The organism is Dictyobacter vulcani (assembly GCF_008974265.1).
GTDB classification, from domain to species: domain Bacteria; phylum Chloroflexota; class Ktedonobacteria; order Ktedonobacterales; family Ktedonobacteraceae; genus Dictyobacter; species Dictyobacter vulcani.
The window spans coordinates 517334-575004 of sequence record NZ_BKZW01000003.1; the positions used below are offsets into that span (position 1 = coordinate 517334).

Below are 57671 nucleotides of genomic sequence, written 5' to 3' on the forward strand. Positions count from 1 at the left end.
CAGCAGATGGTTGTCTGTGGGCATACCCATATGCAGTTTGAGCGGAAGATAGGTCAGTTACGCATTCTTAATGCTGGCAGTATTGGGATGCCTTATGCTGACCAACCAGGTGCATACTGGCTGCTTTTGAGTCCAGAAGGATCCATATTTCGTCTGACGAAATATGATAACGTGGCAGCAGCAGAGCGGATAAAAGCGACGACCTATCCACAAGCACAGGAATTCGCTGAAGAGAATGTGCTCAAGATACCAACCGCGGATGAGGCCATGACTCTCTTTGAATCTATGGCTAAAGAAGGCTAATTTAGGGTTTGATCCTCAGTATCGTCATATATATGTACGATAAAGTTAATATTTATGCGTTTAAATGTATGGAAACTGTTTTGATGGGAGAAAGACATATTTTATGGCAAGGAGGAGAATTTTTCATGGAAAAGCATTCTGATCATTCGTCTTCGAACCAGGATCCACAACGTCATTTTGACACGGGAGCCTATCATCCAGGTGAAATAAATGTACCACCAGCTCCGTCGACAAGCGAGGAGGGAGTAAATGTAATCTATACATGCCCCATATGTGGAGTGGCTGTCTTTACCATAACAGACAACATTCTTAGTTACCGTCAAGATCACGTTGTTTCGCCAAAGAACGTAAATGATCCCACTTCTGTAACCATAGAAGCTTACCATCCAGGTGAATTCGGACATCCTAGTTAAGAAGCTCACCATCCATGTGAGCGAGATGTATCACCATCTGTGTAGATGAAGCCATGTTTACAAAAATGTCTTTGCTATGAGATAAGAAAAAGCATGACAGAACAACAGCGCCCAGGATCTTCCAGTGAGGGTGCCACCATAGCTATGGTGACACCCTCTGAGGTTACCTGGAAGGTTCCTTCATACCTGACGACGCTTATTGGTCGCGAAAAGGAAGTGCATGATATTTGTAACCGCATTCAGCAACCAGATACGCGTCTGCTCACACTGCTCGGACCTGGTGGTGTAGGGAAAACGCGGGTAGCTTTGCAGGTTGCGCAACAACTTCGCGGCAAATTTTTGCACGGTATTTATTTTGTCTCTCTCTCAATGGTGCAAGATGCACATTCCGTATTCTCTTCTATTGCCGACACGCTGGAGTTGAGAGAGCAAAGCGAACGCAGTCTTTTTGAGCAGGTAAAAATATTTCTTGAGCAGAAAGCTTGCCTGCTGATATTAGATAACTTTGAGCATGTCCTGGCGGCCGCTCCGGAGCTTGAACAACTCCTGCTTTATTGTCCTGGCTTGCGCCTGTTGGTGACCAGCCGTAGTGTGCTTCATCTCTTAGGAGAGCATCAGTATCCCATTGCCCCTCTGGCTTTTGCTGAGCAGGTTGAGCAGATGACAAAAGAGCAACTGCTTCATTTTCCCGCTATCTCTCTTTTTCTGCGTCAGGCACAGGCAATCTTACCCGGATTTCAGCTCACGCCGGAAAATAGTCAGGCTGTAGCAGGTATTTGTGCGCATCTGGATGGATTGCCTCTGGCGATTGAACTGGCGGCTGCCAGGCTCAAACTTATCCCACTTCCTACTATGTATAAAGAACTGCCGCAGCGACTCGATTTATTAACCAGTAAGATCACCTCTTATCCTGTCCGGCAACAAACTCTGCTTAATACTCTTAACTGGAGCTATAGTCTTTTAACTGAGACAGAGCAATATATTTTTCGGCTTTGCTCGATTTTTGCTCAAGGGAGTACATTAAAGGCTGTGGAGGCAATCGCAACGGGCAAGTTAGCGAGTTCAGTCTCGGTGATGGACACGATTGCGACCCTTATTGATAGTGGTCTCCTCTATCAGGTACTGGATACAGAAGAGATACCGAGATTGCGCATGCTTGAAACAATGCAGGCCTATGGACTTGCACGTTTGCAGGAACATGGGGAACTGGCTGCGAGTCGGCAGGCTCATGCCGAATACTATCTTTCCCTGGCAGAAGAAGGCGAAAGCTATCTCAAAGGAGCACAGCAAATATCATGGTTGAGGTTGTTAGAAAAGGAACATGGAAATTTTCGCCTGGCATTGCAGTGGCTGCTTGACCAGCAGCAGAGCGAACTCTTGCTGCGTTTCTGCCGGGCCCTCTCGCGTTTCTGGTTTTTACGGGGCCACTGGAAAGAGAGCAGAGGATGGATGCAATCAGCATTAGAGCTTCCTACCACTCAGGCGCAGACGGTGACGCGTACGCAAGTTCTGCAACGGGTTGGTGAACTTGCCTTCTATCAAAATAATGTGGATAGTGCGCGCTCGGCTTTAGAGGAATGTCTGGCATTATGTACCTCGGATCAGTTCATCGAAGAGCGCATTAATGCTCTGTGTGGTCTCAGTATGCTGATGCGGAAGCAGGGTGAAAGTGCCAGAGCCTCTCAACTTCTGGATGAATGTGAGCAACTATGTCGTGCCACATCAATGATCTGGGAACTTTCGCAGGTATTGCGGACGCGAGGCTTTACTGCCTGGACGCGTGGTGATACTACCCTGGCAGAAACATGCGCGCATGAGAGTCTCAAGCTGGCTCGGCAAACCGGCGACCAGGCCTTGATCGCCAAAGCGCTTTCCCTTTTATCTGCAGTAGCCATGCAGCAGAACAAGCTAGCCCAGGCCATCATGATGAATCAAGAAATTTTGCGGATTGCTGAGCTCCTTGAGGATACGTATTTGTTAGCCACGACGGTACAGAACCTTGGCTATTTGCTGGCAAACGAGGAAAAGTTTGCTGAAGCGCTGGCGCTCACACAGCAAGGACTTGGCTTATTTCGTGATCTAGGCTATAAGCTTCTGACCGCCAATACTTTGCATACGCTTGGCTATATCGCTATGCAGCAAGCGAACTATCCGCTGGCGTTCCATTCATTTCAAGAAGGCTTGATCCTGGCACATGAGCTGCACAATGATGTCGTATCAGGCTGGCACTTTATTGGACTGGCGGAACTGGCCTGTATCCAGACAAAATATATCCAGGCAGCGCAGTTCCTGGGAACAGCGGAACTGCGTCTGGATCCGGCATTGATCATGAATACGGCTGAGCGTACCAGGTATGATGAGCTGGTAGAACGTGTCCGGCAAAAACTGGGCATGGCACAATATGCGCGTTCCTGGCAAGAAGGCCAGAAAATGGAGATGCCACAATTTCTATCCATGATAGAGAAAGGGGATTTGTTATCCTATCGCAAGGAAGATACGCCGCCAATTGTCCATTTTCCTGAAACACAAGCCTCTATTCTTCCTTATCAATTAACCCGTCGTGAGCTTGAAGTGATACGACTCGTCGCGCAGGGTTTAACAAATACACAAATTGCCGATTTACTGGTAATTAGTGCCCGTACAGTAAACTGGTATCTTACAAATATTTACAGCAAATTGCAGGTCACGTCCAGAAGCGCGGCTACCCGCTTTGTGTTTGAGCATGGCCTGCTTAACTGATGTCATATAGAGCGAAGCTACTGTGCCGTGTGAGTAGACCTGATAATGATCATTCATTGAAGATGACCATTATCAGGTCTGGCATTGTGAGAAGATTACCGAGAAAAAGCTGTGCGCAGAGCCGCTATTGTCAGCGCGATAGCGCCGCGCGTCGCAGGTGTCTCAGCCAGGGGATTAAGTAACAGGAAATCATGAATGGTGCCCATATAGCGCACGGCGGTTACGCGGACGCCAGCTTCTTGTAATTTATGCGCATAAGCCTCGCCCTCATCGCGTAAAGGATCGTTTTCATCAACGATAATCAAGGCTGGTGGCAGTTCCCGCAACTGTTCAAGTGATGCCTGTAGTGGTGAGAGCTTATAGTTTTTTCGCAGTGCGACATCTGGCGCATACGCATCCCAGAACCATTTCATGGCTTCGGACGAGAGCCATAGCGAGCCATCGCCGTAGCGACGATAGGATTCCGTGTTCATGCCTGCGTCTGTAACTGGATAACACAATACCTGGAACGTAATCTTTGGTCCATGGCGCTCTTTGGCGAGCATGGTGAGGATCGTGGCCATATTGCCACCGACGCTATCACCACATACCGCCAGTTGTGCTGGATCAATACCGGCAGTATTTCCCTGTTCGGCGGCCCAGATCAATGCTGTATAGGCCTGTTCAATCGCGACCGGATAGCGAGCTTCAGGAGAACGGGCATAGTCTACAAATACGACGGTAGCCTGTACGCCATTGGCGATCTCACGAATCAGGCGATCATGGGTTTCTTTATCACCCAGAATCCAGCCCCCGCCATGGCAATAGATGATGCCTGGTAACGTGCCACTGACACCCTGTGGGCGCACAATCCTCAGTGAGACCTGTCCTGTTGGTCCCCCGGGAATTGTCAGATCTTTAACGTCCGCAGGCAAGGGAGTAACAGGGCTACTTCTTTGAACTGAGACAAGGATATTACGAGCATCAGTTGGGGTTAAGGTATAAAGGGGAGGGCCGCCCTGGGCCTCAAGTCTTTTCAGAAAGGCTAATGTGGCGGGCTCAAGTAAAGAGATACGTGGATCAATACTGACAGTCATAGTGAACATCCTTTCTGCTCTTCTTTTTCTCTTTACATGCAGGCAAATACATCGCCTTCTTCAGGTATACTCGCTAAAAAACAAAAAGCAATCAACCGAACGGATGATTACTTTTATGTACGAGCTTTCATTTTTAATGCTACAGAATATGCGTAGATTTTAGCTAAATACAATGTTTACCAGGCATAATTGCTGTGATTTTATGCTATATCTCCATCTCGTTTATCCAATAGTACTGGTTTGTGCTAACATCATCAGATATCCATTTCTTTACACCTGTAGGGTAATATAGTTCATCTTTTTACTTTTATTGACATAGATAGCCTTAGATAGCACTTGCTGCCAGCGCATTTCACTATAGTATATGGAAGACTTGAGGTTATCGTCACAAAATTTCTTGTATCAATCGTTCTTTTGAGTAGATTAATTTTATGAACCCTTAACATTCAGATAGTATTTATTTCATAAAAATATGATACACTTGGTAAGTTAGATATAGTAACATATTATTGTTTGGGCATACTCTAGTATATTTGAGTTTGATATCTCTTTCTATGAATGATTGTTGTCGTTGCACGTCAATAAAAATTGTACGTCAATAAAAAGGAGTCAAGTCTTGAAAAGATCATGGGGTGTTCTTTTCGCAGGCGTTATGCTCGCAGCATTGTTGCTGACGCTCTTCATCGGTAATGGTAAATTTGCCAATGCTGCCACTACCAGGAGCCTCGATGATACAGCATGTAAGCTGAATTCGCCTACTGGAACAGCAAAGCACGTTATTTCTATTCAGTTTGACAATGTGCATTTTACCCGCGATAATCCCAATGTTCCTTCTGATCTGGAACAGATGCCTAACCTATTAAACTTCATTAAGAATAATGGTACGCTTCTCTCAAATTATCATACCGGTTTGATTGCGCACACCGCAGGCGATATCTTGACTAGCCTGACCGGTCTGTATGGTGCTCACAACGGAGTACCCATTAGCAACAGTTATCGCTATTTCAATGCTAATGGTACAAGCAGTTCGACACCAGCGTTTACGTACTGGACTGCTCCAGTTTCCAGCGCTGCCAATGCACCATACAATATGATCACCGCACCAAATACCAATACACCAGCCCCATGGGTTTCTTATACCCGCGCTGGTTGTAATGTTGGTGCAGTGTCCACTGCTAACACGGTTCTAGAAAACATCAGCACCGATATTCCGACCGTCTTTGGTGCTAACTCCCCAGAGGCCGCTGAAGTCAAAGCCAATCCTGGTCAGGCTTACAGTGACTTTGTTGGTATCGGTATCCATTGTGCCCAGAATGACGCAGTCTGCTCAAGCGCCAACAATGGTAAAGCCGATGTCTTGCCAAATGAGCCTGGTGGCTATACTGGTTTCAATGGTCTGTTTGGTCATAAAAATGTTGCTCCACAGATCAATCCTGGCGGTCCTTTGTTGGACCTTAATGGTCAGGTCATTCAGGACACCAAGCAGCATATCGGTTTCCCTGGATTTGACGGCATGAGTGCCGCCGTATCGCTGTCCTATGTTGCTGCGATGCAAGAGCATAACGTACCTGTTACCTACGCATATATCTCAGACGCCCATGATCCTCATGGTAATGATCCACACAATGGCGCGTATGGTCCAGGTGAAGATGGCTACGTCAAAACATTGAAATCCTACGATGATGCCTTCGGTAAGTTTTTCGCTCGTTTGCAGCAGGATGGCATCAATTCCAGCAACACACTGTTTTCTTTTAGCGCTGATGAAAATGACCACTTTGCTGGTGGCCAGCCTACACCTGCTAACTGCGATGGTGTAACAGTTCCCTGTACATATCAGCAAGTTGGTGAAGTTAATGGTAACCTGACAGGCCTGCTGGCTACGCAGAAGAACATTACCACACCATTTTCCGTACACGCTGACTCAGCACCTAACTTCTATCTCCAGGGCAATCCTGGCCGCCAGGATCCTACCACACGTACTTTTGAGCGGGCGGCGGGCGACCTGACTGCAACCAATCCTTATACTGGCCAGAACGAAAAAATTACCAACTACCTGGCTGATCCCGTTGAGATGAACTTCTTACACATGGTTACAGCCGATCCAGCCCGAACTCCGACCTTTACTATGTTTGCTAAACCTGACTACTTCCTGTATGCAGGCGCACCCAATTGTAATCAGGCCTGTGTTCAGATCGAGAATGCGTATGCCTGGAACCATGGTGACCTCTCACCTGATATCAATACCACCTGGTTGGGCCTGGTCGGACCGGGAGTACGCCAGTTGGGTGTTGATCATAATGTCTGGGCTGATCAAACAGATCTGCGCCCAACTATGATGTCACTGCTGGGTTTGAAAGATGACTACACCCATGATGGCCGAGCCATGTTTGAGGTCTTCACCGACAACGCTCTGCCACAGCAGGTACGCCACAACAAAGCGTTCTATGTACAACTGGGACAGCTGTACAAGCAGATCAATGCTCCGGTTGGCGCTCTGGGTATGCAGACTGTAGCAGTTTCGACGACTGCTCTGGAAAGCGACTCAGCCAATGATCAGACCTACAACACGCTGGAAGATGGTCTGACCACCCTGACGGGCCTGCGTGATACCGTAGCCGGCCAGATCCAGAATACGCTGGAGACGGCTACCTTTGGTGGTAACACCCATATGCATGTGGCCGCTACCAGGCAGGCTGATCCATTCAAACAGAGCCAGCAGTTATTCAAGAAAGTTCAACAACTTTCCAAATAATTGTTTGACAGAACTTTCAATAGTAGCGCTCAAGCCCGATAATATGTGAAAATAACAACCAGATAGTGGGTATCATCAATGGCGATGATGCCCACAACCTGGTTTTTTTTATGGATAATCGTAAGGGGGATGCTGCGAATGGCTGTATTGAAAGATGAACCAACATTAAAAGATCTACAGCAATATATGGCTGCGGTATGTGTAGAACGAGGCTGGACCAAAGACTCGCCTGCAGAGAAGTTTGTGCTTTTTATCGAAGAGGTTGGAGAATTGGCCAAAGCCATGCGTAAAGCTGCTGGCTTGTATGAAGAGAAAGCTAAACAACGCGACATAAATCTGGAAGAAGAATTTTCAGACGTGCTCAGCTATCTCTTAGATCTGGCCAACACCTTTGATATTGACCTGGAACAAGCCTTTCGTGCTAAAGAAAAGGTCAATCAATCCCGAAGCTGGGAATAAAAGCTCGTCCCATGGCGTGAGATGGATTTATTTTAAAGCATCTCAAGCGGACGTTGACTGGTTGGTGCTGGAAACTCACTATCGAGTTGCTGAAGGTCTTGCTCGTTCAGTTGTATATCCAATGCAGCTCGATTCTCGCGAACATGCTTTTGTGAGCTGGTTTTGGGAATGACATTCAGATTGTCCTGCCTGAGTAGCCAGCTTAAAGCGATCTGGGCAGGTGTTGCATGATGGCGTGATGCAATCTCCTGTAGCTGTGGATGTTTGAGCAGGCGGCCCTGTTCTATAGGTGAATACGCCATAATGGGTATGCCGTGCTGGCGACACCAGGGTTGGAGATCATACTCGATGCCGCGCCGCGTTAGATTATAGAGTACCTGATCAGTGGCCACCCCCTGACCATCCGGGAGCGCTATCAATTCCTCCATGTCCGCGTTATCCAGATTGCTGACGCCCCAGTAGCGGATCTTTCCGGTGCGCAGCAGGGTATCGAATGAGCTCAGGATCTCGCCAAATGGTGTGCTGCCACGCCAGTGCAGGAGATAAAGATCGAGACGATCGGTACCCAGACGTCGCAGACTGTCTTCGCAGGCTGTGATTGTGCCATCATAGGTAGCGTTATATGGAAGTACTTTACTGACCAGGAACACCTCATCACGATGTCCTGAAATGGCTTCACCAACGAGTTTTTCTGTCGCTCCATCGCCATACATTTCAGCCGTATCGATTAACGTCATGCCGAGTTCAAGGCCCAGCCGTAAAGCCGTAATTTCTTCCGCGCGTCGCTCCTTGCGTTCCCCATACCCCAGGTCCCCTGTCCGAGTACCGGTATCTGCTCTCCTCCTGGAAGACTGATCGTACGCATAGCTGTGGCTGCCATACCTATCTCCTATTAAAGCGTCGTAGTATCGACGTGTTCACTCTTGATTTTGCTAAGCCAAAAAAATCCTTCATGTAATAGTGACACGTCGACTACTTAAAAAGGAGAACAGGATGACTCTAGGGCTCGAATGTTTGCAAGTGGCGTACTGGTGAGGCGAAAAGTGTGAACAGCGCCAGAATAAAACCGATGCCCGCGATCCACAAACTGGTACGTAAACCTATCCATGTACTTAGAAAGCCAGCCACAAGAGGGCCGAGCGTCGCTCCACCATAGCTTAGCAGGCGCAAGGTTGCATTCATACGGGCCATCAACGCAGGTGGTGTCCTGGCCTGACGTAAACTGGTGCTCTGCACAGCAAAGATACCAAGGGCGGTACGCACAAGGAAGAAGACAATTGTGAAGAGAATAACCATCAGTGTTTTGCTACCCGTAATCAAGGGCAACAGGATAAAAGGGGCGCTACCCAGGGTAAAGGTCGCGCAGATGGTTGGTCCAAGTGGAAAGCGTCGTGCGAGTGGGCCTGCAATCGCTGAGCCAAGCAACCCACCAATCGCCGCCAGTGCATAAATCAAACCAATCAACCCTGGTGCAAAATTTAACTCACGTACCATATAGAGCAGGAAAGCAATATCAACGATGGCGTAAAAAAAGTTCCAGGCTCCAGCTTGAATAGCAAGTGTGCGGATATATGGATTTTTTCCTACAAATTGCAAACCTTCCCCAATTTGACGGAACAGGTGCGTACCTTCTGTCTGCTGCGGTGGCACCTCCTGATGACGGATCAGGAGCAGCAAAACAATGGATACTATATAAGAGAGGCTATCGGCCAGTAAGGCTAAGGGCGCTGTCAATAGCTGAACAAGCACACCTGCCAGCCCGGGACCGGCTACTTCTGCAGCGGCTGAACTGGAGTTGACCTTGCTATTGGCCTCCATGAGATGCTCCTTTGACACGATTAACGGGATAAATGAGAGCCAGCAGAGATCAAAGAGGACCGTACCAATGCCTACACAAAAAGTGATCAGGTAAAGTACTGGTAATTGTAAAGCATGAGAGAGCGCCAGTAGTGGTACCAGCACGATCAGCAGTGCCCGCACGGCATTTGCCAGTATCATGAGCGGGCGCTTGCGTCGGCGCTCTATCCAGGCGCCGAAAATGAGTGGAAACAATAGGTAAGGGGCCGTTTCCAGAAAGCGTAACAATCCCAATTGCTCAGGATTGGCATTGAGGGTCAGTACCGCCGCCAGTGGCAGCGCCAGCAGGGTGATCTGTGAACCAAACAGTGAAGTGGTTTCTCCTGTCCAGAATTTTAGAAAATCCGTGTTTTTCCACAAGCTTTTTGGCGGAACCATGGTATGGGCTGGGACCGCGATATCCTTATCAGGGTGAGTTAAAGACATATCCAGGCATCCTTCAAGTAATAGCAGTAGTTGATGGTTCATGCTCTCGGGAAAAGAGACCTGGATTGAGCATACACTGAAAAATATGCCAGCTGCATGTCACATTTTAGTCTGTTCTCTTTCACTGTATACAAGCCTGTACTGGTTCATTTCTCGCTGGTATAATGACCAGATAGCAATGTCATATTTGGCTTTCATTCCAGGGAAGGTTGGACAGATGTTACGCTTTGATCGTATTCTAGGCCTGCTCTTATTTTTGCGGAGTGGACAGACTATCTCTGCCGATGAACTGGCCCGACACTTTGCCGTCTCCAGACGCACGATTTATCGGGATCTGGAGACTCTGAGCTTGCTTGGAGTTCCTGTCTATGCCGAGCGTGGACGTGAAGGTGGCTTTCAACTTCTGGAAGGATACTTCTTGCCGCCGCTCATGTTTTCCCAGAGCGAGGCCGTGGCATTATTACTTGGTATCAGCCTGCAAAAGAATTTGCGCGCCGCGCCTTTTCCTACCGATATCGTCATGGCAGAGCAAAAGCTGCTGGCTGCTCTCCCCGAGCGCGTGCGCAACGTGTTGCTTAAGGCCAGGCAGATCATTGGCGTTGAAGCACTGCCAGAAGATATCTTTCATCCAGAGACAGGCTTTACTGCGAGTAGCACCCAGTCTGAGAAAGAGAATGGTGCGGAAAGCGGTGTCATCAGTGTATTTTTGCAGGCCATTCTTGATCAGCAACCTGTGGTCTTTTATTATGCATTGCGGCACCAGGATCACTGGTACGAAGTGCAGGCAGTCCCATGTGGCGTCTTCTGGGATCGGGATCACTGGTATCTGGTCGGTCAACGTGCAGACCGACCAGAGCCGCGTATGTGGCGTTCTGACCGTGTGAGCAACATTCGACCACTGCAGTCATCTACTATCGTCGCTCAACATGATTTCGATGTACGCGAGATGCTGGGTCGAAAATGGTTGACCACGGCTATCAAGCAGTGGAGTCAGCAAGCACCAGTAAAGATTCGCCTCTCAACCCAACTTGCTACCCGCCTGCAACGCGATTGGTACTACCGCCACGCAACGTATGAGAATCTTGAGTCGGGACAGCTACTGATGACTTTTGGGGAATCAGATCAAGCCATTGTGTTTGAGTTATTGCGCTGGCTAGGACCAGACGCAGAGCTCCTTGAACCAGCAAACTGGCGGGCAGCGCTACGGGAAGAACTTCAACACATGCAGGCGATCTACGCAGATTAACGCTGTGTTGTTCCTCCATGGAACTTTTATTTCTATATGTATATCGGTTGTTTTATTTAACATAAAAAACTTTAGTATCATAGTCAGATAAGATTTTCAAATAGAACGGGTATCACTCTGATACTCGTTCTATTTGCTATAATTGGGGAGAGTTCCAAAAGCGTTTTACGTGCTTCTTTTATGTGTTGATCTGAGCATAGCTTGAGTATAGTGTTCCCTCGATTGATCCCGTTTGCTGGAATGACTGGATAAGATCATGGGCTGGAGTTCGTCGTGAAATAAGCATTGTGCGTAAGAGGTTCAGTAGATGCCGATCTGGATCAGCCTGCAAAGCGTGTTCAGCCGCTTGCAATATCTGCCATGTACCTTCAGTAATTTCCTGGCTGCTGAAACCCTGACGTGCTGATAACTGATGGAGGGCTGCATCCGGAACCAGCGCCTTGCCCGTCAGGGTCTGATCCAGGACTAATCCTTTGAGTAAGGCAAGCAGGCCTGCATAGATAGCAAAGTTGGCGCAACTATCGCAGGCTTTGAATTCTATTCTGCCTTCCTCGGCAGGAATACGGGCGATTTTTGTCAGAGAAGGATTGCTCGCCAGTAGATCCTCTGCTCGCCCAAGAAATACCATTGTCGCTGGCCGAACGCCGGTACGCACAAAGGTACGTATCGAAAGTCCTTCCCAGAGTTCCCCATGATAAAACGGTGAACTATAACTGAATGGAATAATAAAAGGACTATAGTAGGTGAGTTTCTGGCCCAGCGTGATGATGTCAGCTGTGGAAAGCCCTTGTAGTGAGAGGTTGAGATCAGGACCATAGGTTAGCATTGGTAAAAGTGCTGTTTGCTTTTCAGGGGATAGTTGCCTGCGACTTTGCTCATAGTCATTTAACGGTGGATCAGGAACAAAGGTCTTGTGATAAGGGTGGAAACTGATGCAGACCGGTGTTAAACCTGCTGTGCGGGCCCGGGTGGCCAACTGCTGAAAACTGGTGGCCAATTCCGCTACCGCACCCATGATAGTGGAACGGATCGTGGTGCGGATCTCGATGCCTTTTGGTGGGCAAGCGACGACCTGACCTGCATTGTTGTAGCGTTCAAATCCTTCAATGTACCAGCGTTTGTATTTGATGCCTGCATCCCCGATGCGTAACTGAGGATAATCCTCCTCGTAAAATGGAAGCGCATCTACAATGGCTGCCAGATCAGCGAAGGATGTATTGGTAAAATCAACGAAACGCTTTTTTCTATCCAGGAAGGCGACTTCGTGCTCAATACCAAAGGCAAACATATGTACTCCTCATTATGCCCAATCATCATCGTCTAAAGAACATTGTCCATGTTGATCAATTAAATTGGCCTCATAGCCACAGAGGATGCACCAGACGACGGCTTTCGTGGTGGCTGAAGGCCAGACAAAATAATGTTCTGAACAGAGGAAGCGGCCACAGCTATGACACTGTTGGTGGCGGTGCTGACGGCAAGCCAGACAATCAAGTGCTTGTTGGACAAGATTTGGCATAGTTCTTCTCCCTTATCCTTGATAGCTGAACACGTAAAATACCAATAGCTTTATTTTTGCGCAGGTGCAACCTTACAAGTATAACAAAATTTAGCTCTGCTTTTAAAGTGTAAATACGCCATATTTTAATATATTGAATGTAATATGATGCATTTCATTTCGACACCAATATCCTGCCACTGAAAAATAGTGGTTTGCTCGGTCTGATAATGCCTGTAGCAGCGGAAGAATGTTTCTTCTTGCCAGATAGGTGAGATAAGCTTTACAATAAGCGTAGAAAATGAGGAAATAGAAAGAAGGAGGGAACATTTTTAAATCTATTCTCTGGCTTTGTTCAATAATAGAATGGCTTTATCTTGTCTGAAAAGGATTTTCACAACGATGAAGATTTCGAAGCAGTCTGAAGGCATCGATGTTGATGCCGCCACCGGTACAGCGCGGCGTCCGCTATCCTTTTTTGGGATGGTGAACCTGAATCTTTTCTGGTTTGCTAATCAGTTTCACTGGCAGGCGCTGCTGGCCGTAGTTATTCCTAGCATGGTTGCCAAGTTCCTGGATCCTGCGCAGAAGAGTATTAACCTCGCGCTGGTCGTAAACTGGGGTACGTTGGTGGCTGTGGTTGTCAATCCGCTGGTTGGTGCACTCTCCGACTATGTTGGATTTCGTATGGGTCGGCGCCGACCATTTATGATCATCGGTACCATCCTCAATGTCATCGTCCTGCTCATTTTTGCTTTCTCGCCTACTATTGTTCCACCGGGTCTGTTGCTCGTGGCTTTCGCGCTGCTGTTTTTGCTGCTGCAGTTCAGCAATAATTTTGCCAATTCTCCCTGGAGCGCTATTATTGCGGACAATGTGCCAGTACGACAGCGTGGCCTTGCCTCTGGCTTCAATGGCCTTTTCAACCTGCTGGGGACGGTAGTTGGATCAATCGTGGCCGGTGTAATCGTCAATAAGAACGATCCTTTGCCCCTGTATCGTACCCAGGTCGTGCAGATCTTTTTGTTGATCGCCCTGGTACAGAGTGTCATCGTCATCTACACCGTCCTGACAGTCAAGGAGACACCTCTACCGGCCACTGGCCGTCCACCTTTTGTCTGGCGGCAATTCCTGCGTAAATTCTTCTTCAAACCTTCTACCTATCCCAATCTCTCCTGGGTCCTGCTGGCGCGCTTCCTGGTCATGATGGGTATCTGGAGCGTCTACTATTTTCTCCAATATTACTTTGACGATGTCCTGGGGGGAGCGGGTACCAGAACCATCTTTTTCAACAACGCGTTTTCGGGTGAATTTTTCAACGGTACCCTCTTCCAACCGGCGGTATTGCTGCTGGCTCTGCCGATGTCGCTTCTGGCAGGCTGGGCTTCAGACCACTGGGGACGCAAGATGCTTGTCTATCTCTCAAGCGCGATGATGACGCTTGTTTGTTTTATTTTCATCGGCTTCCAGAATCAATATGCCGCGCTGCTGGCTGGCGCCTTCTTTGGTATTGGTTATGGGGCTTATACCAGCGTCGACTGGGCTTTAACGACAGATGTATTGCCCCTCACGGACGAAGCCGGCAAGTTCATGGGTATCTGGTCTGCGGTCGGCATTCTGCCCCAGGTGGTTGGTATCACCATCGGTGGCGTGATTCTGCAACTGCTGCGCACCATCCCCAACCACTTCGGCTACACCTCCCTTTTCATTCTCACTGTCATCTACCTGGTACTGGGTACCCTCGCCATTCAACGCGTCCGGGGTATTCGCTGACAACACGGAAGAGATACAGACTGTTGAAAAACAGTCTGTATCAAGCTCGGCCAGTGCTCAATCACTCAGTCTAATCAGGACATTGATTAGAAGCAGCACACAACTATTCCCCTTTTGAACTGATACCCCCGGTCTGATGAAAATGTGCGCGATAACTGATGAATAACTGATGATTTTTTGCTTGTCTTACCTTATGAGAATATCCTATCATTACTTTCACAAAGAATATTCCAGGCATATTGACGTGTTCTGGCTCTTTTTTAGCCGTTATTTGTAATTTCTGAACAACACGGGTATCTCTAGTGTTTTTGCAGGAGGAGTACGATGCTCCATATCTCAAAGCGCAAACTGCGTAGTTTGCCTTTCCAGACCAGACTTCGAGGTCTCTCCTTATTCACCGCGTTATTGATTCTCGTCATCAGTAGCTTTTTTGTGCAGCTACAGGTGACGCACGCTGCATCCTATTGTCAGGTGAACTACTCTGTTGTCAATCAATGGCAGGGCGGTTTTACTGGCAACATTGTGATTCAGAACACCAGCGCTTCCGCATGGAACAACTGGTCCCTGACCTATACCTTTCCCGCATCCGGTCAGAGTATAACTCAGAGTTGGAATGGTACTGCTACCCAATCAGGGCAGAACGTGACGTTTGTCAATGCCAGTTACAATGGAAGCGTGGCCGTGAACGGTACTGTCAATCCAGGCTTCAATGCGAGCTGGTCAGGCAGCAATCCTGCTCCTACCAATTTCGCGGTCAACGGCAATGCCTGTAATGGCTCAACGCCGCCGACCCCAACCCCAGTACCGCCAACTCCAACTCCAGTACCGCCAACCCCGACGCCAAATCCTGGTACCCCAACTCCAGTACCACCAACCCCGACGCCAATTCCTGGCACCCCGACGCCAACACCGACCCCTGGCACACATGTTGATAACCCCTATTCTGGTGCCAATGGCTATATTAATCCTGACTGGGCAGCATCCGTTCAGGCAGGTGCAGCGCAGACAGGAGGAACTCTGGGCCAACAGGAAGCGAAAGTAGCCAATAATTCGACGGCCGTCTGGCTGGATCGTATCGCTGCCGTTACCGGTGGCAGTGGAGTCACCAAGACGCTGTCTGGCCATCTGGATGCAGCTGTGGCTCAGGCTAATGCGAATCCAGGCAAGCCCGTTGTGATTACCCTGGTCATCTATGATCTGCCTAACCGCGACTGTGCGGCCCTGGCATCTAATGGTGAGCTATCGATAGCAAACAACGGCCTGGCAACCTATGAGTCGCAGTACATTGATCCGATTGCAGCTACCCTTAGTCTCCCCAAGTATCAGAACCTGCGCATTGCAGCTATAGTTGAGCCAGACTCGCTGCCGAACCTGATTACCAATCTGAGTTTTGCTAAATGTTCTGAGGCCAACTCCAGTGGGGCATACGTCAAAGGTGTCCAGTATGCACTGGATAAACTGCACGCTATCTCTAACGTCTACAATTATATTGATATTGCCCACTCTGGCTGGCTTGGCTGGTCCAGCAACTTTGGCCCCGCTGTAACCTTGATCACGAATACTGTTAAAGGCACGGTAGCTGGCGTCAATAGTGTGGATGGTTTTATCAGTGATACCGCTAACTATGTTCCAACCACCGAGCCATTCATGACTGCCAATCAGCAGGTTGGTGGCAACCCTGTTCGCTCGGCCAACTTCTATCAATGGAATCAGTATATTGATGAGGGAACATATGGAACAGATATGCGTAATGCCTTTATCAGTGCTGGCTTCCCAGGTGGTATTGGTATGTTGATTGACACCTCGCGCAACGGTTGGGGGGTCCAAACCGCCCGGCTGGAGCGAGTAGCTCGACGGACCTCAATACCTTCGTTAATGCCTCAAAAATTGACCTGCGTGTCCATCGTGGTAACTGGTGTAACCAGAAAGGTGGTATTGGTGCGCGGCCAGTGGCCAATCCTGCACCAGGATTTGACGCCTATGTCTGGATCAAACCTCCAGGTGAATCAGACGGAGCCAGCCAGGCGATTCCGAATAATGAAGGTAAAGGCGCAGATCCTATGTGTGATCCTACCTTCCGTGGCAGCAACCAGGCTAACGGTGGCAACCTGACCGAAGCTATGCCTGATGCACCATTGGCAGGACACTGGTTCCAGGCCGAGTTCGATCTCCTGGTAAAGAATGCCTCACCATCCTTCTAGTAAAGCGTCCAGGTGTCAAGCCCGATTAAATAATGATGCAAGCGTAGTCGTGACTGTCACCGTTATAATGTGACAGTCGCGACTACTTTTGTGTACACTGAGCGCGGCTATCGCTCAAACGTGGTGTGTTAGTTGTCTCTGCCGTGTTTGCCAGATTTAGCATTCATCTGGGCGGCATGCGCGGACAGGACGCTGGCGGTACTGTCGGAACGGGTGACACGATAGCCATCATAATTCGGATAGAGCGTGCCATCATCTTGCAGGCCAGTTAGAATCCAGAATTGATCGCCATTGCCACCTGCCTGGTAGACCGTATCGGTCCAGGAGCGATAAATGGCATCGCGCGCCGCCAGATCACGCCAGCCATACTCTTCCAGGACGACAGGTTTGCCGGCGGCATGTCCATCATGAATATGATCCTTGATCCACTGGACAGACCAGGGAGCATCCTTGCCCCAATCATTGGGATAGAGGTGGATTTATATTCAATGAACTTTCATTGAATATAACACTGACTGCATAGTATTTTTCCCCACTTGCTAGAGGATGGGAATTTAAGCTATATTCTCAAATAAGTAATCGTTGCATGAGATAGGTAGTAGCATCAATAAAGGAAGTGGAAATATAACTACATCAGCAAGACAGTGCTTGAAAGAGTGGGCACGCCGTATGAAAAAAGATATTCTGGCGCTGACTGTGGCTTATAAAGATCCTCGCGTGCCATGGTATGCACGCGTCCTTATCGTTGGAATACTGGGCTATGCTTTTAGTCCGATAGACCTGATCCCCGACTTCATTCCTGTGATTGGTTTGCTCGATGATCTGATTTTATTGCCACTTGGTATTATGCTGGCCATCAAATTAATCCCGCCAATAGTTATGCAGGAGAGTCGCTTGCAGGCTGAACGGATGCTAGAGCAACGTAAACCATCGAGTTGGCGTGGGGCGCTGGTGATCATTTTGATCTGGCTGCTCTGTGCGAGCCTCGTGGTCCTGTGGTTTTTACGCTGGCATTAGAAGTATTGCTCACAGCTCTCAAAGCGTTAGACTGTAAATTTGGAGATTGCACACTGGATATCACTATGCTTCAGACACATAAAGAAATAGAAAAGTGCATAGTCATAAAAGCTATAGCTATTGTACAGGAATAGCACGGATCTGGGTCAAGAAATCATCGTAGATCGTGAGCTGTTTACGGAGCTCAACTCTCGTCTCAGCAACGTCTGAACGCTGTATTTCCCGTAGTTTTTCGCGGTGTAGACGACGTACTAACGATTTTAGTTCAGTGATATCATCCTTCTCGTTAAGAGTCGCTAAAATGTCATTTACAGTCTGAACATAAACTTCACCTTCATTTGCGTGGCGCTGACTTTTTTCCTCAAAATATTCTATGAGATCTTTCTTACATGTGATGTTTGGCATGCTTAGTAACCTCCTGTTCGTGATTGCCAACAGTATACCATATTTCATACCAGACAATCGTGTGGGTGTTATCAACCCACACGATTGAAGCGTTCAGCATGCTTTTCAGGAACATGGTATGAGTGGATCTTTTATGAGAGATTATCGGTTGCGACGAACCATTTGCCTCCGACACCCTGGCCATTTGTTTGTCCGGCGGCGGTATCGGCAGCATAGGTATAGAGGAAGTGCCCGTTGTATTGTACTTGCATGCCGCTGTCATCCTTGACCGCAGTAAGTTTTCCGGATAGACCAGTGACAGCAGGTTGAGCTGCATCAGACAGGAGTGGAGGCCAGGTACCTGTGCAACCGGAGCCGCAGGCAGAGGTTGTTTTGGTATCAGGGGTAAAGTAGTAGAGGGTCATGCCATGCGTGTCTGTCAGGATTTTCACCTTTTTGCCATCAACCGTAGCCATGGCAACTTTGACCGCCGGACCAGCAGAAGTACTTGCGGCCGTGGTGGGGGTGGATGTAGACCCATAGGAGTTTTTATCACCTCCAGATTGACTGGACCCATAAGAAGAGTTTTTATCACTTCCAGTCGTTGTATTGTTGCTTGTGCCAGTATTATTGCTGTCGCCACCTCCACAGGCTGCAAGCACAAACATAGCCATTACCAGCATACTGATCAGGACCGAAATTCGTAATGTTCGCAAGATAGTGTTCTCCTTGATGTCTAACAATGTCATATAATCGGTTACCTGTGTATACGTTAGCAGGTTACAGGGATAGATTATTTGTAATGTTGTTGTAACCTGTCTACGTACTCCTCTTTAGGACCATAAAATGTGTTCATAAAATATTGAGGAGACCTTTGAAGACAACAGGCAATCCATCCGGACAGGAGCCACTGGAATTTCAGACTTTTTACCAGGAACACCTTGGTATGATTTATCGCTATGTCTATAGCAAAGTAGGAAATCGCCAGGAAGCAGAGGACCTCACGACACAAATATTTATGAAAGCCATTCGCAACGTAGATATTGAGCGTGGACAAGCGAGCATACAGACCTGGCTCTTTCAGGTTGCACGGACGACGATTGCTGACTATTGGCGTCAGTATTATCGTGCAGAAGTACGATCCCTGGAAGAGTTACTGGAAGCTGGCTGGGAAGGACCTGTAGAAGAGCAGGGACCGCTGGATAACCATGCTCCCGAAGAGTTGATACAGGCAATCTTGCTGCTCTTGCCTGAGCAGCAGAGAGAAGTGTTGAAATGTCGTTTTCTGCTTCATCTTACCATTAAAGAAACGGCGATCCGGATGAATATCACAGAAGCCAATGTCAAGGTAACACAGTTTCGCGCGCTGAAACGTGCCGCGGAACTTGAACCGATCATAAAAAAGTTCTAGCATAGAGTGGATAAATACCGGGAGTATAATCATGGCAGGTGAAGATCAGGAGCGGCTTGAGGATTATCTAGCACTGGAAAACTACATCGAAGCCCTCCGCGCTGGCAAAGTAGTCCATCCTCCAGCAAACCTGACGCTAGAACAAGCACGTATCTATCAGATGGCAATCCTTTTTCATGCCGCGACCCACGATGATGCGGAGCCACGTCCAGAGTTTGTTGATGATTTGCAGTCCCAGATTCTGGCAATGAGCACCCAACCCCAGGTGCCACAGCCAGAATCATCCGATTTATCCAGGCAGAGTCCTGTACCAGTTGATAACACTATAGCAGCGAGCAGAAAAGCAGGAACGCCCCAACCTGTGCAGTTCGTTTCACGTCGCCGCATCCTGACAGGCGGCGCGATTGCGGCCGCCTCATTGGTTATTGGTACTGGCATTGGCGCTGGTATCGAGAGCCATAACCAGCCTGCTGCTGCACCACCTCCACCGCTACCTGGCAACACAGATCAACGGCTACAGATGGCTGAGGGTACACCGACCAGATGGCATTTTGTAACCACGCTCGCGGATTTAGGCACGACGGCCGTGCGCTTTACATCCGACGCTATCGTGGGCTATGTCCTGCGGACGACAGATGCCAGAGCCGCGGACAATCCAGAGCATGTGATTGCCCTCTCGGCTGCCTGTACCCATAAAGGCTGCCTTGTTCAATGGAAAAACACTGAGCGCCACTTCTTGTGTCCCTGCCATGGTGCCATATTTGATGCTCTGGGAACCCAAAAGACCACTGACTATGCCTATACACTGCCACCTTTGCCCGATTTAAATACAAAAATCGAAGACGGCAAAATATACGTAGAAGTTCCACGTTAGCCAAGCGATGAGCATAGAGCAGCAGCCCTGGTCTTAACCGAAACGTATTAATTGCCAGGGCTGCCAGTACTATGTACCTATGTTTAGCACATGGCAATTTGGAATGGAAGTTAGTGGACGAGATTTGTATTGTATTGCGACATGTGAAGCTCAGAATAGCTTTTATTTTACTTATTATGGAGATAGATGCTTATACTAGAATCGTCCGTATCGATAAAAATTGAATATATCTGCATTGAAGTTTATTTGTGTATTGCGTATACTCTTATTTAGAGATATATCTATCCAAATGTGGCAAATGGATTATATTTCTCTTGTCTTTCTTTTCTTCATGAGGAGTCTGTTCTTCGTCTGGAGAGAAGTATAGCTTTTTTCTTTATCTTTACCAGGGAGAAAAACAGGACAATCTTTGAGGATTTTGTCTTTTTTTTTCTTTCCCAGCAGCGAACAGAAGGAGCTAAGCTGTGAAAAGAGTCTACATGACAACCGGTCTTGCGTTTGTGCTAATCACTATCGTATTTTTTGCGGCAAGCGCGACCAACTTTGGTACTCAGGCATCTGCTCAGAGTCCAAAGCCAATGAAAGCAAAAGCATTTAAGCATGCCTGTACCCAGGCTAAAGCTGGTTATGCTGCCTGTCGGGCGTTGCAGTCAACTACAAGTGTGGCAACGCCAGCAAGCCAGACACAGGCAGGTGTAACTCCTAATGCTCAGGCACCAGGTGCAAGCGCCCCTTATTCGCCAGCCAACCTGGCCGCTGCCTACAAGTTACCAACAAGTGCCAATGTTGCCCAGACAGTGGCGATTGTGGATGCATATGATGATCCCAATGCTGAAAGCGATCTGGCTACCTATCGCTCGCATTTTGGTTTGCCTGCCTGTACATCCAGCAATGGCTGTTTCAGAAAAGTAAATCAGAGCGGTGGCACCAGTTATCCCGCAGCCAACAGTGGCTGGGCGGGTGAAATTTCACTGGACGTCGATATGGTGAGCGCGATCTGTAATCACTGCAAAATCCTGCTGGTAGAGGCGAACTCTAGCAGTCTCAGCGATCTGGGAACTGCTGTCAACACAGCTGTAAGCCTGGGGGCTAATGAGATCAGTAACAGTTATGGTGGAAGCCAGTCGAGCAGTGATACGTCTTCCTGTAACGCATACTATAACCATCCAGGTGTCGCAGTGACAGCCAGTTCTGGCGATGGCGGACCTGCGGTCGAATCACCAGCCGATTGTCCGCATGTGGTCGCGGTTGGTGGAACAAGCCTGAATAGCAATGGGTCTGAAACAGCCTGGAATACCAGCTCGACTGAGGGCGCTGGCGGCGGTTGTAGCTCCTACATTACGCGACCAGGCTGGGAGAATAATACTCTGACTGGTTGTGCGCAGCGTGCGGTAGCAGATGTTTCAGCGGTCGCTGATCCGAATACCGGTGTATATGTCTACGATAGCTATCAGTCAGGCGGCTGGTTGCAGTATGGTGGAACCAGTGCTTCTTCACCCATCATCGCTTCGGTGTATGCGTTGGCGGGTGGCGTTTCCGGTGATGCCGCCAGTATTCCCTGGAATAAACGCGCCAATGGTTGTCTCTTTAGCGTAGGTGGAAAATCCTATGCATATCAGACAGGACTTGGCTCACCGAATGGCACCGGGTGCTTCTAATTTCATGACTCAGCCCGAAATGTCAGGGCGAGCTGGTTAGCGAGGACCTCCTGGACGAGATTGTGTTCACTGAAATACGATCCTCTTCCGGGAGGTCTTTTGTGTAGAGCCGGAAAGTCTGGTTTTCGCGGTGAATTTAAACGTTACCTGTGGAGTTGAACATGTCAGCATGTCTTGATGTAAATGTATAGAAGTACGGTATCCTTGACTAATTGAATAATTGGATGTTATGTTTAATATCAGTAATGATTTTGTGGCCGACAGTCGGTTTGTCAACTATATTGCTGGTCGTTTCTAAGGTAGAAATAACTGGAAATAATCATTGAGAAATGATAGTTGTTTTCTATTTAAGCTTTGCCTGTCTTGCCGAACAACTATCGCGATTTTCGATTTCCAAGGAAGGAAAATTGTATGTCTTCTCTTATTGAAGGCCTCAAGGCAAAAAAAGTATGGAAAGCCAACGTTGTTGTTCTGCTGGTCCTTCTTCTTAACGCAGCACAATTGACTGGAGCCATACCTGCCAGAGCCGCTGGCACTCCTCCCAATGTTAGTGTAAAAGTCCACTACTCGCGACCAGATGGTATATATGATACCTGGAATATGTGGATGTGGACCGTGGATACCGCTGGTACAGGTCATAATGGCGCAAGCTATAACTTCAATTCTCAAGACTCCTATGGCGCTGTGGCTGACCTTTCTATTCCTGCTGACACCGGTCAGACCGTGCCGACTGGTCAAGTAGGCTTTATCGTACGCAAAGGCGACTGGGAAGCCAAAGACATTGATACCAACCGCTTTATCAATGTTGCTGCTGGTCAGAATGAAGTCTGGCTTGTTTCCGGAGATGCGAATGTGTACACATCATTAAATGATGCTCTGGAAGCGAAAAAGCCACGCGTGTCTAATGCCTTTTTAGAGGCCCCGAAAACGGTGGTTGCCAGGTTAAGCACCCCGATTACTTTTCCCTATGCAGCCTCAGATGTCACCGTCACTGACACGACAACCAGCAAGAGCATTCCTGTCAGTAGCGTTGCCCCTCAGGACGGAAACACCAGCAAGCCATCAGATCTGGTAACCATCACCCTGGGTGTGGCACCCGATGTGACGCATAAGCTGGAACTGGCACTGAAAGACATCAAAGCTAATGTGATTACCCCACGCAATGTGCTGAATGATGTCGCGTATACCTATAAGGGTACCGATCTGGGAAATCACTTTACGCCTTTCTTTACCACGTTCCGTCTCTGGGCTCCGACCGCCTCTGATGTACATGTGCAACTCTTTAATAGCGAGAGTGGAGCGATGACCAAATCTATTGCTCTGCACAAAGCTGGAAAAGGCACCTGGGCAGGTCTGGCCTTTGGCAATCTGAAAAACTGGTACTATCTATATCAGGTCACCGTCCTGGGCGATACCCAGACTGCTGTAGATCCCTATGCGACCGCGATTGCCGTGAATGGCACCCGAACCATGATCGTTGATCTCGATGACACTAATCCTACAGGTTGGAGAGGTGACCACCATCAGACCCAGGTGCATCCTGAAGATGCGGTCATCTATGAAGTCCACACACGTGACTTTACCATCAACCCGAACTCGGGTGTTAAAAACAACGGTAAGTTTCTTGGATTTACCGAGAAGAACACCAAAGGTCCAGATGGCGTCTCAACTGGCGTTTCAAGCCTGAAGGACCTGGGCGTCACCGATGTCCAGATCATGCCAGCCTATGGTTTTGCCAGTATTGACGAGAATCGTTCCGACCAGTACAACTGGGGTTATGATCCACGCAACTATAATACTCCTGAAGGTGCATACGCTACCAATCCTCATGGCACCACCCGCATCACTGAATTTAAACAGATGGTGCAAAGTCTGCACAAACAGGGTATCGGTGTGGTTATGGACGTCGTTTACAACCATACGTTCAGCACCAAAATCTCAGACTTCGATAAAATCGTGCCTGGCTACTACTACCGCACAGATTTCTCTGGCGCTTACACCAATGGTTCAGGTACCGGTAACGAAATCGCGGCAGAGCGTCCAATGGTGCAGAAATTTATCCGCGACTCGGTCAAATATTGGGTAAATGAATACCATGTTGATGGTTTCCGCTTCGACCTGATGGCTCTGCTGGGTGTGGATACCATGACAAAGATTTCCCAGGACCTGCATAAAATCGATCCAGGTATCCTCATTCATGGCGAACCCTGGACCGGTGGCACTTCTTCCTTGCCTGCGGATCAGTTACTGACCAAAGGAAAGCAGAAGGGTCTCAAGCTGGCCGTTTTCAATGATAATCTGCGCAACGGACTCGATGGCAACGTTTTTGATCACAGCGCCCAGGGCTTCGCAACGGGTGCGACCGGTCTGACCGACGTGATTAAAAAAGGCGTAGAGGGCAGCATCAACGATTTCACTGCCTCTCCAGAAGAAACGATCAACTATATTACCAGCCACGACAACATGACGTTGTGGGATAAGATTGCTGCCAGCAATCCCAATGATAGTGTAGCGGATCGCATTAAGATGGATGAACTGGCCCAGGCTGTCGTTATGACCTCACAGGGTGTGCCATTTATGCAGGGTGGCGAAGAAATGCTACGCTCAAAAGGTGGAAATGATAACAGCTATCAGGCCGGCGATGCCGTCAACCAGTTCGACTGGTCACTGAAAGCTCAGCATAAAGATGTTTTCAGTTACTATGCGAACTTGATCAAATTGCGCACCAGCCATTCCGCCTTCCGCATGACAAGCGCGGATCAGATCAAACAGCATCTGGCCTTCCTGGACAGCCCGGCCAATACTGTCGCTTTCATGCTGAAAGATCATGCCAACCACGATGCCTGGAAGAATATCATCGTTGTGTACAACCCGAACAAAACCGCAACTCAGGTTGCGCTTCCCAATGGAAATTGGAAAATGGTTGCTACCGAAAACCAGATTGGACAGAAAGTACTCGGTCAGGTAACTGGCAGTGCTACTGTTGCGCCAATCAGTACGATGGTGCTCTACCAGAACTAAGTGGCCTCTATATAATCTCAGGTAGCGGGAAGATCAAATGGTTCTCCCGCTATCTGCTCCGCAGAGCCGCTTCCTTCAGTCCTGTTTGACCCCAGGCGCAGGGAAGTTACAGCGCAACGTGGAGAGGATCGTGTTAGCTATCCCACTATTGACACTTTCCTGTAATGCCAAAGCGCTGGTAGATGCACATATCTATCAGTAGTAGTTCCTTAATCCTTTTGCAGTTGTATTACTCGACGAAGAAAATACACACATGGAGGACCTTTCCAATGACCGGAAAAGGATTTCTGCTCCGCTTGAATCAGCATAGGCGCTTATCTACTATTTATGCTGGTGTAACCCTGGTACTGGTAGCTATTCTTGTGACCGTTGCTGTGCTGGCATTTACTCCAGCCAGACGTGCTCAGGCCCATAGCGCACAGGATTGGACAACGCGTTCCATTTACTTTATTGCCACGGACCGTTTTAGTGATGGTGATACCTCAAACGATAATTATGGTGGTTTCAATACCAACCGGTCCGATCCCACGGCCTGGCATGGTGGTGACTTCCAGGGTATCATTTCACATCTTGATTACATCAAGAACATGGGCTTTACCGCCATCTGGATTACGCCTGTGGTGATGCAGCATGATGCTCATGCCTATCATGGCTACTGGGGCTATGATTTCTATTCGATTGATGGCCACCTGGGAACGATGAGTAAACTTCAGGAACTGGTGACGCAGGCCCACAATCGGAATATCTGGGTGATGCTGGATGTAGTCGCCAACCATACCGGCTACTATAACTACAATACCCCAACCTTCCCTGATTCCGCTGATTACCATCACAATGGTAATGTGGCCGACTACAACAATCAATGGGATGTTGAGAACCAGGACGTCGCGGGTCTCAACGACCTGGATCAGAGCAACTCCTATACACGTTCAACCTTGCTCAATAATGTGAACTGGTTGGTCAATACCACTGGTGTGGATGGCTTGCGTGTAGATACCGTCAAACACGTGCCCAAGGATTTCTGGAAAGCTTACTCACAGAGTGCCGGTACCTTTACCATTGGTGAAGTCTTCAACGGTGATCCTGGCTATGTTGGTGATTACACCCACTATCTGGATGCCACACTGGACTATCCAATGTACTACACCATCCATGATGTCTTTGGTCAGAACAAGTCAATGTACAACATCAGTAGTCGTTACAGTTCTGACTACCAGTATCGTGATCCAAACACCAATGGCGTCTTCATTGACAACCATGATGTTGACCGCTTTCTCTGCGATGCCAGCGGAAATCCATCAGCCACCTGGGATAAGTGGCCCCAGTTGGAGATGGCACTGTCATTTAGCTTCTCCAGTCGGGGTATCCCCATTATGTATTATGGAACCGAACAGGGCTTTAATGGTTGTGCCGACCCTGCGAATCGCGAGGACATGTTCAACTCATTCAGTACCACTAGCACCCTCTACAATTATGTTGCCAAACTGAATCAGGCCCGCAACCTCAATCCTGCGGTCCAGAACGGCTCACAACATGAGAAGTGGGTTGACGATACATTCTACGCCTTTGAGCGCGAAAAAGGCACCAACAATGTGCTGGTCGCCCTCAACAATTCCTGGGGAGTCGTACGGTTACCATCCCTAATCTGGATAATTTCAGCAGTGGCCAGACCTTGCATGACGAATTAACCGGTACTGCCTACACGCTCTCAGGGAACAGCATTACCCTGACCCTCAACAGCCACCAGGCTGTTGAATTAACCAATCGCTACTAAACAGGGCTTGTTCTTCTCGTAAAGAAGCAGCCACCGAACACCTCTGTTCGATGGCTGCTTCTTTTATACACGTTACCTGCGCTACGTGAGCACATAGAAATAAGAAACCTCCACAATAATGCAAAAATAAATTTGCTGTATGTAGCTATGCATATGAACATTTTATTGATGCATGTTACATATAGTGTAGTTATATATATTTTGTGGAAAGTGTGATGAACGGTGAAAAGACCAATATTGTTTGCACTCCATAGCTTTTTAGTTTTGTTGTGCTGTGTGAGTGTTATTTTTTTCTGCTGTCAAAGCTCACAAAAAAGCTATCACGCCCATGCGGATCCGCCTCTGTTTAATCCCCCTGTCCCTTATACTGTAGGATCTTATCCTGCTGGGGTTGTATCAGGAAATTTTATGGGAAATGGTTTCCAGGATGTAGCGGTTACAAATGAGTTGGACGACTCCGTAAGTATTTTAGCAAACAATGGGTTGGGTGTTTTTACCGCTCAATCCCCCATTTCAGTAGGTGTTAATCCTACTGGCATCGTGCAGGGAAATTTTATGGGCCAGGGTCATTTGGATCTGGCAGTCGCAAATTTAGGAAACAGCACTTTTAATATTCTCGCTAATGATGGGCATGGTCACTTCACCTTGCAGCCCCCTTTGTCCACTGGAGATAGTCCTATCGGAATAGCAACAGGAGATTTTCGAGGTCTGGGTCGTAGCGATGTGGCAATTACGAACGAGTCAAGTAATACAGTCAGTATATTTTTCAATGATGGCACAGGACACTTTTCCGCTCCCCTTTCCGTTGCTGTTGGCCATGTTCCCGTTGGTATTGTCGTTGGTGATTTGATGGGGCAGGGTCATCAAGATATTGCAGTCTCCAATGGCAATGATGCAACTGTGACAATCCTGGCTAATAATGGTAGTGGTGGCTTTACTGCCCAAACACCTCCTACTCCAGTAGGGAACGCACCGCGCGAGATCGCCATTGGAAATTTGATGGGTCATGGACGTCAAGACCTCGCTGTAGTCAATGCGAACGACAACACGGTTAGTATTCTGGTTAATAATGGAAACGGTACCTTTAATGCTCAAACGCCACTTGCTGTTGGGTCCCTTCCTTTTGGGATCACAACTGGAAACTTTCATAATGCGGGGAACACTGACCTGGCAGTAACAAATTTATTGGATAGGACAGTGTCCGTCTTTCTCAATGATGGTAGTGGTGGTTATACACCTCAGACACCAATCGTTGTTGGATATAGTCCGCGTGGGATTGCCAGTGGGTATTTTACAATGCCAGGGCATCAAGGGCTTGCGGTTGCTAATTTTGGCGGAGACACGGTCAGCATACTTTTAAGTCCACAAGAAGTAACACCGACGCCGACACCAAGTCCGACGCCGACACCAAGTCCGACGCCGATACCAAGTCCGACGCCGACACCAAGTCCGACGCCGACACCAAGTCCGACACCGACGCCAAGTCCGACGCCGACACCATTTCCGTTGCCAGATGCGGCTGTTGCACTTAATCATGCGGGAGGACCAACCTTTTTTCCAGGGCAAACTGTGACTGCAACACTTCGCGTGTCTGCCTCAGCACAATCGGGCCGGATCTCAAATCCGTCTTCTATCCGGGTGGTTGATGTAATTCCGCTTGGTTTCAGTGGCGTATCGGTTGTGGGCACGAACTGGTCTATTATCACGACCGGGAGTACGAGTCCGCTTCTGATGTCTGCGACATATATCGGGCCGCCGCCATTGCTGCCAGGATCAGCACTACCACCCATTACGATTACAGGTAAAGTGAATGGTACTGGTGGTTCTATCCTGGTTCAGACCGCGACGGTGGGGATCGCGGGTGATCTCAACCCGAATAACAACCTTGCGACCGATATGCTGTTTATTGCACCCGGGCCATTTGACAGTGCTGATAAAAGCACCGCGCATATGCTGGGTTTTGGTCCCCCGATTGTCAGAGCAAACTTGCCAGGGAATTTGCCAGATGTAGCAGTGACCCAGATCCATCTCGGGGGATCTAATTTCTTTGTCGGACAAACTGTAACCTTTTTCGTCACTGTTTCTAATGCAAGTAAGCTGATCAGTATTGATCCAATGCTCTTACCAATTAACCTTAGTGAAGTTATTCCGTTGGGACTCAGCAATGTACATGCAGCAGCTACAAACTGGACTATTTCCAGTTCCGGCACTACAAGTCCCTTGTTGATCTCCGCGCAATATACAGGAACCAATCTCATTGCTCCTGGTTTGAGCTTACCAGTAATTAAAATTACCGGCGTTGTGACTGCCAGTGCGCCGCCACAACTGGTCAGTGTAGCTCAATGTGGGATCAGTGGTGATCTTGATCCTAACAATAACCTGGTTACAGACACTATTATTATCCTGCCAGGACCGATGAGAAACACCGCGCGTTCATTCTTGCCTGTTGTACCATCTTTGCTTTCGCAGGAAGAACAACAAAAATAATACGGCCATAGTTTCTTTTCCTGGAAAGGGTTGAGTTGTATTGCCAGGTTTTGAAGAAGGTGAAATAACTCTTTTAATGAGTTATTTCTCCTTCTTATGTTAAAAAAAGGTTATGCATTGATAATTAGACAAATTTCTGTTCGGGTTTCATATATATTATTAAGAGAATGACTCACTATATAAAGACCTGGCTAATACCCAGAGTATATATGTAGATGAGGGTCATTCATAAGAAAAGTAGAGAAAGGTTTTTTGCTTCATGAGAAATATAACTAACAGATGGATCATATGTTGTGTCTGTGCTGTGATCATTGGAGGCATGCTGATCATTGGTTCAACTATGATGCCCAGTGCAGCCCTGGCCGGACCTCGTATGTCGGCAACGGATATTTGTGGAGTTGGTACACCCTGTGCAACTGTAGTTATTGGTGGAATCCCAACCGTAGCACCCGGTAACTTCTCCTCCACTTTTGGTACGCCTACGTATAATAACGGTACAGCTATTACCACATCGCTACAAGATCAAGTTATTCCACTTAAATTCCCTAGCACCGTTACCGATCTACGTGGAACTGGAATAGGCTGGACTGTTCAAACGTCTGATGCAACTCCTGTTACTTTTAACTATCCATCTGTCGGTGGCACACCAGTAGCTTCACCTGTCACCTCTACTATGTCTCTAGATGCCACGAATCCGGTCTCTATCACATGTACTGGTGCTTCAAACTGTTCTTCGCCCTCTGCAATTACGAAGGCAGCTGGTGGATCGCCAATAGTGGTAGCTCCACTCATGTTGGCCGATGCAGGACTCGGAAAAGGAATTGGAGCTTTTAGCATCTCAACCCTTGCTAACTTTGTTTTGCCAGCGAGTGTCCCTGTGGATAACATCACTGGTGGAACATTTTCTGTGACTATTACGCAAGCTGGTGTATAAACGTTTTTCCATGTAATCGTACTGAAAAGGAAATCCGGATTTCTGATTTTCCTTTTCAGAGTGTAGTGAGTCGATGTAAGCCAGTCTGCACAGATATGTAATCTTCCTCTTTATTGTAAAGGGTATCTGACATGAGAATGTTCTCCGTCTTTCCAGGTTATCGATTTTTTCTTTATGTGGTGGTGGTGGTATTGATGGTGATGATGTCATTAAAAATGGTAACCAGCGTGAAAGCTGTGAAGGTGACCGATCATCAAGCAATGTTTAGTCTCATGCCTACCGTCTGGGATCGCCATGATCCGATCACCGCAGGCTTATTTATGTTTAAGACTCATCTTGCCAATCATCTTCATGCGAGCATCCTCGTGACCAATACCGGGAATGGCCGTGGTACGGTTAATCTCTATCCTGCGGATGCCTCTTCCGCGCCAACCGGAGGCGCATCTTTTAGTTCTCGTGACGCTGAGCTTACTGATGTCGGATCCTGGATAAAGTTGAGCAAGGAGAAAGTAACTTTGGATCCTGGTAAAAGTCAGAGCGTTCCCTTTGAGATTACTATTCCTGTGAATACTGATTCTGGTGAGCATATAGGCGGTATTATTGCTGAGGACGTTAAGCCCCTGGTCGCTCAAGCAAAAAAAATCCCCATTCATATTCGAGCGCGTTGGGCTGTCCCGATCGTGTTGACGCTTCCGGGTCCTACTCATGAAAAATTAATTGCAACGGGTATTTTACCTGATAGAGGGTTAGTATATCAGCATCTCATGATCGGGTTAAGCAATGCTGGAAATATACGAGTAAAAGCAAATGGTTCATTGCAGATCCTGGATGATCATGGTCACCTTATCCAGAAACACGCATTGCAATATGAGACTTTGTTGCCGCGGACAAGTATCCAGAATCGGTTTTATATTCAGCATAAAGCCCTTGGAGTTGGACACTATCAAGCTGTGCTCGACCTATACTATGGGCATAATAAAGTGCTGAAATATAGAACAGAATTTATCATTAAACCACCAGTAAAGGATCTCGGTGGTGCTATAGTAGCGCTGGTCAAACTTGGTGATACGGATGATCTCTGGAGTTTGTTTGCTCCCTGGCAGATAGCATCGGGTGCAGGTATCGGCTTAATTTTGCTGGGTTTCCTTGGTTATGGGCTTACCAAATTTTGTCTTAAGGTAAAGCACCAGCTTTCTCAACACCAGGAGCATTAATCCGTTTGTATTGTACTTATTCTTTACCAAAAGCATCGGAGGGTAGTTCCTTCGATGCTTTTTCGATCCATAATTACGAAATACTCCTATTGTGATATTGATGAGAATTCAATGAACTGGTATATACATATTGACATATACACCAGGTTTGGGTACACTTTTAGAAAAGGCAAAGGAGTAAGTGGCGATCTCTTAAAGCGACATACTATTTAAGGTGTATTTTATACATTGAATTTCTATGTTGATCCGCACAGATGAGCAGTCATTAGAACAACTGGACGTACGTAAGAAAGGAGGAAAAATGCGCGCGATACGACGCTATCCCGGTTATCTGTATTCAGGGCGCATTCATTGACAACAAGCAATAGTGTGTAACATGGAAAGTTATGCAAGCAAAGGCAAGGAGCTACTCATGATAAAGGTGAAGCTTTGGCCATTGGTCGTAATCTGTCTGTTCCTGCTCCTGTTACCCATCGGTGTTCTCTATTGGCCTTCCGTGGCTCATGGAGCGAGCAACATCAACACCGCGGCTACAATCTCCACACCTATTAATGTAAATGTCACGGCTACCAGTGCACAATCTATTACACTTACCTGGTCCTCTTCCAGTGATAATTCAGGCACAGGTGATGTTCCCGCTTACTATATCTATAACGGTTCCCAGATTATGGCTACCTCGATGGGAACCTCAGTGACCGTCAGTTCACTCGTACCCGCGACCAGTTATACTTTTACTGTACAGGCATACGATAAAGATGGGAACACCTCAAGTCAGAGTCCAGCGCTCACCGCCACCACCAAAGCCATTGGTACCAGCGCCTATCAAAAAAGCGCCTATTTTGATCAATGGGGGATCTATGGTAATGGCTATTATCCCTCCAACGTTGATACTTCAGGGGCTGCCGCTAAGCTCACAACGATTATCTATGACTTCGAGAACATCGATCCGACCAACCTGACCTGTTTTGAAACCATCAAGGCCTCGGACGCCAGCAATGAAAGCGATCCCAATGCAGGTGATGGTGCGGGTGATGCATTTGCCGATTACCAGAAGAGCTATAGCTCAAATAGTGTAGACGGCACCTCCGATTCCTATAGCCAACCAATCAAAGGCAATTTCAACCAGTTCCGGCAGCTGAAAGTAAAGTATCCAAATCTCAAGATCCTGCTTTCGCTTGGAGGTTGGACCTTTTCAAAATACTTCTCCGATGTAGCTGCATCTTCAGCCTCACGGCAAAAATTTGTGAGCTCCTGTATTACGATGTTTCTTAAAGGTAATCTACCCACGGGAATCAGCGGAGACGCAGCGGGAGGTACAGCTTCAGCGGCAGGCATCTTTGATGGTTTCGATATCGACTGGGAATATCCAGCCACCGCGGGACATACTGGCAATCATTATGGCTCGCAGGACACTGCAAACTACACGTTGTTACTGCAAGAGTTTCGCAACGAGCTGGACAGTTACGGCACCAGTATCGGCAAGCACTTTCAGTTAACAGCAGCCGTTCCCTCGGGCCAGGACAAGATGGCGCATATGCAAACGGATCAGATTGGTAAATACCTGGATTATGCTAATGTGATGAGCTATGATATGCATGGAGCCTGGGATAGTACTGGTCCCACGAACTTGCAGGATACTCTCTTCAGCTCGCCCAATGATCCCTCGCAACCTATCGCACCTGGTAAAGAAAAATATACCGTCGACACGTCCATTCAAGACTGGACAACTGGTTCAGCGGACTACGGTATTGCTGGTGGCTTTCCCGCCAACAAGCTGGTGATGGGCTTCCCTATGTATTATCGTGGCTGGACAGGTGTTGCAGCGGGAAGTAATCATGGTCTGTATCAAAGCGCGAGCGGACCCTCTCCCGCCTATTCCTATAGCCAAACTGCAGGTACCGCTGACTATAAAGAGCTTGCGGCCGCAGGTTTAACCAGTAATGCCAATGCTAACTTCTTTGATCCCACCACCCAGGCCGCCTGGATTTATGACGGCACAAACTTCTACACTGGAGATACTCCACAATCGATCACAGCCAAAACAGCGTATCTCAAGAGCCATGGTATGGCAGGTGCCATGATGTTCTCGCTGGATCAAAATGATCCTGCCGACACTTTACTTAACGCCATCGTCAGCGGCCTTCCCGATGGATCTCCGACCCCAACGCCAACGCCCAATCCAACACCGACACCGACGCCCAATCCAACACCGACGCCAACGCCCAACCCGACACCAACGCCCAACCCGACTGGCAATCTGGTCACGAACCCTGGTTTTGAGAGCGGGACATTAAGTGGCTGGACTTGTGATGCGGGTGATGTCGTGGTCAATAGTCATGTGCATAGCGGTACGTATGCACTGCAATTGACGCCTTCTAATTCGACAACTGGACAGTGTACGCAGACCATTAGTGTGCAGGCTAATCACAGCTATACATTGAAAGCGTACGTCTGGGGAAATTACGCTTTCCTTGGTGTGAATAGTGCCGGTGACACCTGGACGAGTAACAGTAGTTATGGTCAGTTAAGTTATCCATTTACCACGAACGCCACCACCACCAGTATCACCATCTATGTCCATGGCTGGTATGGACAGGGCAATGTCTATGTCGACGATGTCTCTTTAAGTTAAAGCCATGCGGCCGCAGAGATGAACTTTGCGGCCGTCCTTTACCAGATCTTGTTGAACCGAGCCATGTCGGACACTGGCTGCAAGGAGAGCGAGAATGTTGCATACGAAACGCCTGCAAGTGTTCAGTATTTTTGTATTGCTTGGCAGTATGCTGATCCTGTTATTTTGGAATACATCGACTGGCGTACTGGCGGCAGATAATAATCTGTTGAACAATGCTGGTTTTGAAACTGGCAATCTGAATAGCTGGAGTTGTGATAGTAGTAATACTGTTGTTAGCAGTCCTGTTCATAGTGGAGCCTATGCATTACAGCTCAATCCAACCGGTTCTACCACAGGACAATGCACCCAGACAGTTGCTGTACAACCGAATACGGCTTACACGCTAAGTGCATATGTGAATGGATCGTATATGTATATTGGTGCGAACGGTTACGGTAATAATTGGACGAATAGCGGAAGCTATACAAAACTCTCGTATACTTTTACCACTGGGAGTACAACGAGTAGTGTAACGATATATATTCACGGATGGTATGCGCAGGCCAGTGGCTATGCTGATGATTTTATCCTGGCTGGTCCAGCCGGTTCGGGTACACCGACGCCAACGGGCACAACTGTGCCAACTCCAACGATAATACCAACAGCAACTCCAACTATCATGCCAACGGCTACCCCAACGCCCTGTCTGACATGTGGTAGTCTCCCCAAACATGTTTTGACTGGCTACTGGCAGGATTTTACCAATAATGCACCTGCCTTGCGCCTGAGTGCGGTCGATGCCCAGTATGATTTGATTGCCGTTGCCTTTGCCAATGCGGACGCATCTACTCCTGGTGGTGTTACCTTTAGTGTCGATCCAGATCTATCGAACGCTCTGGGGGGATATACCGCAGCGCAATTTACCAGTGACATTGCGTCACTCCATGCGCAAGGCAAGAAAGTTATCATCTCGGTTGGTGGACAAAATGGCACCATCAGTGTCGGAGATGCGACGGCCGCTACGAACTTTGCGCATAGTGTGTATGGGATAATGAAGACGTATGGTTTTGATGGAGTGGATATTGATCTTGAAAATAGCGTCAGTCCTACCTATATGGGCAGTGCTTTGCAGCAACTCTCCGCCCTGGCAGGATCTGGCCTGATTATTACCCTGGCTCCGCAGACGATTGATATGCAATCAACCTCAAGTGCGTACTTCCAACTGGCGTTGAATATCAAGAGTATCTTAACGATTGTCAATATGCAGTACTATAATTCGGGTTCGATGAATGGTTGTAATGGTAATGTCTACTCCCAGGGCACGGAAGACTTCTTGACCGCCCTGGCCTGTATCCAATTGCAGGGAGGACTGCGTCCTGACCAGGTTGGGCTGGGTTTGCCAGCGACGACCTCGGCGGCCGGAGGAGGATATGTCGCACCATCCGTCATCAATAACGCCCTCGATTGCCTGGCCAATGGTAGCCATTGTGGATCATTCACGCCCGCGGCGCAGTATTCAACCATTCGTGGCGCGATGACCTGGTCCATCAACTGGGATGCAGCCAGCAATTACAATTTCGCCCATACCGTCGGTACTCACCTCAAAGCTTTACCATAATGCATGGAAAGGGAGTGAGGAGGCAAAAACAGTTTGCCTTCCCACTCCCTTGAGCGAATGTACGTAGCAGTCAGTGCTTATGGATGGGTCCATGAGTACCATGGAGTGTCATACTGGAGCCCTTGTTTCTGATACGTGAACGAGTATTGGAGATTCTGGCCAGTGTACAGGCCACCGATAGGATATTCCCAATGTCCAGTACCGGCGTTGTAGGTCATATAAACATTTTGTTGTCCCTGCCCGGCCGGAATATAGTGAATAATCACGTAGCCAGCAGTCCAATCACATGGCTTGAACCAGGGAGTGGCTGTACTAGCACCAGTGCTATCTGCACCCTGGATAAAGCTACCGGATGGACAATTAGATATTGGTGTAGGTGTTGGCGTGGGGGTAGATCCCGGTGTTGATGATGGTACCGGAGTCGGTGTTGAACCAGAACCGCCGCTGGTGAAGACGCGTACATAATCGATCAACATAGGAACGCCAGAGGCCGTCGCGCCACTGGGATTACCAGGCCAGCTACCACCCATTGCTACATTGAGGATAACGAAGAAGCCATGATCCACCGCATTGGTCCAGGTCGTTGCATCTACACTATTTGCCGAGACCTGCCAGAATTGGTTTCCATCCAGGTACCAGCGAATCTGCTCAGGTGAAGTACTTCGATCTATCTCAACGCGATAGGTGTGGAATGCTGCCTGGCAGGTAGTTGGCGCGCAGGGCTGATGGCCACCAAGACCATTTGTCTCATTACATGGACCACCTGGCATATAGCCGCAATGGAGCGTGCCATATTCCATATTGGTGCCATTGACATTTTCCATGCCATCAATCTCACCAGCCATGGGCCAGTTCGTATAGTTGCCCCGGAATGAATCGCCAAGCATCCAGAAGGCTGGCCAATAGCCCTGAGCCTGCGCCCCGGTCACATTTGGCATCTGGAGCGATGCCTCGAACGCAATCATCCCACCGGCAGGAGCCGCGAAATTTGTGCGTTGGGTCTCGACACGGCCCGACGTCCAGTTGCCATTGGCATCGCGAATTGGCTTAATCGCCAGATGTCCGGAGCCATCCTGATAAACATTGGCGGTACTATTGGTCTCGGACTCAACCTCACCCGTACCCCAGTTGCCGGCACCACCGGGATAGCTGGTTCCGAGATCGTAGAGCCAGTTGGAGTTATTGAGACCCGTGCCAGCTGCTCCATTGAACTCGTCGCTCCAGATCTGTGTCCACGAGGCCGCGCGAGCGTGCGGTACATTATTATTTAAGGAAGCGAAACTCAGGGCCGCTAAAGCCAGCGAGCCAAGGATAGCCAGGACAGTAATGCGCAAGGGAATATGTGAACTTCGTTGCTGAGAACCGTTTGTCCGGTTCTTCGGTTGAAACATCTGCATTGATTGTTCCTTTGCTTTGTTATTCTGTTCAGCATTAAAAAGAAAAAGGCTTCCAGTGTTCACATGTTATGGACTTGTATGCTTGTTCCCTACAGGTTGACCACCCCCTTTCTGAGCCAGTACATTGTCAAACTTCGTGTGATGAGTTGTGTGCCCACTACGCGGGTGGGAGGGGGGAGATGTCGGGGGCACAGCCCCCGAGCCCCAGTCAAGGGGCTCGGCGCTTGATCATGCCTCCGGCATGCTCGCTTGCATCCCCGCCGCCCCAGCACATGATGTCTGACAGACCACTAGTAGCTGTTGAACAAACTACTTGTTTTCATATGCCTGATAGATATTTATGCTGGTCCAACTGGCTATGGACAGTGTTTATGACAACACTATGACATGACAACAGTATTTAAACTCTTGTGCAAAAAATCAGGCATATTTTTTTATAAATATATGCGCAAATGCGCACAGAAAGGATTACATTTACAGCAAGCGAGGATGAAATGCGCCACTGGATGTCCGGGTCACGAGATGGGTAGGTATCTGGATACGGCTGGAATGATCGTTTTTTGTTGTATCTGGTAAAGAAGAAGAGAAAGCCTGCCATTTCTGTTCAGGTTTATGGACATGCTCGGGATCAATCATGTTTAAAAGCAATTTAGTAGCCTGATATCCCATTTCCATAAAGGGCTGATGCATGGTGGTTAAAGGCGGGCGCATGTGGGCGGAAAGCAGATTATCATCGAAGCCAATAATCGAGACAGCCTCTGGAACTTGAATCTTACGCTCTTCAGCAACTTCCAGCACGCCATAAGCCATCTGATCATTGCCGACAAAAATTGCACTTGGCCATGTTCCACGGTCCTGAGCAAAAAGCATTTCAGCGCAGCGACGGCCACTGGCCGGCTCAAACTCTCCTTGCAAAAGCAGATCTGGCTCCAGCGGAATTCCAGCCTCCAGCAGTGCCTGCTGATAGCCTTCCAATCGTTGTAACGCGCAATAATAGTGTCTGGGTCCCATAATATGTGCAATGCGCCGATGGCCAAGTTGCAGTAAATAGTTCGTAGCTTCATATGCGCTGGAAAAATTATCGATGCCTACCCAGGGAATATGCGTTGGTTCTTTCTGGTCATCGATCATGACCAATGGTAGACCCTGCTGGAAGAATGTATCGAGATGGCTTGAGAGTCCACCAGGCAAAATAGCAAGCAAACCAGAAACCATACGCATAGCCAGAATACGATCGAGCACATCTGAATGGTTGCGTTCAAGATTCATGCTATAAAGAACGACTTCGTAGGGTGTTGTTTCAATATATTCAGAAACGCCGTGCATGATTTCAGGAATCGCTGGCCAATTCAAGGGGGGAGCGAGGACGCCGATCAAGCGTGTACGGCCATTAGCCAGTTCGGTTGCGGTGACATTCGGGACAAAATTATGTTCCTGCACAATGTCCATCACGCGTTCCCTGAGCACAGGATCAACTGACGCATGCCGATTTAGAACACGCGACACCGTGGCCTTTGAGACCTGAGCCATGCGTGCAATATCATTAATAGTCAGTTTTTTCTGCATAATCATATTCCTGCATCATCGCAATGAAATCGTGACCGAGCTGTACTTACAAAACGAACCTGATAAGAACATATTGAATGTGTAGTACATGAGGAATATACCACAGAAACCGGTTACTGTCAATACTAAAGGAGTATTTTGTCAGGATTGTGGAGCATCGCTAACTATTTTTCATATTGTACAATCGCTGAGATCGCCAAGCTATCATAACAGTCCGGCGATCTCAGCATAGACACAGGCATATGCGAGCAGCGCAAGCGCGATATATGCTGGCGTTAACTCCACAAGTATGCATGACTGGTTTTAGTCAAGGAATCGAGCAGAGTAAAGAGGCATTGAACGTGTCTCTTTTTTGAACTTCTAGCGTAGAAGGAAAGTATACACTGTCTTGAAGGAAGTTGCTCGTGAAGGTAGAGCAAAGAAAAAGTGTAGTTTGACTCTCCGAGAGGCAAGGGTGCTTTTTGTGTGAGTAACCTTTCGTAGACTCGTTTTTCGCCTGTTTGCGCAAAAGGAGAAAGTATTCCTATGATTTCAGGTACAGGCCCGCTTGGTTCAGGAGTCACACTTGTTTTGTGGATTACCGCCCTCATTATGATTCTTGGCTCCCTCTACTTCACCTATGGTTCAGTGAGTGGTCGAGTAGCAAAACGTCAATTTTACGCGATCAGCGCGATCATCACCCTGATTGCAGCCACCGTTTATGCCTTGATGGCTGGTGGTTATGGAACGCTTCTCCAGCAACCAGGAGGACACCTTGTCTTCTTCGGCCGCTACATTGACTGGACATTCACGACACCACTTCTGCTTTTAGATCTTGCTTTATTAGCCTTAGCGAGAAACTTTCCGAATCGTGCTGGCGTGATCGGGTCAATACTAGTTGCTGACGTCTACATGATTCTGACCGGTTTTGTCGCCAGCCTGATTCGTACAGAGTTTCGCTGGGTCTTTTTCGCTGCCAGTTGTGCTGGTTTTCTGGCCGTCCTCTACTTTGTCCTGACAAAACTCATGCCCCAGGCCAGCTTACGAGGTAGATTCATTGATGGTCATTACCGCCGTCTTACCACTATTCTCGTCGTGCTCTGGATCCTTTATCCTGTTGTCTGGGCATTAGGAAAAGAAGGATTTGGCGTCATTCCGACTCTGGCCGAGACCGTGTGTTATGCCGTCCTGGATGTCTGTGCTAAAGTTGGCTTTGGTCTGGTTCTCGTGTCCAATCGAGATGCACTCGAAGATGTCGATCGCGAGATTAACCCGGTGGTTGAGCGTCCAGCCGGACAAATTAATCCGCGCTATTAGCCCTGCTAGTCAGCGCAATGATACCGTCGAGGTTGGATTATCAGAACCCTAACTGATCAGAGATCAGAATTGAGAGGACCATGATGGATTCTGCCGCAGCAGTACAAGCCATGGTCCTTTTACTCACCGTAAAGGACAGATCCTGATGCCACCTTTTTTTGCCATTCCTCTCAGAAACTGGGACGGCCAGGCACTACAAAAGCACCTGGCAAAAATGCTCCTGCCGCGCACATTTGCGCTTTACGATGGTACAGATTGGGAGCAAGCCGCGGCAGAACTTCAGACCCTTCATCTAAGTTATCCGAGTTACTATCTGGTTCCCCATCATGGCATGAAGGATGGTTACCTTTCCTATCAGCAAGCGGCTGGCTGGGAAGCGGTCGAACATCTTTTTCGTATTCCTCGTGTTCGCCCCACGGTTGTACAGCTTGCTCAGGATACAACTCCACAGACCATTGTGGACCTTGGCTGTGGAACCGCTCTGACCAGTATTGAGATAGCGTGTAGTTTACCACAGGCCAACCTCTATCTGGTTGATTTATCGCCGTACGCGTTAGTTGCAGCACGGCACCAGGCCCGTCAAGCCAATGTACTTTCTCGCGTAAACTTCCTGCACGCTGCGGCCGAAGATACCAGTTTACCAGCTAATAGCGCTGACCTGGTCCTGATCTCACTCCTCTTGCATGAACTGCCATATGAACACGCCAGAAATGTGCTGCGTGAAGCTCGACGCCTGCTGCGGGACAACGGCCGGCTCATTATCTTTGATCCCATTCAATGCGCCTTCCCCTGGCCAAGGATTGATCGCGCTGTAAATATCTTTCTCATGCATCTCATGCACGAGGTCTACTGGATGGAATACGCTACCAATCCCGTCTGGCACACCTGCCAGGCAGCCGGATTCCACCACATTGAGCGCCAACTCCTCTTTGCCCTCCCGTGGATTTATCAAGTAGTGTACGCCACCAAATGAAACGAGCAGGCCTGGCAGCGGAATCCGCCATTGTACTGAGCAGATAAAGATTTACGTACGTTGGGTCAGGGCCAGGCGAACTCCAAGGCCAACAAAAACACCTCCAGTGAGCCAGTGCATAAATCTGCTTGTACCTGCATGGTTTTTGAGCCAGCGACTAAGCAAGCTTGCCAGGAGCGCGATACTGCTATCAACAGCCAGGCCAGTAATATTAAACACGAGACCGAGAACGAATAACTGCATCGGGACATGGTTCTGTGATGGATTGACAAATTGCGGTAAAAAGGCAAGGTAGAAGAAGGCTACTTTTGGATTTAGCAGTGTGGTCAGCATTCCTTGCAAAAAGATTTTTGTGTTTCCTCGAAAAGCAAAAAGATATTTGTTAGTGTTGGCATAGAGATGTTCCTTTCTTACCTGCTATCTGGTTTGGCATTCGATATTCTTTTCTTCGTGATACTTACTATCTTACCCGCAAATGGAAGGTTGTGGTAGTCGCGCCAAGATGCGTCGACAATATTGCCCGCAAACCTGTGGCAAACATCCCGACGAAATGAAGGCGGCGATACACAACTGCATGTGTGCATCGCCGCCTTCATTTTTGTTCAAGTCACCAGATAGTAGAAAGACTCTGGTGTGCCGGACTAGCAATACGTTTAGTCTTCGCCGGCCAGGATCAGAACCGGACTGACTTTATCTTCTTCGGTACTGGAGATATCGGCGTGGGTCAACTCTTTGAGTCCGAGCACTGAGGCAAATGAGATGACCGCCAGGATGATGATATAGATCGACACAGCTTGCCAGGAGCCTGCCCCGATGTTGATAACTACATCGCTGCGCCCCATGGCTGCCAGGCTGGTTTTGCCGTTAAGGAGCAGTAAGGCGATAATTGGAGCCAATCCACCAGCCAGTGGAGCCGCCAGTTGATAACCGAGCGAAGCACCACTGTAGCGTGAGCGGGTGCTGAAGCGTTCGGCAATCATGGCTGCCTGAGGTCCATAGACCCAGGAATGGAAGAAGGCCAGTGAGAGAATGACAGCCAGGACAAAGAGGACGGTCGAGCCGCTATTCATTAATAGATAGTATGGGAAGGCGAACGCGATCATCAATACGCAACCAATCAGATACCAGCGGCGGCGACCAATGCGGTCTGAAATAGCGCCGAAGACGGGAATGGTGCACATTTCTAAGACTGCGGCTGCGATGATGCTGTTCAGGATCAACGTTTTATTGAGGAGCAGTTTATCTACGCCATAGGTGACCACAAACGTGGTGAAGAGGTAGAATGGTGCCTGCTCGATGAAACGGGATCCGGCACTCAGTAAAATTTCGGGTGTACTATGACGGAAAGCATGTCCCAGCGGTGAGGAGGCCTCGCGATTCTGCTCTTTGACTTTGGCGAAGAGCGGAGTCTCCATGACACGTAGACGAATATACAGTCCGATGATAATCAGCAAGGCGCTGACAAAGAAGGGAATACGCCAGCCCCAGGACAAGAAGGTATCTGCTCCCATCGATGATTGGACGATGTTAACGACAATCGTTGAGAGGGCCAGACCCAGTGGCGCACCGAGCTGTGGCCAGCTGGCCCAGAAACCACGATTGCTTTTATGTCCATATTCCATTGCCAGCAGGACCGAGCCGCCCCATTCGCCGCCCACGCCCAGGCCCTGGAACAGGCGCATGATGGTGACCAGGATAGCTGCGAATATACCCAGTGTGGCATAACCAGGTAAGATACCGATAATAAAGGTTGAGACACCCATCAACATCAGTGTCGCGACCAGTGTGGATTTACGCCCGATCCTGTCACCCATGTGGCCGAAAATCGCACCACCGAAAGGACGAGCGAGAAAGCCAACCAGGAAGGTTAGTAATGATAGCAAGGTACCGACTATATGATCGGCTGAGGGAAAAAAGAGCTTGGGGAATACCAATGTGGCCATGGTGCCATAAAGGAAAAAATCATACCACTCGATGGCGGTTCCCAGTGTACTTGAGATAATGACGGTGCGCATCTGTTGAGGAGTTGGTTGGTCTACGGATGAAATATCAGTGCTCATTGCGATCCTCCTTTGGAACATAGCAGGTAGAAAAAAGATAAGATCCCGAAATCAATGCGTGTATCTTCATTGATGCACGAATGCCTGTTTATACCTCCTTTGCGTTTGCTGAATGACACAGCCTCTACATGAGATCCTCAACGGCATCCTGTCCCGTATAATCTTTTAAGTAGCAAGCTGCCAGTAGCGAGCTCAAGGCCATGATCATCAAATAAATTGCGATCAATACCCAGACCGGGTAGGTTGGATTATGGGGTTGCGCCCTGCTGAGTAGATAGGTTGCGATGATTGGAGCTGGACCACCGGCGATAATTGAGGCTAATTGATAGCCAAGGGTTGCGCCTGTATAGCGAAACCGGGTGGGAAAGCGTTCGGCGATCAAAGCCGCCTGTGGTCCATACAGACAGGCATGGCAGCCACCTAGTGAGAGCGCAATTGCCAGAACAATCAGGACCGGGTTACCAGTATTAAAAAGCAAAAAATAAGGAATGGCGCAGGCTCCCATCAACAGCGTGCCATACATAGTCAGGCGCCGTCGCCCAATGCGATCCGAGAGCGCACCATAGATAGGGATGGTGATGCAGGCCAGTAACGCAGCCAGGATCAGGCCACGATAGAGCAAGGAAGCTTCCCAATGCAATATTTCTACGCCATATGAGAGCATGAAGGTCGTAAAAATATAGAAAGGTGCCTGCTCGCCAGAGCGCACCAGGGCTGAAAGCAAGATCTCACGCCAGTAGCGCCTCCATGTCTGCCCCATAACCTTATGGGACTGCCGTTGCTGCTGCAGATGTAAAAAAGCCGTTGTCTCAGGAATGCGTAGCCGAATGTACAGTCCTACCAGCAGTAGCATCGTGCTTAAGAGAAACGGCATGCGCCAGCCGATGCTCTGGAAGGCTTCCCCGGGATAGAGATTTTTAAAGAGCAGTAGCGAAGTCACCGACAGACCCAGACCAACCAGCGCGCCCGCCTGGGGCCAGCTGGTCAAAAATCCCCTTCGAGCAGGATTACCAAACTCCATCGTCAGCAAGACCGAGCCGCCCCATTCTCCACCTACCCCTACTCCCTGCAAAAAGCGTAAGAGTGCCAACAACAGGGGAGCCAGTAGTCCCAGTGTGGCATAGCCTGGCAGCACGCCGATCAACATGGTCGCAATCCCAATTAACAACAGCGTTGTTGCCAGTGTGGGTTTACGACCAACGCGATCGCCAAAGCGGCCAAAGAAAATACTGCCCAGCGGTCGAGCCACAAAACCCACGAAATTAGTGGTAAAAGCAGCAATGACCCCGGCATAGGGATTCAGGCCTGGAAAGAAAACGGCAGGAAATACAGTGACGGCTAGAAAGCTATAGTAAAAAAAGTCTAACCACTCAATAGCTGAGCCGATAGTGCTGGCAACAATAATTGGAAACATTGATTCATGGCTAGCTGTATCCTCAATTGTATCGAAACGCAACGTGGTCATTGAACCTCCCTGATAGCTTGCGACTGTGCAGATATCAGTCAGGATAGCAGCTATAAACGTCGCATGGAAGACTTGAAGCATAATCCAGGTATCCATGTTTCCCGTATTGTTGATCGGGGTTGAGGATAAGTATACAGGTTGGAAGTAACAAAGCCGTAAACGGAATATATTTTGATGTAAACAAAAATATAAACATTTTTGAGCGTGCCAGCATAAAGAGTTGAATTGCTCGTCATATTGGCGCATACTATAACCACTAGTACATTGTCAAACTTCGTGGATGGGGGGAGATGCCGGGGGCACAGCCCCCGAGCCCCCATTCAAGGGGCTCGCCGCTTGATCATGCCCCCGGCATGCTCGCTTGCATCCCCGCTTCCCCGGCACATGATGTCTGACAGACTACTAGAGCGCAGTTATGGGAGTGAAGCTAACCGATGCTGAAAATACTGGAACGCAAAATAACATTACAGCTACTCGTCTTCTACGGTCTGTTTGTGATTCCGCTGGTGCTTGGTGGTGCTGAACTCTATTTTTTTCAGCATGATGCTCTGCAACAAAGCGCGCAGCAGGCGGATTTAAGTCTGGCCCAGGCGTTGGCGCAGGATGCGCATACCTATGTTGAGGGTACGGCTAAAGAAGCCTGGGAACTGGCACAAAGTTCAGCCGCCGTGCAACTGGATCGGCCGCAGCTTGATGCGCAATTCAGTACCTCCAAACGTGTCCATCCCGAGATCGGCCAATATTTTGTTTATGATGCCACGGGCAAGTTATTGTTCACATATCCGCAGATAGATCTGAATACGCGACAACTCTTCAGTGCTGTACCAGTTTTGCAGGAATTACAGAAATCCGGCAAAAGCTTTCTACTGCTAAGGCAAAGTGTGCAGTCAGCTTACACATATACTGTGGCGATTGCCGCTCCCATTATTCGTGGTAAACAGCAACTGGCCGGCGTGGTCATGCTGACAGTAGTGCAACAACAATTACAGCCACACTTGCTGGCAGTACAGCAGCAGTTTAAACAAAATGGCGAGATGCGCATCTGGATTATGGATAGTCAGGGTGCATCCATTGTCAACACGCAAGGGCGTCTTCGGATATCTCTTTACTTCAGCGTATGCCGGAATTGCGTGCAGCGTTAACTGGTAAGGCAGATAATGTGGTTGCCAGGGATGGACAGCGCGACTGGCTGTATAGTTATGTGCCGATTCGTGAAACTGGCTGGGTGGTAGCGGTTGGACGACCGGTTGACGATACTTTTGCCACTGTAATCAGTTTTCAGCATAGTCTGATTATTGCTTTGATCATGTTGCTGGTTGGAGCCAGTGTCTTCTGGTTTGTCATGCATGGCTGGGTGGTTGCCCCTATTTCCAGATTGGCTCAGGCGGTTGCCATGATCAAGCCTGATCAGTCCAGGAAAGTCACCAATCACCGCTTACTGGTGCGGGAAAAGAGTCGGCAGGACGAGATCGGGCGGCTGGTCAATGCCTTCTCCGATATGGAAGAAGAGATCCACACGCTCTTTCGTAAAAGCGATGAGCAGAGCTATTCTCGCCTGCAAACCCTGGATGCCTTGCTGTTCAGTATGGACGAAGGAGTACTGCTGGAAGACCCAGCGGGCGAGGTCGTCTATGCCAATCATCGCTTCACCCAATTTGTGGGTATGTCAATGCCAGTTATTTCCCAGGATACTTTTCAGCCCAAACATTTGACCGAGCGCATGGAAGCTCTGGCGGAAAAGCCCGAGGCATATCTGGAGGCACTGCATCAGGCCGAAAGCGGCGCTGGACCACAGGTTATCGAGTTCCAGGTGCATGGCTACTACAATCAACTTGGCCAGCTGGTGCCATCGCGACGGCATATCCGCATGCGCCTGTTCCAGGTACAGGATATGGCGGGCCAGCTTATTGGTCGCGGCAAGATTATGAGTGACGTGACCCGGCAGAACGAAGCCGAGCAGGTCAAGCAGAATCTCCTGGCCATTGTCTCCCATGAATTACGCACGCCGCTCACCACGATCAAAGGCTACGCCACCAGTTTGCTGGAGACTGATATCGAAGTTGATGAACATATGCAGCAAGATTTCCTGCTTCGTATTGTCGAAGAAGGCGATCGCATGGCTGAACTGGTCACCAGCTTGCTGGAGATGTCGCAATTGGAGGCCGGCACCCTCAAGCTGGCACCTAGCCTGTGCCGTCTGGATATCCTGCTTACCCGAGTCCTGGAGAATGCTGAGAATGGCCAGCTGCAGATCCAACTCTCTTTACCTGACGAGTTGCCCGTAATCTATATCGATCAACGTCGCATCGAGATGGTGCTGCGCAATCTGCTGGAGAATGCCCGCCGCTATGCCGGTGGCGAAGCTGAGGTAGCCATCAATGTGCGCTACACTCAAGAGCCAGAGGAGAGTGGCATCTGTCTGAGCCTGGAAGATAATGGTCCTGGTTTACCGGCTCACCTGACCGAGCAGATCTTTGAAAGTTTTTATCAGGTTGATGGGGGTCGTGAACGCAGTAGTAGCGGGGTTGGATTGGGACTGGCTATCTGTCGTGGGTTTGTCGAGGCCCATGGTGGCCATATCTGGGCTGCGAATCGTGGTGATGGAAAAGCTGGTGCGAGTTTCCACATCTGGTTACCCGAACGTTTACTCCATACTGCCAATTCGCCAGTTCGTCCCTTTAAACTGGAAGAAATCTTCTAGTACCACAAGAAAGAGTGTCAACGTATGCCACTGGAAAAGCACATCCTCGTCGTAGATGACGAGCCAGGAATTCAGGATTTTGTGCAGCGCAACCTGGAACTGCGAACCTTCAAGGTCTCACTGGCGAGTAACGGACTGGAGGCGCTGGCCCTGTTTGAGAAAAATAATTTTGCGCTGGTAATTCTAGATATTATGATGCCACGGATGGATGGCCTGGAAGTGTGTCGGCGCATCCGTAAAAGTAGTACCGTGCCCATTATTATCCTGACCGCGCTGGGAGAAGATGCTGATAAAATCGCGGCCCTGGAGCAAGGGGCTGATGATTATCTGACCAAGCCCTTTAGTATCGGTGAGTTGATGGCCCGCATCAAAGCGGTCCTGCGCCGAAATCATTGGGCCGACCATCCTATTTCTGCTGGCACCCGGCGCTTCGGAAACCTTGAAATCGATTTTGAGCAGCGACGCGTCTGGAAAGATAGCATCCTGGTTAAATTATCGCCCACTGAATTTGAGCTCCTGCAAGAACTCGCGCTCCATCCAGATAAGATCTTCACGCATGAGTCCCTGCTCAGACGTGTCTGGGGGAGTGAATATCGCAGCGAAGCTGAATATCTGCGTGTCTACATCGGTCGCCTGCGTCGCAAGCTTGAAAATAATCCTGCTCAACCCACGCACATCATAACTGAACCTGGCATCGGCTACTATATGGTCGGCTAAAAAAAGGTCATCAGTCGCTGGTTCTGGCTTGACAACGGCTTTTTAACATGATATATGACTCATGTGTCATATTTGTATAGTAGCCTGATAATGTGTTCTTTTTCATAAATCTGAAGGAGATTTGAGCGCATGGAATATATGTCTGAGGAGCCTAACTTACTCTGGAAACCGGCGGATGAAATCAAGCAACAGGCCAATCTGAGCAGTTATATGCATTGGCTGCAGCAAGAAAAAGACGTGCACATGGAGACGCAAGCAGAACTGTGGGACTGGTCGGTCAACCATCTGGAAGATTTCTGGGCCTCTATCTGGCAATATATGCAGATCCAGGCATCCGAGCCCTATACACAGGTGCTGGCCTCACGCCAGATGCCCGGGGCTGAATGGTTTGTGGGAGCCAGATTAAACTACGTGGAACAGGTATTTCGGCATGCCACACCAGATCGTCCGGCGCTGCTCTTCCGCTCTGAGACGGGTCCATTGCAAGAGGTTTCCTGGCAAGAATTACAGCATAAAGTGGGTGCCGTCGCCAATGGACTGAAGGCGTTAGGTGTTGGCGTAGGCGATCGCGTCGTGGCTTATGTACGCAACAATATCGAGGCCGTGATTGCCTTCCTGGCCTGTGCCAGTATCGGTGCCATCTGGTCCAGTTGCGCTCCTGACTTCGGCACCAAAAGCGTGGCGGATCGCTTTCAACAGATTGAGCCATGCGTACTCTTCGCTACTGATGGCTATCGCTACAATGGCAAATTGCAGGATCGACGTTCGACCGTGGCGGAACTGCGCCAGGCACTGCCAACATTACGCAAAACCATCTTGATTCCATCGATCTATGAGGCACCTGACCTGACAAACGATGCAGATATGCTGCTCTGGAACGAGTTGCTTGCATCTGATACCACTTTAACCTGTACCCAGGTAGCATTTAATCATCCTCTGTGGGTACTCTACTCTTCTGGAACGACCGGACTGCCCAAGGCGATTGTGCATAGTCAGGGAGGTATTTTGCTTGAGCATGTGAAGTTTCTGCACTTGCATATGGATCTCAAGCCCGAGGATCGCTTTTTCTGGTATACCACTACTGGCTGGATGATGTGGAATTTGCTGGTTGGTGGTTTGTTGGTTGGTAGTACGATCCTGCTCTACGATGGTTGTCCCAATTATCCTGACATCGGTGGTTTATGGAATCTCGTGCAAGAAGCCGGGATTACCGTCTTTGGTACCAGTGCTGGCTATCTGACCGCGTGTATGAAGGCTGAGATTACTCCGGGTCAAACCTATCAGCTAACGCAACTCCGTGCGCTGGGGTCGACTGGATCACCGCTCCCGCCGGAAGGGTTTCGCTGGGTCTATCAGGCGGTCAAGCAGGATCTCTGGCTGGCCTCGATCAGTGGCGGCACCGATGTCTGCTCGGCCTTTCTCGGTGGCTCTATTCTACTTCCAGTCTATGCGGGCGAAATCCAGACCAGGGTGCTGGGGGCCAAACTGGAAGCATTTGATGAACTGGGACGCCCGGTGATCAATACTGTGGGCGAACTGGTGCTGACAGAACCTCTACCCTCGATGCCACTCTATTTCTGGAATGATCCTCAGGGGAAACGCCATCGTGAAAGCTACTTCGCTTCCTATCCCGGCATCTGGCGTCACGGCGATTGGATAGAGTTGACCAGCAGAGGGAGTGCGATCATTTCCGGCCGCTCGGATTCAACCATTAATCGTAAAGGTATCAGGATGGGGAGTAGCGAGATCTATCGAGCCGTTGAGGATTTACCCGAGGTGGTTGATAGCCTGGTGATTGGTGTTGAGTTGCCTGATGGAGCTTATTATATGCCTCTGTTTGTCGTCCTGAAAGATGCGCAACCCCTCACGGAAGATGTAAGTAAAAAGATAAAGACCAAACTACGCTCGACTATTTCTCCGCACTATGTTCCAGATGCAGTGGTGGCTGTTCACGAAATTCCACGTACCCTGAGTGGAAAGAAACTGGAAGTACCGGTGAAAAAGCTGTTTATGGGTCTGCCCCTGGAGAAGGTTGTCAGTCTGGATACATTGAGTAATCCCCACGCTTTTGATGATTTTATCCGTATTGCCGCCCAATTCAGAACTACGAACGGATCTGCCGTGAGTAATTGAGCAAAATCTATGATTATAGCTGACCCCCTTGACAAATCATTGATTTATCTGATATATGAATCATGTGTCATGTTCCTGTAATGCTTCAACTGTATCGCTTTATTTATTTAGCCTGACCTGTTAAATGGCGTTGACAAACTGAATTTATTTAGCCTGGCTCTTTATGTGCTCAAAGTTGAGCAGTCTTTGCCGCTATCCGCGTAAGCTTTGCGGGTAGCGGTCTCATAACATAGTTGTGAGAGGGGGCTTTCATGTCAAAACTCTTTCGCTGTCTCGCGGCCGTGACCCTGGTTCTGGTCACCGTATTGATGTTTATTGTTCCATCTTTTATCCGTCAGGCGCATGCCAGCGGCAGTACTTTTACGCAGTACACCTATAATGGCTCTGCTGGCAGTCGTCCTTATTATGTCTACACCCCCGCTAACTACCAGGTTGGGACCGCTGTTCCCATGATCGTCATGTTGCACGGATGTACACAAAACCCAACCGACTTTGCTAATGGTACCCAGATGAATGCACTGGCAGATCAGAAGCAGTTTATTGTGGTTTATCCGCAGCAGACGAGCACCTACAATTCCTCCTCGTGTTGGAACTGGTTTCAGACGGCCGATCAGGCGCGTGGCAGTGGTGAACCGGCCATCATTGCTGGTATCGCTCAGACGGTCGAGCAGACAACTTCCCAGTGGACGATTGATAGTAACCGTGTCTATGTCGCGGGTATGTCGGCTGGAGCCGCGATGAGCGCGATCATGGGTGCGACCTATCCAGATATCTTCGCGGCCATTGCTGTGCACTCAGGACTGGAGTATCAAGCGGCTACCTCGCAGACAGCGGGTGTTACAGCAATGTCGCAGGGTGGTCCCAGTCCAACACAGCAGGGACAGGCGGCCTACAACGCCATGGGCAGCGCGGCCCGTGTCGTGCCAACCATTGATTTCCAGGGACAGAGCGATTATACCGTCTATCCGGTCAATGGCGACCAGGTCATCCAGCAATGGATGCAGACCGATCACCTGGCGTCCAATGGGAGCTATAACGCCAGCTTTGGCAGTCCTTCAACCACGACGAATGGTTCCGTTTCGGGTGGCTATACGTATACCACGCAGACCTGGAACAATAATAGTGGCACAGAAATTGAGGAATACTGGAAAATTAATAGCATGGGCCATGCCTGGTCCGGTGGCAGCAGTAGTGGATCGTATACAGATGCCAAGGGACCCAGCGCCACCAATGCTATGTATACATTTTTCATGAACCATCCCATGAATGGCCAGAATCCTCCACCCACACCAACGCCGACCCCTGGATCCACCCCGACACCAACCGCGACTCCAGGATCGACGCCGACTGTGACTCCAACACCACCGCCCACCAAGAGCATCACCCTATCCTCGCTGGCTAGCGAAGACGGTTATGTGTATCCCAATGATGGTCTTCCGATGGGCTCGCTGGCCTATCTACAGGCCGGCTCAACCTCGCTCAACCAGGCCGAAGTCAGCATCGTTTCATTTGACACCAGCAAGATCCCGGCCGGCTCGACCATCGTCAGCGCGACCCTGACCCTGTATCGTTACGATCCCTACTACTATCAAAACGATCTAGGCTCAATCAATGCTGATATCGCGCCGATTGGTGGTTTCAATGGCAATAACGCACTGGAACAGGCTGACTACAATGCCAGCGCCGGTCAAACCAACGTTGGCGCCTTCAATATTGTGCCGACCCAGACCAATCAGGCGACCACGGAGACCGTGGACTCCAGCGCCTTCAAGTACATCAATGGAAGCGGGCATACCCAGTTCAGAATCCATTTCCAACTGGCAACCAAGAACACCTACCAGATGGATGTGATGGATTTTTACAGTGGAGATTCAGCTGGATCTTACGTGCCAGTCCTGAAAATCCAGTATCAATAGATATCCTCGCTACTTGAAAAAGTCGGAGAAAAAGTCGGAGCAGCAAGCCGGTGTTTGCTGTTCCGACACCACGATTCCTATGGATTTTACACGCCTGTCCTGAAAATCCAGTATCAATTAGTCTAAAGAGGAGGCTTTGATGTCCAAATTGTTGCGCTGCCTGACTGCCCTGACCATGTTCATGGTTATCCTGCTGGCAGTTATGGTTCCGTTTAACCAGCGGGCACACGCCAGTAGTGGTACCTTCACACGCTACAGCTATAATGGGTCAACCGGTAGTCGGCCATATTATGTCTACACCCCCGCTAATTACCAGGTTGGGACTACTGTACCCATGATTGTCATGTTGCACGGATGTACACAAACCCCCACTGACTTTGCCAATGGCACTCGAATGAATGCGCTGGCGGACCAGAAGCAATTTATTGTGGTCTATCCACAGCAGACAAGTAGCTATAACCTTACCGCGTGCTGGAACTGGTTTGATCCTTCCAATCAGGTACGTGGCAGTGGCGAGGCGGCTATCATTGCCGGTATTACTCAGACGGTCAAGCAGACAACTTCCCAATGGACGATTGATAGTAATCGCGTCTATGTCGCAGGCATATCGGCCGGAGCCGCGATGTCCTCGATCATGGGTGCGGCCTATCCAGATATTTTTGCCGCCATTGGTGTCCACTCAGGATTAGAGTATCAGGCGTCTACTTCGGCGTTCACAGCGGCTGCGGTACAGGTATATGGTGGGCCCAGTCCAACGCAGCAGGGACAGGCCGCCTACAATGCTATGGGTGGCGCGGCCCGTGTTGTGCCAACCATTGATTTCCAGGGGCAGAGCGATTTTACCGTCTATCCAATTAATGGTAACCAGGTGATTCAGCAATGGATGCAGACCGATCGACTGGCTTCTAATGGCAGCTATAACGCCAGCTTTAGCAGTCCCTCAACCACGAATAATGGGACCGTTTCGGGTGGGTATTCGTATACCACGCAGACCTGGAATGATAATAGTGGTAAAGAGATTGAGGAATACTGGAAAGTTTATGGTATGGGGCATGCCTGGTCTGGTGGGAGTAGCAGTGGCTCATATACAGATCCATATGGACCTGGTGCCACCAATGCCATGTATACGTTTTTCATGAACCATGCTATGAATAGTTAGCCGAAAGGATTTTCGTACGTGTACTGACTGCAGCCGCCAGGGCCAATACGTTTCGCTTAAGCCCAGGGACGGTTTGATCCTTAGAGGAGATGAACGAAAGTAGGTTCGACCCTTTGGGTCGATTGGTTCCCTGCATAATATCCTTGCTTGACCATGAGCAAGCTATGACATGTGAGGCAATGCATTCGTGTGGGGGGAGACAATCGACCCAAAGGGTCGAACCTACCATTTGTATCTCTCTTGATCATTTTTGCATGCGTTGCTTCATGATCATGCCACCATTGTAGCCATTCCATCCCTAACCGAAAAGTATTGGCCGCCAGGGCTGCCGCTACGATATGACGATGGCTCTGCCTCACACATATGAGGCAGAGCCGTAGGAGTGGGTCGTTTAGCTAGGAGATGAAGGCGCTAATGGCTGCAATTGGTTCTGGTTCTACATTGAATAGCAAGGTATAGTGGTTGAGAGTAGGAAAATTCATGAACTGGTTGTCTTTTATGGCCTGTTGCATAGTAGCGGCTGCTGTTTCAGAGAGGAGTTGATCATCAGGAGCGAAGAGTTCCTGACCTGCGCGCAGAATCAAGGTGGGGACAGTAACATGGTCCCATTGTTCTTCAGGTTTGGCCTCATCCGCGTGTTGTCCCTCTTCCAAAATGCCTTCGCGATAACTGCGCGAGATAACTGATCCATCACTCTGGATGGCGACATCATTTTCAAAGTAGATATCCACATACTCATTCCAGTAAGGTCCCAAAAATGGAGCCGCTTTGAGGCGCTCAATGTATTCTTGATAGGATGGGACTGCCACGCCCAGACGGCTGACGGCCGCGTTTAACCAGGCTGGCTGGTCTTCTATTTTTTGCCAGGGAAGCGGTGCTCCGCCATCTAACAGAACCAGTTTGCTTAAGCGCGTGGGATAGTGGGCCGCAAAGTACAGCGAGATTAAAGCACCCAGCGAGTGTCCAATAATAACTGGCTGTTCCAGTTCCAGCGCATCGATGAACGCTGCCATGTCCGCAGCATGGATTGGCACGCTATAGCCGTGTTCTGGCCGGTCGCTGCGACCGCGACCACGGAGATCATACGCAAAGACACGATGATCACGCGCCAGTTCTTCCGCAATTGCCTGGAAGCAGAAGGCATTTGCCGTCAGACCATGAGCACAGATGATCGGCGTTCCATGGGTTCCCCATTGGACATAATGGTGGGTGAGCCTGTCGGTGGTTACAAATGTATCGCTGACCGGTTGTAGTGGCATAGGTTTGACCCCTTATCAAGAAACCTGGAGGTGAGGATACCTCCAGGTCTAACTGCGTTTGATGGATATTACTGCCCGACTTGTGACGCTTTGATAAAATCACTGACCTGAGTCAGTTGAGCTTTTTTGATTTGCAGGAACATAAAATCACTTACGCCACCGTGCTTATCTGGGGTCCATGTCAGGCTGGGACCAAAGCCCGTATCATAATTATTGAAATCGTGGTCTAACGCGTCGCGCAGACTATCGCGGGTCAGGTTTTTACCCGCTTTGGTCAGCGCATCTGAGAATATCTTGGAGTTGATGTAGCCATAGAACTTGTATGCGCTGAATGCCGCGTCACTTGAGGTCGCTTTTAAGTATTCCTGACCTACGGGTGAAGTGGTGCTGGTATAGCCGCTCACATACATACCTTCTCCAGCGGGTCCGAGCACTTTTGCCCAGGAATTATCGGCCATTGGATAATTGGCCAGATAGCCCATGGCTGGATGATAGCCCTGGCTGGTCGCGGCGGCCACGAATTTAGCCGTAGGACCGGGCAAACCATTCAGGACGATGACATCTGGATGGCTGGCCTTCAAGGTTTGTACCGCCGCTGTAAAATCGGGCTGAGTCGGGCTATAACCTACTGACGCTACCAACTGAGCTCCATTTTTTTGTAACGTTTCACCTAAGGTCGTTTTTTGCTGCAAGCCCAGCACATCATCCTCATAGAGCAAGCCAACCTTTTTAGCATGCTGCTTGTTGGTGAGATAATAGCCTATGACGTGGCCTTCATCCCCATAATTGGGCTGTGTCATCCAGACCCAGGGAAGAGCTTTGCCCTGTGCATCTTTGAACTTCGCGCCACCACCAATTGGATCAACAAAAGGAATTTTTTTCGCGCTGATATAACTTTCTGCTACATTCGCATTCCCTGAACCGCAGACCTGGAAAAGCGCGAACGCGTTGTCCTGCTCAAACAACTGCCGTACTGCTCCCTTGGTTTTGGTTGAGACACCATCATCACTGACTTGAACCAGTTTTACTTTGCGTCCATTGATACCGCCGGCCGCATTGATTTTGTCGAAATAGAGTTGATCCCCGGCCAGGATTGGTGCGCAGATGACTTTCAATGGTCCCGTCGTATCCAGGACCGCGCCAATCGTAATGGTATCGTTGCTCACACCAGGTGCGCTGGCCGCTGTTGTGGTATTGCTATCGCTGCCCCCACATGCTGCCAGGGCAAACATGGCGGCCACGGTAACCAGCAACGCTGCATATCGTTTTCCTATCCGCAGCCGAACAAAAAGATCCATGCTGTCTAGCTCCCTTTTGTTAACACCACTTGCGTGGTCAAAAAAATATGATACATGAGTCATGTTTCACATATAACCGATCCAGACATGAATGTCAAGGGGGTACGCATAAAAAAGCATCTCTTGACAGCAGTATCATCTTCATGGCATGATACATAAAACATGACTCACCTGTCATGTTGGTGCTTGTGAATGGAATTCATAGCCAGGACGGAGGCAGATGCAATGAGCGCATTTTTGCAAGTCGTCATAGCGGGACTGGTAACAGGCAGTCTGTATGGACTATTAACGCTAGGGATCGTGTTGATCTATCGCACTACGGGAGTGCTTAATTTTGCTTATGGGGCCATTGCTTCCCTGTGCGCCTGTTTTATGTATATTTTGTTGACGGGCCCCCGACTCAATTTCTGGATAGCATTGGTACTCACACTGTTATTTTCACTCCTCCTGGGGATCGTGCTGGAGCGTGGCTTTGCTCGCCCTGTACTGCACGCGCCGGTCTTCACCAAAGCTATTGCCACACTGGCTCTGGCTCTGGTATTGGAAACGATTGCCCAGGCTATCTGGCCGCAGCTGGCTGAAGTGCAGCACTTTTCAACTCCTTTTGAAGGTCAGGCTCTCCATCTGGGCGGAGTCTATTTGTCGGCCATCGATATCGTCATTCTGGTGGTGACTGCGAGCCTGATGCTGGTCTTAAACCTCTTTCTGATGCATACCCGCATGGGTATCGCCATGCGCGCCATGGCCGATAATATTCCCGCAACGCGTTTGATGGGAGCTTCCGTGGGACGTATCTTTATGCTGGTCTGGGCTTTGAGCTCATTCCTGGCAGCGATCTGCGGGATCTTACTGGCCGGTCAGAGCAACCTGATCAATGTCCAATTTATGGATCCTATTCTGCTACCAGCCTTTATTGGAGCTGTGTTGGGAGGCCTGGATAGCCTGCCTGGATCGCTCATTGGCGGGATCCTGGTTGGCCTGGTTAGCAATCTACTGGCTTATTTCCTGGCCGGACACATGCTTGGAGCAGTAGATATGAGCAATCCGGCGATCCGCGATACATTGATCTTTGTAGGATTTGTGATAGTGCTGCTGATCAGGCCGCAAGGGCTGCGTGGTCGGGCACTGCTGCGGCGTGTATAGCAGAAGGAGTGGCAGCGATGACACAGAAGCCAGCAGTGGATCAGGAGCTCGCGCCCGACGTAGTGGCGCAACCAGAGCTCACAGGTAAAAAAACGCTCGGTGGCCGCCTCGCCAGTCAACGCGTCTGGTTGGGCTGTATCGCGGGTATCCTGGCGTTGATCCTGTTGCCAATGCTCTCGGATCTTATCTTTGGTGGTAGTTCAGATTTTCAATTGCACCATATCTCGTTGATTGGTATCTTTATTCTGGCGGCCCTGGCTCAGAACATTCTCACCGGCTACGCGGCCCAGCCATCATTGGGCAATGCGGCCTTCTTTGGTGTGAGCGCGTATGTTTTGACCTGGTTGAGCAGCGATCTTGGGCAGCCCTACTGGATTGGGATTCTGGCAGCGGTTGTGGTTTCGGCACTGCTCGGTTTGATCGTTGGTACACCCGCGCTACGTATTTCCGGTGCCCACCTGGCTGTAGCCACATTAGGATTGGTCACGACCGTGGGCGCACTCCTGAATTTCTGGGATACCACGGCCGGACGCCAGAACTATGATCTGAGCAACCTACCAGATTTTTTGAATGATGACCGCACTCTCTATTATTTCATCTTTGCTATCGTGGTCTGCCTGCTTTTCTTAAGTTATCACCTGCTCCATTCGCGGGTTGGCCGGGCCTGGATCGCGATTCGGGATAATGAAACGGCGGCCGAAGCCTTTGGCATCAATTTAACCAAATATAAGCTACAGGCCTTTGTGATCAGCGCTGCCATGACCGGGCTGGCTGGTTCCCTGTATGCGACCTGGGCCACCACCGCCTCCTCAAGTATGTCGAGCGCGGACCAGACCATC

At 49.1% G+C, this 57671-nt stretch carries 41 protein-coding genes and 3 pseudogenes (2 of these 44 running past the window's edge); 29 read left to right on the forward strand and 15 right to left on the reverse strand.

The features are described from left to right. Both KDW_RS26405 and KDW_RS26410 read left to right on the forward strand, forming a co-directional pair. Positions 1–303, forward strand: partial view of a metallophosphoesterase family protein gene (locus KDW_RS26405; RefSeq protein WP_151758912.1) — the end only. The gene continues 456 nt to the left of window position 1, outside the view; 303 of the gene's 759 nt are visible here — the last part of the coding sequence; the start codon falls outside the window, past its left edge; the stop codon is at positions 301–303. 506 nt (positions 304–809) lie between these two features. Then, positions 810–3455 carry a LuxR C-terminal-related transcriptional regulator gene (locus KDW_RS26410; protein ID WP_162005629.1) on the forward strand — a complete coding sequence of 882 codons (2646 nt, stop codon included), beginning with the start codon at positions 810–812 and terminating at the stop codon, positions 3453–3455. A 95-nt stretch (positions 3456–3550) separates the two neighbouring features. Here KDW_RS26410 and KDW_RS26415 read toward each other — a convergent pair whose 3' ends face one another. Further along, positions 3551–4531, reverse strand: coding sequence for an alpha/beta hydrolase (locus KDW_RS26415; RefSeq protein ID WP_151758914.1), 981 nt, complete (start codon positions 4529–4531; stop codon positions 3551–3553). A gap of 616 nt (positions 4532–5147) precedes the next feature. Between KDW_RS26415 and KDW_RS26420 the strand changes: the two genes are divergently transcribed. Continuing rightward, positions 5148–7283, forward strand: coding sequence for a hypothetical protein (locus KDW_RS26420; RefSeq protein ID WP_151758915.1), 2136 nt, complete (start codon positions 5148–5150; stop codon positions 7281–7283). A gap of 78 nt (positions 7284–7361) precedes the next feature. Beyond that, positions 7362–7742, forward strand: a complete 381-nt coding sequence (locus KDW_RS26425) for a MazG nucleotide pyrophosphohydrolase domain-containing protein (RefSeq protein WP_233097917.1) — start codon at positions 7362–7364, stop codon at positions 7740–7742. A 32-nt stretch (positions 7743–7774) separates the two neighbouring features. Here the strand turns inward: KDW_RS26425 and KDW_RS26430 are convergent. Further along, positions 7775–8607, reverse strand: a pseudogene (locus KDW_RS26430) (aldo/keto reductase). A gap of 134 nt (positions 8608–8741) precedes the next feature. Then, positions 8742–10025: an MFS transporter gene (locus KDW_RS26435; RefSeq protein ID WP_162005630.1), complete on the reverse strand. Its 1284-nt coding sequence runs from the start codon at positions 10023–10025 to the stop codon at positions 8742–8744. Positions 10026–10242: 217 nt separating this feature from the next. Here KDW_RS26435 and KDW_RS26440 point away from each other — a divergent pair, with 217 nt between their 5' ends. Beyond that, complete coding sequence (locus tag KDW_RS26440) at positions 10243–11271, forward strand: helix-turn-helix transcriptional regulator (protein WP_162005631.1); 1029 nt, start codon at positions 10243–10245, stop codon at positions 11269–11271. 178 nt (positions 11272–11449) lie between these two features. On the opposite strand, the gene KDW_RS26445 is transcribed toward KDW_RS26440, so the two are convergent. Together KDW_RS26445 and KDW_RS26450 are read right to left on the reverse strand one after the other, a co-directional pair. Next, on the reverse strand, positions 11450–12559 hold the full coding sequence (locus tag KDW_RS26445; RefSeq protein ID WP_151758918.1) for a glutamate-cysteine ligase family protein: 1110 nt from the start codon (positions 12557–12559) through the stop codon (positions 11450–11452). 12 nt (positions 12560–12571) lie between these two features. Next, positions 12572–12790: a hypothetical protein gene (locus tag KDW_RS26450; protein ID WP_151758919.1), complete on the reverse strand. Its 219-nt coding sequence runs from the start codon at positions 12788–12790 to the stop codon at positions 12572–12574. Positions 12791–13171: 381 nt separating this feature from the next. Here KDW_RS26450 and KDW_RS26455 point away from each other — a divergent pair, with 381 nt between their 5' ends. The 3 genes and pseudogenes from KDW_RS26455 to KDW_RS36545 all read left to right on the forward strand — a co-directional run bounded on the left by KDW_RS26455 (position 13172) and on the right by KDW_RS36545 (position 16743). Continuing rightward, positions 13172–14542, forward strand: a complete 1371-nt coding sequence (locus tag KDW_RS26455; protein WP_151758920.1) for an MFS transporter — start codon at positions 13172–13174, stop codon at positions 14540–14542. A gap of 324 nt (positions 14543–14866) precedes the next feature. After that, positions 14867–16303 (forward strand): annotated as a pseudogene (locus KDW_RS26460) (glycoside hydrolase family 6 protein); the annotation flags it as partial. Positions 16304–16491: 188 nt separating this feature from the next. Then, the gene (locus KDW_RS36545) at positions 16492–16743 is read left to right on the forward strand and encodes a glycoside hydrolase family 6 protein (protein ID WP_503826629.1); all 252 of its coding nucleotides are present in this window, start codon (positions 16492–16494) and stop codon (positions 16741–16743) included. Positions 16744–17011: 268 nt separating this feature from the next. Here KDW_RS36545 and KDW_RS32015 read toward each other — a convergent pair whose 3' ends face one another. Then, positions 17012–17152 carry a hypothetical protein gene (locus tag KDW_RS32015; protein WP_162005632.1) on the reverse strand — a complete coding sequence of 47 codons (141 nt, stop codon included), beginning with the start codon at positions 17150–17152 and terminating at the stop codon, positions 17012–17014. A gap of 260 nt (positions 17153–17412) precedes the next feature. On the opposite strand from KDW_RS32015, the gene KDW_RS26470 reads away from it, so the two are divergent. Then, positions 17413–17760 carry a YkvA family protein gene (locus tag KDW_RS26470; protein WP_151758921.1) on the forward strand — a complete coding sequence of 116 codons (348 nt, stop codon included), beginning with the start codon at positions 17413–17415 and terminating at the stop codon, positions 17758–17760. Between the two features lie 117 nt (positions 17761–17877). Here the strand turns inward: KDW_RS26470 and KDW_RS26475 are convergent, their stop codons facing one another. Both KDW_RS26475 and KDW_RS26480 read right to left on the reverse strand, forming a co-directional pair. Beyond that, on the reverse strand, positions 17878–18165 hold the full coding sequence (locus KDW_RS26475; protein WP_151758922.1) for a hypothetical protein: 288 nt from the start codon (positions 18163–18165) through the stop codon (positions 17878–17880). A 131-nt stretch (positions 18166–18296) separates the two neighbouring features. Further along, complete coding sequence (locus KDW_RS26480) at positions 18297–18860, reverse strand: COG4315 family predicted lipoprotein (protein WP_162005633.1); 564 nt, start codon at positions 18858–18860, stop codon at positions 18297–18299. A gap of 158 nt (positions 18861–19018) precedes the next feature. Here KDW_RS26480 and KDW_RS26485 point away from each other — a divergent pair, with 158 nt between their 5' ends. The 10 genes and pseudogenes from KDW_RS26485 to KDW_RS26530 all read left to right on the forward strand — a co-directional run bounded on the left by KDW_RS26485 (position 19019) and on the right by KDW_RS26530 (position 35749). Then, a complete protein-coding gene (locus KDW_RS26485) occupies positions 19019–19555 on the forward strand; it encodes an RNA polymerase sigma factor (protein WP_151758924.1) in 537 nt (178 codons plus the stop codon). Positions 19556–19586: 31 nt separating this feature from the next. Continuing rightward, positions 19587–20429 carry a QcrA and Rieske domain-containing protein gene (locus KDW_RS26490; RefSeq protein ID WP_151758925.1) on the forward strand — a complete coding sequence of 281 codons (843 nt, stop codon included), beginning with the start codon at positions 19587–19589 and terminating at the stop codon, positions 20427–20429. 479 nt (positions 20430–20908) lie between these two features. Continuing rightward, positions 20909–22087: a S53 family peptidase gene (locus KDW_RS26495; protein ID WP_233097920.1), complete on the forward strand. Its 1179-nt coding sequence runs from the start codon at positions 20909–20911 to the stop codon at positions 22085–22087. A gap of 411 nt (positions 22088–22498) precedes the next feature. Further along, complete coding sequence (gene pulA / locus KDW_RS26500; protein WP_151758927.1) at positions 22499–25108, forward strand: type I pullulanase; 2610 nt, start codon at positions 22499–22501, stop codon at positions 25106–25108. Positions 25109–25530: 422 nt separating this feature from the next. Beyond that, a pseudogene (locus tag KDW_RS26505) lies at positions 25531–26882 on the forward strand (alpha-amylase family glycosyl hydrolase); the annotation flags it as partial. 408 nt (positions 26883–27290) lie between these two features. Then, positions 27291–29369 (forward strand): FG-GAP-like repeat-containing protein, encoded by a 2079-nt coding sequence (locus tag KDW_RS35345; RefSeq protein WP_151758928.1) that lies wholly within the window; start codon positions 27291–27293, stop codon positions 29367–29369. A 259-nt stretch (positions 29370–29628) separates the two neighbouring features. Continuing rightward, positions 29629–30303, forward strand: a complete 675-nt coding sequence (locus KDW_RS26515) for a hypothetical protein (protein ID WP_162005634.1) — start codon at positions 29629–29631, stop codon at positions 30301–30303. A 131-nt stretch (positions 30304–30434) separates the two neighbouring features. Further along, on the forward strand, positions 30435–31517 hold the full coding sequence (locus KDW_RS26520) for a WxL protein peptidoglycan domain-containing protein (RefSeq protein WP_151758930.1): 1083 nt from the start codon (positions 30435–30437) through the stop codon (positions 31515–31517). Between the two features lie 412 nt (positions 31518–31929). Further along, positions 31930–34149: a glycosyl hydrolase family 18 protein gene (locus KDW_RS26525; RefSeq protein ID WP_151758931.1), complete on the forward strand. Its 2220-nt coding sequence runs from the start codon at positions 31930–31932 to the stop codon at positions 34147–34149. 94 nt (positions 34150–34243) lie between these two features. Next, positions 34244–35749: a chitinase gene (locus KDW_RS26530; protein WP_151758932.1), complete on the forward strand. Its 1506-nt coding sequence runs from the start codon at positions 34244–34246 to the stop codon at positions 35747–35749. Between the two features lie 77 nt (positions 35750–35826). Here the strand turns inward: KDW_RS26530 and KDW_RS26535 are convergent, their stop codons facing one another. After that, positions 35827–37146 carry a glycoside hydrolase family 16 protein gene (locus KDW_RS26535; protein WP_198925568.1) on the reverse strand — a complete coding sequence of 440 codons (1320 nt, stop codon included), beginning with the start codon at positions 37144–37146 and terminating at the stop codon, positions 35827–35829. 474 nt (positions 37147–37620) lie between these two features. Beyond that, complete coding sequence (locus tag KDW_RS26540; RefSeq protein ID WP_162005635.1) at positions 37621–38712, reverse strand: LacI family DNA-binding transcriptional regulator; 1092 nt, start codon at positions 38710–38712, stop codon at positions 37621–37623. Between the two features lie 525 nt (positions 38713–39237). On the opposite strand from KDW_RS26540, the gene KDW_RS26545 reads away from it, so the two are divergent. Both KDW_RS26545 and KDW_RS26550 read left to right on the forward strand, forming a co-directional pair. After that, the gene (locus tag KDW_RS26545) at positions 39238–40008 is read left to right on the forward strand and encodes a bacteriorhodopsin (RefSeq protein WP_151758934.1); all 771 of its coding nucleotides are present in this window, start codon (positions 39238–39240) and stop codon (positions 40006–40008) included. 145 nt (positions 40009–40153) lie between these two features. Next, positions 40154–40981 (forward strand): class I SAM-dependent methyltransferase, encoded by an 828-nt coding sequence (locus KDW_RS26550; RefSeq protein WP_151758935.1) that lies wholly within the window; start codon positions 40154–40156, stop codon positions 40979–40981. A 51-nt stretch (positions 40982–41032) separates the two neighbouring features. Here the strand turns inward: KDW_RS26550 and KDW_RS26555 are convergent, their stop codons facing one another. From KDW_RS26555 to KDW_RS26565, 3 genes are all read right to left on the reverse strand, one after another. Next, positions 41033–41329 (reverse strand): LysE family translocator, encoded by a 297-nt coding sequence (locus KDW_RS26555; RefSeq protein ID WP_269822536.1) that lies wholly within the window; start codon positions 41327–41329, stop codon positions 41033–41035. A gap of 305 nt (positions 41330–41634) precedes the next feature. Further along, positions 41635–43041, reverse strand: coding sequence for an MFS transporter (locus tag KDW_RS26560; protein ID WP_198925570.1), 1407 nt, complete (start codon positions 43039–43041; stop codon positions 41635–41637). 124 nt (positions 43042–43165) lie between these two features. Continuing rightward, a complete protein-coding gene (locus tag KDW_RS26565) occupies positions 43166–44587 on the reverse strand; it encodes an MFS transporter (protein ID WP_233097921.1) in 1422 nt (473 codons plus the stop codon). A 353-nt stretch (positions 44588–44940) separates the two neighbouring features. Between KDW_RS26565 and KDW_RS26570 the strand changes: the two genes are divergently transcribed. The 6 genes from KDW_RS26570 (at position 44941) to KDW_RS26595 (ending at position 53132) form a co-directional block, all read left to right on the forward strand. Then, a complete protein-coding gene (locus KDW_RS26570) occupies positions 44941–45648 on the forward strand; it encodes a cache domain-containing protein (protein ID WP_151758936.1) in 708 nt (235 codons plus the stop codon). Positions 45649–45665: 17 nt separating this feature from the next. Further along, positions 45666–47207 (forward strand): sensor histidine kinase, encoded by a 1542-nt coding sequence (locus KDW_RS26575; protein WP_162005636.1) that lies wholly within the window; start codon positions 45666–45668, stop codon positions 47205–47207. Between the two features lie 24 nt (positions 47208–47231). Further along, positions 47232–47924 carry a response regulator transcription factor gene (locus tag KDW_RS26580; protein ID WP_151758938.1) on the forward strand — a complete coding sequence of 231 codons (693 nt, stop codon included), beginning with the start codon at positions 47232–47234 and terminating at the stop codon, positions 47922–47924. A 138-nt stretch (positions 47925–48062) separates the two neighbouring features. Beyond that, the gene (locus KDW_RS26585; RefSeq protein ID WP_151759089.1) at positions 48063–50057 is read left to right on the forward strand and encodes an acetoacetate--CoA ligase; all 1995 of its coding nucleotides are present in this window, start codon (positions 48063–48065) and stop codon (positions 50055–50057) included. Between the two features lie 251 nt (positions 50058–50308). After that, positions 50309–51973, forward strand: coding sequence for an extracellular catalytic domain type 1 short-chain-length polyhydroxyalkanoate depolymerase (locus KDW_RS26590; protein ID WP_151758939.1), 1665 nt, complete (start codon positions 50309–50311; stop codon positions 51971–51973). 139 nt (positions 51974–52112) lie between these two features. Next, positions 52113–53132 carry an extracellular catalytic domain type 1 short-chain-length polyhydroxyalkanoate depolymerase gene (locus KDW_RS26595; protein WP_151758940.1) on the forward strand — a complete coding sequence of 340 codons (1020 nt, stop codon included), beginning with the start codon at positions 52113–52115 and terminating at the stop codon, positions 53130–53132. A 395-nt stretch (positions 53133–53527) separates the two neighbouring features. On the opposite strand, the gene KDW_RS26600 is transcribed toward KDW_RS26595, so the two are convergent. Together KDW_RS26600 and KDW_RS26605 are read right to left on the reverse strand one after the other, a co-directional pair. Continuing rightward, positions 53528–54391: an alpha/beta fold hydrolase gene (locus KDW_RS26600; protein WP_151758941.1), complete on the reverse strand. Its 864-nt coding sequence runs from the start codon at positions 54389–54391 to the stop codon at positions 53528–53530. 68 nt (positions 54392–54459) lie between these two features. After that, the gene (locus KDW_RS26605) at positions 54460–55689 is read right to left on the reverse strand and encodes an ABC transporter substrate-binding protein (protein ID WP_162005637.1); all 1230 of its coding nucleotides are present in this window, start codon (positions 55687–55689) and stop codon (positions 54460–54462) included. Between the two features lie 225 nt (positions 55690–55914). On the opposite strand from KDW_RS26605, the gene KDW_RS26610 reads away from it, so the two are divergent. Both KDW_RS26610 and KDW_RS26615 read left to right on the forward strand, forming a co-directional pair. Next, positions 55915–56832, forward strand: a complete 918-nt coding sequence (locus tag KDW_RS26610) for a branched-chain amino acid ABC transporter permease (protein ID WP_162005638.1) — start codon at positions 55915–55917, stop codon at positions 56830–56832. Positions 56833–56849: 17 nt separating this feature from the next. Beyond that, positions 56850–57671, forward strand: partial view of a branched-chain amino acid ABC transporter permease gene (locus KDW_RS26615; protein ID WP_151758944.1) — the 5' portion only. 276 nt of this gene lie beyond the right edge of the window; the window shows 822 of its 1098 coding nt (coding positions 1–822); its start codon is at positions 56850–56852; its stop codon lies beyond the right edge, outside the window.

Excerpts from the sequence above, each read along its gene's own strand:
- KDW_RS26410 (WP_162005629.1), top strand. The coding sequence starts at position 810 with ATGACAGAACAACAGCGCCCAGGATCTTCCAGTGAGGGTGCCACCATA.
- KDW_RS26415 (WP_151758914.1), bottom strand. The coding sequence starts at position 4,531 with ATGACTGTCAGTATTGATCCACGTATCTCTTTACTTGAGCCCGCCACA.
- KDW_RS26425 (WP_233097917.1), top strand. The coding sequence starts at position 7,362 with ATGGCGATGATGCCCACAACCTGGTTTTTTTTATGGATAATCGTAAGG.
- KDW_RS26435 (WP_162005630.1), bottom strand. The coding sequence starts at position 10,025 with ATGTCTTTAACTCACCCTGATAAGGATATCGCGGTCCCAGCCCATACC.
- KDW_RS26440 (WP_162005631.1), top strand. The coding sequence starts at position 10,243 with ATGTTACGCTTTGATCGTATTCTAGGCCTGCTCTTATTTTTGCGGAGT.
- KDW_RS26445 (WP_151758918.1), bottom strand. The coding sequence starts at position 12,559 with ATGTTTGCCTTTGGTATTGAGCACGAAGTCGCCTTCCTGGATAGAAAA.
- KDW_RS26450 (WP_151758919.1), bottom strand. The coding sequence starts at position 12,790 with ATGCCAAATCTTGTCCAACAAGCACTTGATTGTCTGGCTTGCCGTCAG.
- KDW_RS26455 (WP_151758920.1), top strand. The coding sequence starts at position 13,172 with ATGAAGATTTCGAAGCAGTCTGAAGGCATCGATGTTGATGCCGCCACC.
- KDW_RS32015 (WP_162005632.1), bottom strand. The coding sequence starts at position 17,152 with ATGATGGACATGCCGCCGGCAAACCTGTCGTCCTGGAAGAGTATGGCT.
- KDW_RS26470 (WP_151758921.1), top strand. The coding sequence starts at position 17,413 with ATGAAAAAAGATATTCTGGCGCTGACTGTGGCTTATAAAGATCCTCGC.
- KDW_RS26475 (WP_151758922.1), bottom strand. The coding sequence starts at position 18,165 with ATGCCAAACATCACATGTAAGAAAGATCTCATAGAATATTTTGAGGAA.
- KDW_RS26490 (WP_151758925.1), top strand. The coding sequence starts at position 19,587 with ATGGCAGGTGAAGATCAGGAGCGGCTTGAGGATTATCTAGCACTGGAA.
- KDW_RS26495 (WP_233097920.1), top strand. The coding sequence starts at position 20,909 with ATGACAACCGGTCTTGCGTTTGTGCTAATCACTATCGTATTTTTTGCG.
- pulA (WP_151758927.1), top strand. The coding sequence starts at position 22,499 with ATGTCTTCTCTTATTGAAGGCCTCAAGGCAAAAAAAGTATGGAAAGCC.
- KDW_RS35345 (WP_151758928.1), top strand. The coding sequence starts at position 27,291 with ATGGGAAATGGTTTCCAGGATGTAGCGGTTACAAATGAGTTGGACGAC.
- KDW_RS26515 (WP_162005634.1), top strand. The coding sequence starts at position 29,629 with ATGAGAAATATAACTAACAGATGGATCATATGTTGTGTCTGTGCTGTG.
- KDW_RS26520 (WP_151758930.1), top strand. The coding sequence starts at position 30,435 with ATGAGAATGTTCTCCGTCTTTCCAGGTTATCGATTTTTTCTTTATGTG.
- KDW_RS26525 (WP_151758931.1), top strand. The coding sequence starts at position 31,930 with ATGATAAAGGTGAAGCTTTGGCCATTGGTCGTAATCTGTCTGTTCCTG.
- KDW_RS26530 (WP_151758932.1), top strand. The coding sequence starts at position 34,244 with ATGTTGCATACGAAACGCCTGCAAGTGTTCAGTATTTTTGTATTGCTT.
- KDW_RS26535 (WP_198925568.1), bottom strand. The coding sequence starts at position 37,146 with ATGCAGATGTTTCAACCGAAGAACCGGACAAACGGTTCTCAGCAACGA.
- KDW_RS26540 (WP_162005635.1), bottom strand. The coding sequence starts at position 38,712 with ATGCAGAAAAAACTGACTATTAATGATATTGCACGCATGGCTCAGGTC.
- KDW_RS26545 (WP_151758934.1), top strand. The coding sequence starts at position 39,238 with ATGATTTCAGGTACAGGCCCGCTTGGTTCAGGAGTCACACTTGTTTTG.
- KDW_RS26550 (WP_151758935.1), top strand. The coding sequence starts at position 40,154 with ATGCCACCTTTTTTTGCCATTCCTCTCAGAAACTGGGACGGCCAGGCA.
- KDW_RS26560 (WP_198925570.1), bottom strand. The coding sequence starts at position 43,041 with ATGAGCACTGATATTTCATCCGTAGACCAACCAACTCCTCAACAGATG.
- KDW_RS26565 (WP_233097921.1), bottom strand. The coding sequence starts at position 44,587 with ATGCTTCAAGTCTTCCATGCGACGTTTATAGCTGCTATCCTGACTGAT.
- KDW_RS26570 (WP_151758936.1), top strand. The coding sequence starts at position 44,941 with ATGCTGAAAATACTGGAACGCAAAATAACATTACAGCTACTCGTCTTC.
- KDW_RS26580 (WP_151758938.1), top strand. The coding sequence starts at position 47,232 with ATGCCACTGGAAAAGCACATCCTCGTCGTAGATGACGAGCCAGGAATT.
- KDW_RS26585 (WP_151759089.1), top strand. The coding sequence starts at position 48,063 with ATGTCTGAGGAGCCTAACTTACTCTGGAAACCGGCGGATGAAATCAAG.
- KDW_RS26590 (WP_151758939.1), top strand. The coding sequence starts at position 50,309 with ATGTCAAAACTCTTTCGCTGTCTCGCGGCCGTGACCCTGGTTCTGGTC.
- KDW_RS26595 (WP_151758940.1), top strand. The coding sequence starts at position 52,113 with ATGTCCAAATTGTTGCGCTGCCTGACTGCCCTGACCATGTTCATGGTT.
- KDW_RS26600 (WP_151758941.1), bottom strand. The coding sequence starts at position 54,391 with ATGCCACTACAACCGGTCAGCGATACATTTGTAACCACCGACAGGCTC.
- KDW_RS26605 (WP_162005637.1), bottom strand. The coding sequence starts at position 55,689 with ATGGATCTTTTTGTTCGGCTGCGGATAGGAAAACGATATGCAGCGTTG.
- KDW_RS26610 (WP_162005638.1), top strand. The coding sequence starts at position 55,915 with ATGAGCGCATTTTTGCAAGTCGTCATAGCGGGACTGGTAACAGGCAGT.